The organism is Natronococcus jeotgali DSM 18795 (assembly GCF_000337695.1).
GTDB lineage: Archaea > Halobacteriota > Halobacteria > Halobacteriales > Natrialbaceae > Natronococcus > Natronococcus jeotgali.
In genome coordinates, this window is sequence record NZ_AOIA01000032.1 from 1 (window position 1) to 55,515 (window position 55,515).

The following is a 55,515-nucleotide window of genomic DNA, read 5'->3' on the forward strand; positions in this document are numbered from 1 at the left end:
CCATCGGCAGCCCCGACAGCCAGGCGACGCCGGCCGTCGTCAGGACGAGAAGCCCGGTGTGCAGCGTCGTTCCCGTCCGATCATCCATACGCTCCCCTCGGAGACTGGTGATGAAAACCCCGGTGGTCTCGGACCGCTTACGAGCGGGTCGGAACGATCGTCACCGGAACGGGCGACCGTCGCGCGACCTGTTCGGCGACGCTGCCAAGCAGCATCCGCGAGACGCCCGATCGCCCCTCGCTGCCCATGACGATCCCGTCGACGTCCGCCTCCGCGACGTGCTCGAGGATCGCCTCGGCGGCCTGGCCCTCGAGCACGCGGGTCTCGATTCGTCGGCCGCGCTCCTCGGCGATCGCCCTGGCGTCTTCGAAGACGTCGGGCCGGCGGTCCTCGGTGGCCGCGGCCGAGGGCTCCCCGGCGTAGCCCGCCTCGAGGTCGTCGACCGCGTGGACGACGGTGAACTCGTCGTCGGGGAACCGCTCGAGGGCGTACTCGAGGGCCGCGCGCGCGGGCCCGGAGTCGTCCATCGGGACGAGCAGGTGGCTGGTCATACCGCACGTAGGACGGACGGCTCCTTCAGTGGCCGGGCTCGAGCCCGGACGGCGCTCGGCGACCGGTCAGCGATCGGTCGCCGCACCCGTCTCGAGCCGGCGGGCGGACGACGCTCGTTCGACGTCGGGGAGCATGAAGCGAAACGTCGACCCCTCGCCGGGCGCGGAGTCGACGGCGATCTCGCCGCCGTGGCGCTCGACGATCCGCTCGCAGATTGCCAGTCCGATCCCCGACCCGGACCCCGCACCGGACGCGCGGAGCCGCTGGAAGATCTCGAAGATCCGCTCCTGGTCGTCGGGATCGATCCCGATCCCGTCGTCGCTGACCGAGATTTCCCACGCCGCGCCGTCGTCCCCCGCGTCGACGTCGGCCCCGTCGGCCTCGAGCGCCGGGCGCCGCCGCGCCCCGATTCGGATCCGCGGCGGTTCGTCGCCGGCGTACTCGATCGCGTTCGACAGCAGGTTCTGGAACACCTGGCGGAGCTGGCTCTCGTCGCCGCGGACGGTCGGCAGCGGTTCGCTCGCGACGTCGGCGTCGCGCTCCTCGATCTTGAACTGCAGGTCGTCGAGTACGGCCTCGAGCACGGCCTCGAGATCGACCGCCTCGAGGGGGTTCGCCTGCGTCTGGACCCGCGAGTACGCCAGCAGGCCGTCGATCATCTCGCGCATCCGTTCGGCGCCGTCGACCGCGAACTCGAGGAACTCCCTGCCGTCGTCGTCGAGTTCGTCGTCGTAGCGCCCCTCGAGCAGCTCCAGGTAGCTGGTGACCATCCGCAGGGGCTCCTGGAGGTCGTGGCTGACGGCGTAGGCGAACTCCTCGAGGCGCTCGTTCGACGCCTCGAGCTCCGAGACCGCCTCCTCGAGGCGGCGCTCGGCTCGCCTCAGCCGCTCGTTTTGCCGCTCGAGGTCGTACTTCCGGCGGAGTTCGGCGTTTTGTTCCTCGAGGATCCGCGCCTGCGTTCGGGTGCGGGCGTCCTGGACGCCGACCAGGAGCCCGGTGACGGAGCTGATCGAGAGCAGGATGAGCTGGGCCCCGTTCGTGGGGTCGAGGTCGACGCCGGGGTGGAGTTCGCGCAGGCCGACGACGAGGATCATGACGGCGACTCCGGCGCCGGTCCAGGCGACGATCCGCGAGTAGAACTCCGACGGGATCGCCGTCTCGGGCAGCCGGAGGCCGACGTAGGCCATCGCGACGCCCGGAAAGCCGATCAGAACGGCGTCGAGGAACACCTCGAGCAGCGCCACCTCCGGCTGGCGAACGTGGCCGAGCGAGTACAGGATCGATCCTCCGGCGCCGACCATCAGCAGGACGCCGAGGCCGACGAGGAGCCGATTCCATCGGGTCATCGACGCTGGTAGTCGGCGATTCCATATCAACTACGTGGTGGACGACGGTACGGGGCCGGAGACAGTCAGTCGAACCGAACGGCGGCCGCGGGCTCAGACGGGGTCGCCCTCTTCCAGGGCGGCCTCGAGTCGCTCCCGCTCGGCCCGCAGCGCCTCGAGTTCGTCCGCGATCCGGCCGTCCCGCAGTCGCTCCCGCTCCCCGGCGGTCAGGCGCTCGACCGCCCGAGCCGCCGCCTGGAGGCGGTCGTACTCGTCGTCGCGGACCAGCGCCCGCACCTCCCGGAGTGCGGCCACGGTCTCCTCGTCGGCGACCCGGTCGACGAACGGCCGGAGCTCCCGGGTCCGACGCTCGAGGACGCCCGCGGGACCGGGGGGCCAGCCGACGGTCAGCGGGCCGGCGTCGATCCCCTCGAGGAACGTCTGCTGGGTCGCGACCGCCCGTTTGAGCGCGTCGGCGTCCTCGACGTAGTGTGCGAGCTTCGACCGGGAGTAGCCGGCGTACTCGAGCAGTTTCGGAATCGAGCGCTCGCCGGCGGGTCGCTCCGCAACGAACCGCTGTAGCTCCGCGGGCGGCCGCTCGAACTCGACGAAGGGGTACCACCGACCGCGCTCGAGCAGCGCGAACACCTCCCGCGCCGAGGCCTCGTCGCGGTACTCCCGGAACCGCTCCCGAATCAGCTCGTCGTAGCGCTCGATCGGCTCCCGGAGCCGTTCGACGGGCGCGTCCAGGTCGGCCTCGGCCAGCTCGAGCAATCGCTCGCGCTCGTCGATCGCGTCGTCGATCCTCCGGAGTCGCCTGCTCGCCGTCTTGCGCGCCTCGGCGACGGCCTCGCGGGCCGCCTCGCGCTCCTCGAGCAGGTCGGCGTGCTCCGCGGCGGGGGCCAGCGCCTCGCGGGCCCGCTCGAAGTCCGCCTCGCTCAGTCGGCGCTTGTCGAGGGCATCGAGCGCCGCCTCGAACGCCCCGCGGTTCTCGAGGTCGTCGGAAAGGCCGTCGACCAGCGCGTCGAACTGCCCCTCGAGTTCGACGTAGGCCTTGAAGTTCTCCTTCCCGGTCCCCGTGGCCCGATCGACGTAGCTCCCGAGGAGGTCCGTCGCCTCCCGGTAGGCCGCGGCGGTCTCCTCGACGGTCCCGGAGCCGCGCTCGTCGATCTCGCGAGTCGCCCGCGCGTACCGCTCGCGGGCGGCCTCGAGACTCTCGAGGGCCGTGCGCTCGGCGTCGGCGTCGCTCGAGCGAGAGGCGGGTTCGCTCATCCTACTCGTACACCGCGTCGGGGTCGAACACCTGCTCGCCGACGTGCTCACCCTCGACGGTCCGGTAGAAACAGGAGCGGTGTCCCGTGTGGCAGGCCCCGCCCTCCTGGTCGACGAGATAGAGCAGGGTGTCGGCGTCGCAGTCGACCCGGATCTCCGCGACGTCCTGCGTGTGTCCGCTGGTGGCGCCTTTCTCCCAGAGCTCCTCCCGGCTCCGGGAGTAGTAGTGGGCCCGCCCCGTCTCGCGGGTGCGCTCGAGGGCCTCCGGGGAGACGTACGCGAGCATCAACACCTCGCCGGTCTCGGCGTCCTGTGCGACCGCGGGAACGAGCCCGTCCTCGCCGAAGTCGACCGCGATCTCGTCCATGGCCGACTCGAGGGCCCTGCGGGCGATAGATCTTTTGCAGCGCGATCGACTCCCCGGCGCGGGACGGACGCGAGCGAGCGGACGCCGAACGGGTTCGTCGTCACCAACGCTTATCAGTTGGCCCGTGGTCGACTCCCGCGATGGCGTCGTACACCACCGCGAACTACCGCGACGGCGACGAACAGCACGGCCTGTACTTCCTGCGGGACGAACTGAACTGCGAGAACGTCGGCGTCACCGTCCTCGAGTGCGACCCCGGCTGGGAGGGGATGGAACACGACCACGCCGACGAGGGTCAGGAGGAGGTGTACCTGCTGGTCGAGGGTGAGGCGACGGTTACCGTCGGCGACGAGGAGATCGAACTCGGCGAGGGCGACGCGGTCCGGATCCCGCCCGGGGCGGACCGACAGATCCACAACGGCGACGCCGAGAGCCGGTTCGTACTGGTCGGCGCGCCGTAGAACGTCGAAACGCGACGTTGCGAACGAATCGACTTCCGGCGGCGGTCGCTACGACTGACCGTTCAGGATGATGTAGTCGACGCCGAGGATGCGATCGTCCTCGTTGAGCTCCGCTTTGGCCTCCTCGGGAACCTGCGTGTCGACGTTGTAGACCGTCAGGGCCTCCCCGCCGATCGTCTCGCGGGCGTTGAACATCCCGGCGATGTTGACGCCGTGTTTGCCCATCACGCTTCCGATGAGGCCGATGACGCCCGGCTCGTCGGTGTTGCGCGTGACGACCATCTTCCCGTGGGGGATCGCGTCGACGCGGTAGCCGTCGACCCGGACGATGCGGGGGTCCTCGCCCGCGAAGAGCGTCCCGTCGACCGAGACCTCGTCGTCCCCGTTGCCGACCGTCACCGAGATCAGGCTCTGGAAGTCGGCGGCCTGGCGGGTCTTTGACTCGGTGACCTCGACGCCCCGATCCTCGGCGATCTGGGGGGCGTTAACCGCGTTGACCTGCCACTCGAGCGGTTCGAAGACGCCCTTGAGCGCCGAGGCGGTGACGAACTCCAGGTCCTCGTCGGTTATCTCGCCCTCGTAGGAGACCTCGACGCGCTCGATCCGGCCCTCGAGCAGCTGGGCGGCGACTTTCCCCGCAGTCTCGGCGATGTCGATGTACGGTTCCACGCGGGGGAACGCGCTCTCGTCGATCGAGGGGGCGTTCAGGGCGTTCGCGACCGGTTCCTCGTGGAACGCGGCGTTGATCTGCTCGGCCGTCGAGACGGCGACGTTCTCCTGGGCGGCCTCCGTCGAGGCGCCCAGGTGGGGCGTGACGATGACGTCGTCGTGTTCCAGCAGCGGCGAGTCCTCGGCCAGGGGCTCCGCGGCGAAGACGTCCAGCGCCGCCCCGGCGAGGGTGCCGTCCTCGACTTTCGCGGCGAGGGCATCCTCCTGAACGATCCCCCCGCGGCCGACGTTGACGAGGTAGCCGCCCTCGAGCAGGTCGAGCTCCGCGGCGCCGATCATCCCCTCGGTCTCGGGGGTCAGCGGCGTGTGGATCGTCAGAAAGTCCGCGCGCTCGAGACACGGCTCGAACTCGACGAGTTCGGCGCCCAGCCGATCCGCGCGCTCCTCGGAGATGTAGGGGTCGAAGGCAACGATGTCCATCCCCAGCGAGTCGAGCTTCTTGGCGACCTCCTGGCCGACGCGGCCGAGTCCGACGACCCCCAGCGTCTTGCCGTCGAGTTCGGCGCCGAGGTAGTCGCTTTTGGCCCACTCGCCGCTTTTCAGACGGATGTGCGCCTGCGGGATCGATCGGGCGGTCGCGAACGTCATCGCGACGGTGTGTTCGGCCGCCGCGCGGACGTTACCCTCCGGCGCGTTGGCGACGATGACCCCGTGGTCGGTCGCGGCCTCGATGTCGATGTTGTCGACGCCGATCCCGGCCCGACCGACGATGATCAGCTCCTCGCCCGCCTCGAGGACCTCCTCGGTGACCTCGGTCCCCGAGCGGACGATCAGCCCGTGGGCGTCCGAAACCGCCTCGAGCAGGTCTTCGCCCTCGAGTTCGTACCCCGTTTCGACCTCGTGGCCCGCCTCTTTGAGAACGTCCAGACCCGCATCCGCGATCGGGTCCGTAACGAGCACCTTCATGCGCGAGACACCGGCTTGGAACGGGTAAACCCTTCCGTTGTCGACAAGGGTGGCAAAAATGGACGGGAGACAGAGCCGGTTTCAGACCGTGATCAACACGGCGCCGAGGACGACCAGCACCGCTCCCGCGAGTACCCCCTTCGTCACCCGCTCGAGGTCCCGCAGGAGCACCGCGGCGAACACGAGCGTGAAAAAGGGCGCGGTCGCGACCAGCGGGTCCACGAGGGCGACCCGGCCGGCCTCGAGGCCCAGCGCCGCCATCAACGAGAGCATCGCGACGGTCGTCAACAGGCCGCTAACCGCGAAGTAGCGGTAGGAACGCCGAGGGCGCTCGAGGACGTCGCGGCCGCCGACGGCGGCCGCGTAAGCGACCAGCGCGATCAGTCCGGCCGTCTCGTTGATCGCGACGGCCTCGAGCGCCGAGATCGAGGTCTCGAGCATGCCGTATCGGCGCGCGACGTTGGCGACGGCGAACGTCGCGGCCGCCAGGATCGGCCAGCCCAGATCACGTGGGGTCCAGCCGCCGAGGTCGCCGCCCCGCGACAGCGCCAGAGCCGAGAGTCCGGCGACGAGGACGACGATCCCGACGCCGGTCACCGGACCCAGCGGTTCGCCCAGTGCGACGAGGGCGATCAGCGTCGCGAACAGCGGCCGCGTGCTCAGGATCGTACTGTTGAGGCTCGCGCCGACCCTGTCGACGCCGACGAAAATCGCGATCCGCCCCAGCGCCGTCCCGACCGCGCCCGCGAGCGAAAAGACCGCCAGCACCTCGACCGTCAGTCCGGAGAAGGCCGAACCGCCGTAGACGACGGCGATGGCGGTCCAGTACCACAGCAGCTGGACGGCCACGACCACGAGCGCGGCCTGGATCGCGCCGCCGCCGCTGGCCATTCCGCGCTTGTCGAAGATCGGCGTGAGTCCCCAGAGGACCGCCGGAACCAGCGCGAGCGCGACGACGTCGACGGACGTCCCGGTCATCCTCGGCGGGCGTACGCCTGTTGCTCATCGCTCATCGGTACCAGTCGACTGGCAGCTCCGTTTATCGTTCCGGTTCCGGACACGATTCGGACCCGTACAAAAAGCGCTCGATCGCACATCCAACAGTATATTACTCGTCCTAACGACGGCTTACACATCCTCGATGTCGCTCCGAATTCCCCCGTGGCGGTGGCTGCAGCTCGACGGCGTCGGTCAGCCGGCGCTATCGACGTGGCTGCTCGAGTGGGAGTGGCTGGTGCTCTCGGTGACCGTCGCCGGTTCGTACCTGCTGGCCCGGCTGGTTCACTGGCTCGGCAAGCGGTATCTACCGCCCCTGGAGAAGGACGAGCCGACCTCGTTCGGGCGGGCGACCGCCGAGGAGATCTACACGCCGCTGGCGATCTCGATCCTGTTGATCGGGGTCTCCGTCTCGCTACAGACCTTCGGCATCATCGACGCCCAGTCGCTGCTCGGCAACGCGGTCGCGACGGCCCTGACCGTGCTGTGGGCTCGCGCGGCGACTCGGATCGGAACCCGCTGGCTCGAGATCGCGAACGGCTCCGGAAACGACTACGAGTTCGCGCCCATCTTTCAGAACTTCTGGAAGATCGGCATGGTCGCGGTCGCGGCGCTGGTCATCGTCGGAATCTGGAACCTCCGGGTGACGCCGTTTCTCGCGTCGGCGGGCGTCCTGGGTATCGTCGTCGGCTTCGCCGCCCAGGACGCGATCGGCAACCTGATCGGCGGGGTCGCGCTGTACTTCGACAACACGTACAAACCGGGCGACGTCATCGTGCTCGAGCAGGGGATACGCGGCACCGTCATCGACATCGGGATCAGGTCGACGTCGGTGCTCACGCCGGAGAACACGATGGTGACGGTGCCGAACTCGGTGCTGAACTCGACCCAGGTCGTCAACCAGACGGCGCCCCGACGCCACATCCGGGTCGACGTGCCGATCTCTGCGGCCTACGGAACCGACTACGAGACCGTCGAGCGCATCGCTATGGCGGTCTGCGAGGAGACGCCGATGATCCGCGAGTCGCCCCGGCCGCGCCTGCTGTTCAACCAGTTCGGCGACTCCGCGCTCGTCTTCGAGCTCCAGGCCTACGTCGCCCACCCGCTGGCGGAGATCCGCGCCGTCGACCAGCTCAATCGCCGCATCTACGATCGGTTCAACGAGGAGGGAATCACGATCCCGTTCCCCCAGCGCGAGCTCTCCTTCCTCGAGAACGAATCCGAAGCGAAACGGCACCTCGGTTTCCGAGAGGGCGACGAGTCGACGGCCGAACCCGACGGGGCGGCCGATCGGGGCGACGACCCGACCGAGTCGCCGCCGAGCGGAGCGAGAACGGATCGGTGAGACGACGCGGGGATCGTCGTCGATCGTCCCGGACGGTCCGCCCTCGAGGCGGAACCTGAACTGGTTTATCCCGGGGGCCACAACGGGCGGGCGATGACAGTCGTTGCGTTCGATTTCGACGGGACGCTCTCGGACTCGGAGATGACCGTCCTGCTGGGCAACCAGTGCGGCGTCGCCGACGAGATGGCCGAGATCACCGAGCGGTCGATGAACGACGAGATCGAGTACGCCGAGAGCCTCCGCAGGCGGGCGGCGCTGCTCGAGGGGCTCGACGACGACGCCGTCGAGACGGCCTTCGCCGAGGTCGAACTCCGCGAGGGGGCCGCGGCGCTGATCGAGTCGCTGAACGACGCCGGCGTCACGACGGCGATCCTCACGGGCGGGTTCGAGCGCGGCGTCGAAGCCGCCCTCGAGCGCGAGGACGTGGCGGTCGATCACGTCGTCTCGAACCGGCTGCCGATGGCCGAGGGCCGACTCACCGGTGAGGTCGAGGGGTCGCTGATCGAGGGGACCAAGGACACCGCACTCGAGGAGTTGGCGACCCGCGTCGACGCCGCGCTCGAGGAGACCGTCGCGGTCGGCGACGGGGCGAACGACCTGCCGATGCTGCGGGTCGCCGGCCTCTCGATCGGGTTCGATCCCAAGCCCGCCGTCGAGCCCCACTGCGAGGTCGTCGTCGACTCGATGGCCGGAGTTCGAGACACGTTACTCGCCGAGGGCGTACTGGATCGCGAGTAACACGGGATCCGTCGGCCGCCGCTGAAATTCTGGGGTAATAGGCCATTTTGATACCGAGAGAGTTATTTACTCGAGGCCGAGTAAGTTGTCTCGATGATGTGGCAAGACCTGGTGTTCATGGTAGGAAGCACGCTCTCGATTTTCTTTCTCGCGCCGACGCTGCGGGACGCGAGCGCCCGGGTTCCCCTCGGGACGAGCCTCCCGTCGATGGCGATCGGGATGGTGTACGGAACGACGTTTCTCACCCTCGGGATGACCTTCTCGGCGCTCGGCGCCTACGCCGCGGGATCGATGTGGTCGCTGATCGCGACGTTCCGATCGCCCCAGCGACCGGTCCACCGCCTCGCTCGAGCCGCGGGACTCGACCTGTTCGCGCGGGACGTCGGTCGGTGGATCGATCGACGTCGCGGAGACCGTCGGCTGGCGGAGCAGTACGCACCCGTCGAGGGACCGTCGACGACCTCCGCGGACTGAGAGCCCGGACGGCCGTCACTTCGAAAAGAGGCTCGTGTGGACCGGCGCGAACGAGTCGTCCTCGTTTTCCGCATCGGGGTTCGTGTCCGTGATCGTCCGCCCGGAGAGCCCGGTCTCGAGCAGTTCCGACAGCGGCGGGCCGACCTTCTCGGGTTCGACGAGGAAGGCGTCGTGGCCGTGGTCGGAGTCGACGACGTGGTGGGCGACGTCGACGTCGGCCGTGCGGGCGGCTTCGGCGACGACCTCGGCCTGCTCGACGGTGAAGTGCCAGTCGCCGGTAAAGGATAGCAACAGGAGTTCGCCCTCGAAGGCCGCCAGCGCGTCGGCGTCGGACTCGTAGCCCGCCGAGAGGTCGAAGTCGTCCATCGCGCGCGTCAGGTAGAGGTAGCTGTTCGCGTCGAAGCGGTCGGTGAACTTCTCGGCCTGATAGTCGAGGTAGGACTCGACCTCGCGGTAGGGAAAGAACGCTCCCGCGGGGTCGGTCGGTTCTTCGCGGACCGTCTCGCGGCCCGCCGACCGTCGACCGAACTTCCGGGCCATCGAGGCCTTCGAGAGATACATGATGTGGCCGATCTGGCGGGCGCGGGCTAGTCCCTCCTCGGGTTCGGGGCCCCCGTAGTAGTGGCCGCCGTTCCAGTTGGGGTCGCCCGTGATCGCCCGCCGGGCGACGGTGTCGAGCGCGAGACACTGCGCGTCGAGTCGCGCAGCGGTGGCGACACCCGCGGCCCGGTCGACGTCGTCCGGATACCGGCGAAGCCAGTCCAGCACGTTCATCCCGCCGACGCTGCCGCCGACGACGGCGCGGAGCCGACCGACGCCGAGCGCGTCGAGTAGCCGCCGCTGGGCGCGGGTCCAGTCGCCGATCGTCACCGGCGGGAAGTCGGTGCCGTACGGGTCGCCCGTCTCGGGGTTCTCGCTCGACGGCCCCGTCGTCCCGTAACAGGAGCCGGGAACGTTCGCGCAGACGACGTAGTACTCGGTGGTGTCGACCGCCTTTCCGGGACCGACGACGTCGCCCCACCAGGCCCGGGCCTGGCCCGCGGTCTCGTCGCCGGCGTCGGGACGGCGCGCGACGTGAGCGCTGCCCGTCAGGGCGTGACAGATCAGGACGGCGTTATCCCCCGTAAAGTCGCCGTAGGTCTCGTAGGCGACCTCGAGGCTCGGAATCGTCTCCCCCGAGAGGAACTGGAACTCCCCGAGGTCGATCGTCTCCTTGGTCGTCACGGGTTACCCCTCGCGGGCCGCACGCGTCGCTTCGTCGATCGCTCCCTCGAGGTCCGCGAGGATATCCTCGGGATCCTCGATCCCGACCGAGAGTCGGACGAGATCGGGCGTGACCCCGGCCTCCTCCTGCTCCTCAGGGGTGAGCTGGCCGTGGGTCGTGCTCGCGGGGTGGATGACCAGCGTCTTCGCGTCGCCGATGTTCGCGAGGAACTGGGCGACCTCGACGCTCTCGCAGAAGACCTTCCCCGCCTCGTACCCGCCCTCGAGCCCGAACGCGATCATCCCGCCGTAATCCGAGAGGTACCGGGAGGCGTTGTCGTGGGTCGGGTGCGAGTCGAGTCCCGGGTAGGTGACCCAGGCGACGTCGTCGTGGCCCTCGAGGTAGTCGGCGACGATCGCGGCGTTCTCGCAGTGTTTCTCGACGCGCAGCGGCAGGCTCTCGAGGCCCTGCAGGGTCTGCCAGGCGTCGAACGGCGACTGCTGGTTGCCGAGGCTGCGCAGCGAGCGATAGCGCGCGGCCGCGGCGAAAGGCGCCTCCGGGAAGTCCCGCGAGAAGTCGACGTCGTGGTAGGCGTGGTTCCGGCCCGCGATCTCGTCGTAGCCGTGTTCGCCCCAGGGGAAGGAACCGCCGTCGACGAGGATCCCTCCTACGGTGGTGCCCGACCCGTGAAGCCACTTCGTCGTCGACTCCCAGACGACGTCCGCGCCGTGCTCGAGGGGCCGACACAGCGCGGGCGTCGCGAACGTGTTGTCGACGACGAGGGGGACGCCGTGGTCGTGGGCGATCTCGGCGACGCGCTCGAAGTCGGGCGTTACCAGCGAGGGGTTGCCGACGGTCTCGACGTGGACGAACGCGGTGTCGTCGTCGATCGCCTCCTCGTAGGCCTCGTACTCGAGCGTGGAGACGAACCTGGTTTCGATATCCCGGCGCGTGGCGGTCTTCGAGAAGTAGGCCGTCGTCCCGCCGTAGGTGTCCGTCGAGCAGACCACGTTCTCTCCCGCCTCGGCGAGGATCAACACGGCCGAATCGAGCGCGGCCATCCCGCTCCCGGTCGCGACCGCGCCCGCCCCGCCCTCCAGCGAGGCCAGGCGATCCTCGAGGACGCGGACCGTCGGGTTGGCGATCCGCGAGTAGATGTATCCCTCCCCCTCGAGGGCGTACAGCTCCGCGGCGGCGTCGGCGTCCTCGAAGGCGTAGGAGGTCGTCTGGTAGATCGGCGGCGCCATCGCGCCCGTCGCCGGATCGGCCGACTGACCGGCGTGAACGCTGCGGGTTCCGAATCGAGGGGCCGACGGCTCGCCGCGCCCGTCGCTCTCGTCGTTGCTCATGTTTACTACGCATACTTCTCCACGTTCATATGCGTCCCAGTAACGGCAAAAACCGCAGCCAGCGCGGCGGGACGGACGAGTTGATAGGCCGTCGGCGCGAACGACGGGACGTGCACTCGAACGATCGTGAACGGGTCCTCCTCGCGACGGTCGTCTTCGCGGTGTTGTTCTCCCAGCTGCTGTTGTACCCGGGGGTGGCCACGCTCGTCGAAACCCTCGGCGCCGACGCGGCGACCTCGCCGCTGGCGGCGACCGCCCTGGACGCGAGCATGTGGTTTCTCGTAAGCGAGTTCGCCGCCTACGTCGCCTTCGTCGGCGTCTGGGGACTCGCCAGCGACGCGACGGGGCGGCGCCGCCCGTTCATCGTCGTGGGCGCGCTGGCGGGCGCGGTCGGCTACGCCGCCCTGGCCGCCGTTCCGGCGGTCGGTTCGATCCCGTTCGCGGGCGTGCTGGCGCTGCGGGTTCTCCAGGGGGCGATGACCATCGGCGCGTTCTCGCTGACGATGACGATGCTGATGGACCTCGAGGGCGGCCACGGACGAAACATGGGCGCGGCGGGGATCGCGATCGGGCTCGGCGCCGCGCTCGGCGCCCCGATCGGCGGTCGGTTGACCGAACTGCACCCGCTCGCGCCGCTGGTCGCCGCGGCCGTCCTGCTGGTCTGCGTCGGCGCGCTGGTGTCGCTGATCCCCGACCGAAGCGGCGGGAGCCGTCGCTCCGCCCGCGCGCTCGTCGAGGGGCTCCGACGGCAGCCCACGTTGGCGATCCCGTACGCGTTCGGGTTCGTCGATCGGCTGACCGCCGGCTTCTTCGCGCTCGTCGGGACGCTGTACTTTCAGGACGCGTTCGGGGTCGGCCCCGCCGCAACCGGGCTTCTGCTGGCGTGTTTTTTCGCCCCGTTCGCCCTGCTGCAGTACCCCCTGGGGGCGCTGTCGGACCGGATCGGGCGCACGATCCCGATCGTCGTCGGCTCGCTGTGTTACGGTGTCGGCATCCTCNGGCGCCGCGCCGTCGGTGGCGACGGCAGCGATCGCGATGGTCGCCGTCGGCGTCCTCGGCGCGCTGGTCTCGCCGACGACGATGGCGCTGGTCACCGACATCGCCCGCGAGCGCGAGCGCGGAGTCGCGATGGCCGGGTTCAACCTCGCCGGGAGCCTGGGCTTTCTCGGCGGCTTCCTGATCGGCGGCACCGTCGCCGGAAGCTACGGCTACGGCTCGGCCTTCCACGTCGTCGGCGGCCTCGAGATCGCGATCGCGATCGTCGCCGTCCCCGCGTTCCTCCGGCTCTCGCTCGAGGGCACCGATCGACTCCGGGCTGGAGAACACGGCGACGGTTGAGCGACGACTAGACGAACCAGTTCGGTTGATACTACCAGATATGTGGTATGTCAAGACATGCCGACGCTCGGATGGAGGGTGGTGATTTTTATGTACCCAGTACCAATCCATCGGTGATGACACGAGATAACGGCATCTCCCGACGAACGGCGATGAAGGTCACGGGTGCTGCGGCCGCGACGACGCTCGTTGCTGGCTGTGGTGGCAACGGCGGCGGCAATGGGGAAAACGGTGGCAACGGCGGTAACGGCGAGAACGGCGGCAACGGCGGCAACGGCGGCGACGCCGCCGAGATCGAGCCCGACACGACGATCGATTTCCAGGCCAACACCACCGACTGGACGGGCATTGCACCCGACAGCATCGCCGACCAGTCGAACCCGACGCTGAGCCTCCAGGAAGGCGAGAGCTACGAGATCGGCTGGAGTGAAGGCGACGGCGCGACCCACAACATCGAGATCGTCGACGAGAACGACGAGGTCGTCAACGACCTCTCGACCGAGGAGGCCTCCGAGGGCGGCGACGACCAGTTCATCGAGTTCGAGGCCAGCAGCGAGATGGCCGAGTACGTCTGCCGTCCCCACCAGAACCAGATGCGCGGCACGATCGAGGTCTCGGGCGGCAACGGCGGCAACGGTAACGCCTCCGAGGACAACGCCTCCGAGGACAACGCCTCCGAGGACAACGCTACCGAAGACAACGCCACCGAGGGCGACAACGCCACCGAAGGCGACAACGCCTCCGAGAACGGCAACGACAGCGGCCTCGGCGAGTAACTCGGTCGCCCCACGCTACGACTTCATCCATTTTTGAGCACCCGTACCGGAGAGCCACAGCACCCGTCGTCGCCGTCGCCTCGACCTCGCGTTTCCACCGGAACGGACGTCGCTTCGAACAGCGATCAGTTTCGGGAGTGACCGAAAACCGACGACCGATCCCGGCGAACCGGATCGGTTCGCGTTCCGGAAATTCGTTTCGGGGTACTGACTACCACACCCCGGTAGCGGTGTGTTCATTGGCACCATTTCTCGGAGAATTTGGCACGTAGCACCGCTCTACAGCCGAATATCAACATTCAAGTCGCTCGCGACCCTCCCGTGATAAAATGACTTCACAGCGAGACGTTTTCCTCTTCGTCGCGCTCGCGGTCGCCTGGGGGACCGCCTTCGGCGCGGTTGAGGTCGGCCTCGAGACGCTGCCGCCGATCCTCTTCGCCGCGCTCCGACTGGACGGTGCGACCCTCCTATTCGTCGCGGCCGTCGCCGCGATCGGCGCCGAGTGGCGACCGCGAACGAGGGCGGACTGGGTGACGATTGCCGTCTCCGGCGGCCTCATCGTCGGCGGTCACTACGGGCTCATGTTCCTCGGTCAGACGTACGTCTCGAGCGGCGTCGCCGCGATCGTGCTCAGCCTGACGCCGATCGTGACGCCCCCGCTCGCGCTGGCGCTGTTGCCCCGCGAGCGGATCCGGGCGCCGGCCGTCGTCGGCCTCGGGCTCGGCCTGGCCGGCGTGGTCGCGATCGCGCTGTCGGGCGGCTCGCTCGGCGGACAGGTCGTCGGCGTCGGCCTGCTGCTTGGCTCGTCGCTGGTGTTCGCGATCGGCTCGGTGCTGACCGAGCGGACCCACAGCACCCTGTCGCTGTTGCCGCTGCAGACGTGGGCGATGGGCATCGGCGCCGTCATGCTGCACGCGCTGAGTTTCGCCCGCCCCGCCGAGAGCGCGGCCGGGCTCCGGGCCGCACTGACGGTCGAGACGACCGCCGCGCTCGCGTACCTCGCGGTCGTCTCCACCGCGGGCGGCTTCCTGGCGTACTTCGTGTTGCTCGAGCGCGTCGGCGCCAGCGAACTCAGCCTCGTCAACTACGCCTCGCCCGTCGTCGCGGCGCTGGTCGGCTGGGCGCTGCTCGGCGAGACGATCACGCCCGCGACGATCGGCGGCTTCGCGCTGATCCTCGCCGGGTTCGTCCTCTGCAAGATCGACGCGCTCTGGCGACTCGGCGCGCCGGTCGTCGGCTACGGGCCGACCCGCCCCGCCGCTGCCGCGGCCAGGGCCGACGACGTCGTCGTCGACGGCAACGTCTACGTCGCCAACGCCGACCGCTACGCCGGATCGGTGCAGTCGGCGGACTGATCGGTCCCGACCCGTCGGGGTCACAAGACGTATCATCTGGATCGAACGACAGAAGGTATGACGAGCGCCACCGTCCGCGTACTCTCCGTCGCTGCGAACGGCAGCAGCCTCTGGACGGCCGCGTTTCTCGTCGCGTTCGGGCTGTTGGCGTCGGTACTTCTGCACGCCTGGACCGATCACACCCTCGAGACGTTCGGCGGTGACGACGCGTCGCCGCAGAAAACCAACTGTCGGGCCTGTGGCGCCCGGATCGCGGTCGAAGCCGACCGGTGTCCGTACTGCGAACGGTCCCTCGACGAGGACGACGCGCCGGACTACGGCCGGGTCGGAACCTAGGACGGCCGCCCGGCGGTCGATTCGGTACGCCCGCGACCGCCGCGGGGATGCGCCGGGAACGGGCTCGGACGCGTTCCGCGACCGACCGTTGCTGTGGCATTCACAAGTACCATATCGACGGGCGACTCAGTGGCTCGTATTCAGGTGGTTACGTGACCGAGAAACGCGAATACAGAGACGACTATCCCGACAAGACGCTGTACATTCCGGGGCCGACCGAGGTCCGCGAGGACGTCATCGAGGCGATGAGTCAACCGATGTTCGGCCACCGGATGGACCGGATGACCGACCTCTACACAACGATCGTCGAGGACACCAAGGAGTTCCTCGGCACCGACAACGACGTCATCGTCCTCACCGGCTCCGGCACGGAGTTCATGGAGAGTTCGATCCTCAATCTCGTCGACGACGACGTTCTCGTGACAACCTGCGGCAGTTTCAGCGAACGCCAGGCCAACGTCGCGGAACGACTCGGTAAGGACGTCGACACCCTCGAGTACGAGTGGGGGAAGGCGGTCAAGCCCGAGGACGTCCGCGAACGCCTCGAGGAGAGCGACGCCGACTACGACGCCGTCACCTGCGTGATGAACGAGTCCTCGACGGGCGTTCGGAACCCGATCGAGGAGATCGGCGACGTCCTCGCCGAGTATCCTGACACCTACTTCATCGTCGACGCGGTCTCCGCGCTGGGCGGGGACTACGTCGACATCGACGCCCACGGGATCGACGTCCTCTTCACCTCGGTCCAGAAGGCCTTCGCGATGCCCCCCGGGCTGGCGGTCTGCGTCGTCAGCGACGCGGCCTACGAGCGCGAACTCGAGTCCGAGTCCGCGTCGTGGTACGGCGGCTTCCAGCGCTCGCTTGACTACTACGATCGGAAGGGGCAGACCCACTCCACGCCCGCCATTCCGGTGATGCTGGCCTATCGGAAACAGATGAAACACATGCTCGAGGAGGGCCACGACGCCCGCGACGGGCGCCACCGGGAGATGGCCGAGTACACCCGCGAGTGGGCTCGAGAACACTTCGCGATGTTCCCCGAGGAAGGGTACGAATCGCAAACTGTCAGCTGCATCGAGAATACGCGAGGGATCGACGTCGCCGAGACCATCGACGCCGTCAGCGAGGAGTACGACATGGTCTTCTCGAACGGCTACGGCTCGCAGCTGGGCGAGCAGACGTTCCGCATCGGCCACATGGGCGAACACGACCGCGAGTCCATCGAAGCGCTGACCGACGCCATCGAGGACGTCGTCGGACTCTGATCGGGCACACGCGGACCGCGGGCAACGGACCGAGCGCCGCCTCGCGGGGTCCGGCCCCGGTCCCGTTCGGCTCCGTGCCGGCACCCGGAAACGACGATCCGCCGTTGACACACCGGGACGGCGTCCGAACCGCAGCTCTACAGCGACGCGGTGGCTACCCCGACGACGCTCGAGTGAGACCGCGAACTGAACCCGAAAAATCGAAACTACTGAATGTGGCCTTCGCGCCGGAGCTGGTCGGCCTCGCTTTTCTCGTAGCGCCAGGTGATGTCGGCCTTCTCGTCCTGCCAGTCCCAGGGATCGACGAGGACGACGTCGTCCTCGCGGATCCAGATGCGTTTTTGCATCTTGCCGGGGATGCGCGCGGTGCGTTCGGTCCCGTCGGCGCACTGTACCTTGACGCGGTTCGCCCCGAGCATGTTGGTGACGGTCGCGAACACCTCGTCGTCCTCGGGCATTCGAAGGTTGTTCCGACCGCCGTCACCGTCGTCGCTCATACCGCAGGCTTCGGGTTCGATCGGTTTAATCCTTTATCGATTTCGTCGACCGAACCGCCACTGGCTGGCGATCTTGGGCCGTGACGAACCGCGTCGCTTATCCCCCTGCCCTGACCAGTCGACCGTATGCTGCGGCATCTCGGGCCCCTCGGAATCGTCGGTATCGCGCTCGTGCTGGTCGGACTCGTCGTCATCGCCTACGAGAGCCTCCTGGTCGCCGCCGGGTTCGCGCTCGTCCTCCTCGGCCTCGGACTGGCCGTGAAGGCGCTCGTCTCGAGCGTGTTCAGGCAGTTCGGAATGATGTAGCCGTCGGCTCGCCGCCCTTCTCAGACCTCGTTGTCGCCCGCCCGGTGTTCGCTGATGAGCTGATCGACCATCTCCGCCTTCCGGTCGCGGGTGCGTTTCTCGGCTCGGTCCCGCCAGTCGTCGATCGCCGCCTCGACGTCGTCCTCGCGGGCGACGGCGAGCTCGTCGACCTCCTGCATCGCGACGTCGCCGGCCGGCCCGACCGGGATCTCGTGCTCGAAGAGGATCTCGTCGGCGATGTCCGACAGGCCGCCCTCCTTCAGGACGACCCGCGGCTCGAACCCCGCGAGCAGCTCCGCGGTCGAACGCCCCGCGCCGCTGGCGTCCCGGAGGTAGACGACGTCGCCGGCCGCGATCCCGTACTGCTCGTCGGCCTCGCGGATCGCGCCCTTCGTGAACTTCTCGACGACCTTGACGGGGACGAGTCCCTCCTTCTCGGCGGAGACGTCGCTGAAGTTCGAGTGGTCGAGCTTCCAGAGGGCCTTCATCCGCTCGACTTTCCCCTCGAGTTCGTCGACCGTCTCGCGGGCCTCGTCGCGCTCGCGCTCGAGGCGGTCGGCCTTGCGCTCGAGTCGGGAGACTTCCCGGTCCTTGCGAATCTCCTTGCGCTCCTGGCGGCGGGCCCCGCTGAGGCTGTTCTCGAGTTCGTGGATGCGCTCGTCTCTCTCCTCGAGTCGGTCCTCGAGGGTTTCGACGTGGGACTGGAGCCGTTCGACCTGCGTCTTCAGGTCCTTGATCTTTCGCTCCTCCTCGGTCAGCTCCCGGGGCTCGTGCTCGGTCGACTCCTCCTCGTCGTCGTCGTCCTCGGTCAGGTCGGTCAGGACCGCCTCGACGCTCTCCTCGCCGGCGACGACGCGGGCGATGACCTCGCCGCGGTCGATCCCCGGCGGGATCTTCTCGGCGATGCGTTCGAACTGGCCCTCGTGGTCGTCGGCGGCGTACAGCGCCGCGGCCATCGCGTCTCGCTGGTGGTCGTCGTCGTAGGGGTGGTCGCGGGTCCGGTGTTGCTTCTCGTCGACGGGGAGGTCGCTGTCGGGCATCCAGCCCGCCGCGTCGAAGCTCCGGCGAAACTTCTCGACCGTCTCGGGCATCGGCGTCACGTCCGCGGCGACGATAATCGGCCGTCCGCGCTCGACGATCCACTCGATCACGTCGGCGGTGTCGCTCGTGCGCGAACTCCAGACGTCCAGTACCTCGCCCTCGAGGCCGACGATCGCGACCGCGGTCGTCGTCCCGGGGTCGATACCGACGACGACGTGGTCCCGTCGCTTGGCCAGCGGGCGGAACTCGATCCCGTCGCGGCGTTCCCGCTCGATCTCGACGCGGACGTCGCCCGAGCGGTTCCGCGAGACCGGGATGTCCTGGGGGCGGGCCTCGACGGTGAAGACGGCGTTGGCGAAGCCCCCGTAGGCCTCTCGCACGTCGCGCTCGTACTCGAGGTTGGCCTCCTCGAGTTCGGACTCGACCTCGCGGGCTCGCTTCCTGACCGAGCCGTGGATGCGACGGGTGTAGCGGTCCTCGCTCCAGCCGCCGCTGCCCGTCGAGCGACCCCGCGAGACCTTGACCGTCGTCGTGTCCGTAAACGCCGAGACCTCGTGGCCGACGTTGTGCGCCGCCAGTCTGGCCGCGGCCTCGGCCTCCTGCATCGGCTGTTTGCCGTAGGGGATCCCGTGGCGTTTCGCGACACGAGAGAGTGGCTCGGGCTGTTCGGCGCCCGTCACCTGGACTAGCTTCGTCCCGGCGGGAAGCGATCCCAGGAAGTGGATCAGCTGATCCTTGTCCGCCGCCAGCTCGTACATGTTGTCCGTGGCGACGATGGCCGGCTCCTCGTCGTCGATCAGTCGCCTGAGTTTCCGGTGGGTAACGACGTCTCGGTCGACGCCCTCGTCGTCGTAGACGACCAGCGCGTACGACGGCGCGTCCCCGCGCACGTCGCCGCTCTGTACGTCGACGCCGAAGACGACCGCGTCGAGCGCACTCGTTCGCGTACTCACGGGATCGTCTAGGGTCGAGTCGCGTATAAATCCGACGCGGATTGTCACCCGAAGGCAGCGCGGTCCGTGCCGCTTACCTCGATTATTAGGAGCCGGTCGGCGTGAATCGACCATGGAGTACACGACCCTCGGATCTACCGGGATGGAAGTCAGCAAGATCTGTCTGGGCTGTATGAGCTTCGGCAGCGGACGGGACTGGATGCTAGACGGCGAGGAGGCTCGCGAACTCGTCGAACGCGCGATCGATCTCGGGGTCAATTTCTTCGACACCGCGAACGTCTACTCCGCGGGAGAGAGCGAGGAGATCCTCGGCGACGCGCTCGCGGACTACGACCGCGACGAGTTCGTCGTCGCCTCGAAGGTCCGGTTTCCCGGCGCCGACGAACACCGCAACGCCGAGAGACTCTCCCGGAAGACGATCGAACAGGAGCTCGAGGCCTCCCTCGACCGCCTGGGGATGGACACGCTCGATCTCTACCAGATCCACCGCTGGGACTACGAGACGCCGATCGAGACGACGCTGCGCGCGCTGGACGACGCCGTCCGCCGCGGGCGGGTCCGTCACCTCGGGGCGTCCTCGATGTGGGCCCGCCAGTTCCTCGAGGCCAGGCGGGTGAGCGAGCGGGAGGGACTCGCGCCGTTCGAGACGATGCAGAACCTCTACCACCTGGCCTACCGAGAGGAGGAACGCGAGATGTTCCCCGTCTGCGACGCCCACGACGTCGCCACGATGCCCTGGAGCCCCCTCGGCGCGGGGTATCTCGCCCGTCCGCACGGGGAGTTCCGGACCACGACCCGCGGCGACCACGAAGTCGAGAACGCGGGCGTCCCCTACCACGAGTTTCCCGCCAGCGAGGAGATCAACGGCCGCGTGCGGGAACTCGCCGACGAGTACGGCGTCGCGATGGCCCAGATCGCGCTGGCCTGGCAGTTCCAGAACGACAACGTGACGGCCCCGATCGTCGGCACATCGAGCGTCGATCACCTCGAGGAGGCCGTCGAGGCGCTCGAGCTGTCGCTGTCGGCCTCGGACGTCGAGTACCTCGAGGAGCCCTACGAGCCGGTTCCGGTGTACGGTCACGAGTGACTCGAGGGCGGCCGCGGGCGGAGAGCCGCGCGGCGAGTTCCGCGAACGATCCGCCGTCAGGAGGTGTGTTCGGCGGTCCAGCCGGGATCGCGACCCGTCCGTTCGATCCGATCGGAGCGACAGGCCGGACAGTAGTCGGGAGTCGAAGTTTCGCTTCGGGGAACGTAGACCGCGCCGTCGCACGCCACGCAGGCGTCCGGAACGACCGTCGCACAGTCCGCACAGACGTTGAAATCGTCGGCCGTGAGTCCGCGCAGGGGCTCGAGTTGTTTGTCTAGGGTGTACTCGTCGATGATCGCCCGACAGTTGTGGCACGGTTGCATGTCGATGCCCCTGATCCTGTGTGACAGTGGCACAAAATCCTGTCGGCCGACTGCAGTCGGGGCGACCGTTCTCGGCGACCGAGTCCGCTCAGGTGTCCGGATACGGGATCTCGAGTTCCTCCCCGTCGTCCGGAACGAACACCTCGCCCGGGAACACCTCGCGGGCCTCCTCGAGGTGGGCCGAGACGTCGCCGGCGTACCGCGAGGAGAGGTGCATCAGCGCCAGCCGTTCGGCGCCCGCGCGGGTGGCGATCTCGGCGGCCTGACTGGCCGTCGAGTGAGCGGTGTGAGCGGCGCGGTCGGCGCGGTCGTCCGCGAACGTCGCGTCGTGGATCAACAGGTCGGGATCGTCCGCGGCCTCGATCGCCGCGGCGACCGGGCGGGTGTCGCCGGTGTAGACGATCGATCGCCCGGGGCGGGGGTCGCCGACGACCTGTTCGGGGTCGACGACGGTTCCGTCCTCGAGTTCGACGGGCTCGCCCGCGTGGAGCTGCGAGAACTTCGGCCCCACGGGAACGCCGAGCTCCTCGGCTCGCTCGCGGTCGAACCGTCCCTTTCGATCGTCCTCGATCAGGGCGTAGCCGACCGAGCGGGTGTCGTGGTCGGTCGCGAACGCTCGCACCTCGTACTCGTCGGCGCGGTAGGCGACGTCGCCGCCGCCGACCTCGTCGATCCGCACCGGAAACGAGGGCCGGTTGCCCAGCGCGTGGACCAGCGATTTCAGCTCCCGGCGCGTGCCGCGAGGTGCGTGGATCGCCAGGGGATCCTCGCGGTCGTTGAAGTCCATCGTCTGGAGGAGTCCGGGAAGTCCGAGGACGTGATCGCCGTGGAGGTGCGTGACGAAGATCTGGGAGATAGAAAAGCCCGTCCCGAACCGCATCATCTGACGCTGAGTCCCCTCGGCGGCGTCGAACAGCAACCCCTCGCCCTCGCGGGCGACGAAGATTCCGCTCGGATTCCGCTCGGTCGTCGGAACGGCCCCGCCGGTCCCCAGAAACGTCACGCGCAGTGGCATCACTGTCCGTTCGACGCGCTGAGACTAAACCGCCTTCGGATCCGTCGGGCCCGACGAGGTCGGCGGGGCCGCGCCGTTCCGAACCGGCAAACGGACTGTGCGTTTTACGTCCCTGCAGCGCTAACGTGTCGAGCATCACTACCCCCAAATGAGTTCGAGAGTGACGTTCGGAACCATCAAGAGAGTTACCGCCGTCCTGATCGCGATCGCGATCGTTCTCGCGGCGGGAATCATCGTCGGACAGGCGCCGGCTATCTTCGGCGTCGACGACGATCCCGCGGCTTCGATCACGTTCGAGGATCAGGAAAGCGACGGCACGAGCGTCACCGTCGACGAGGTTACCCTCTCCGACGGCGGGTTCGTCGTCATCACCGCCGACGGCGACGAGCCCCTCGCGGTCTCCGAGTACCTCGAGGACGGATCCCACGAGAACGTCACCGTCGAGAGCCGGGAGAACGGGACCGATCTCGCCGGGCAGCTGACCGCGACGGTTCACGAGGACACCGGCGAGGAGGAGACGTTCGAGTACGGCGAGACCGACGGCGAGGAGGATCCCCCCTACCTCGAGGACGGGTATCCGATCAGCGACACCGCGTCGGTGACGATCGACGAGGAAGCGGGCGTCTCCAACTCGTTCCTCGTCGAGTCGCTGGAAGCCCCCGACGCGGCGACGACAAACGAGACGATCACGGCCGTCGCCGAGGTCAGAAACCCCACGGAGTTCGCACAGCAACAGGTCGTCGAGTTCCGACTGAACGGCACCGTCCTCGAGCGCCAGATCCTCGAGCTCGACGGCGGCGAGAGCCGCGAGGTCACCTTCGAGATCGACACGAACGGCGCGCCACCGGGCACCCAGACCTACGGTGTTTACACCGACGACGACGGCGAACTCGGCGAGATCGAGCTCGAGTTCCACACGGATCCGTCCGTCGACGTCGTCGACGCCGACACCGACGAGGTGACCGTCGACGTCGCGACCCCCGAGCGCGGGTTCGTCGCGATCGAGGACGGCGACGAGGTCCTCGGCACCGGCGACGCGCTCGATCCCGGCGAGCACGAGAACGTCACCGTCGCGTTCGACGAGAACGCCAGCGTCGGCGAGGACGACGAGTTGACCGCCGTCGTCTACGGGGGCGACCCCGAGGACGTCGAGTCGGCGGCGCCCATCGAGCACGACGGAGAGCCCGTCGAGCAGACGTTCACCGTCGCGGAGGCTCGAGCCGAATCCGACGAAGCCGAGAACGGCGCGGACGGGAACGGCGCAAGCGACGGGGCGTAACGCGGCGGCCAACCGACCGATTCTTACCGCTTACACCCCTACCGACGGGCGATGGACGCGCCGCTGTGGACCGACACCCACGCCCCGGAGCTGGCCGAGTTGCCACAGGACGACGCTCGCGAGTACCTCCAGCGAGCCGTCGAGGAACCGCTCAACCTCGTCCTGCAGGGACCGCCCGGCAGCGGCAAAACCGCGGCGGCGCGCGCGCTCGCTCGAGCGGCCCACGACGATCCGGACAACGACTTAGTCGAGATCAACGTCGCCGACTTCTTCGGCCGGACGAAAACGGAGATCAAGAACGACCCCCGCTTCGCCGCCTTCCTGGCCGGGCGGTCGTCGATGTCCAAACGCGACATGATCAACCGCGTCCTCAAGGAGTCGGCGAGCTACGCCCCCGTCTCCGGGGAGTACAAGACGATCCTGCTGGACAACGCCGAGGACGTCCGCGAGGACTTCCAGCAGGCGCTGCGCCGGATTATGGAGCAACACCACCGAACGACCCAGTTCGTCATCGCGACCCGCCAGCCGACCAAGCTCATCCCGCCGATCCGCTCGCGGTGTTTCCCCGTCTCGGTTCGCGCGCCGACCAGCGAGGAGACCGTCGCGGTGCTGGAGCGGATCGTCGAGGCGGAAGACGTCGAGTACGACGACGAGGGCCTCGAGTTCGTCGCCGGCTACGCGAACGGCAACCTCCGGAAGGCGATCCTCGCGGCCCAGACCACCGTCGAGGACGCGGGCGAGCTAACGATGAGCGCGGCCTACGAGACGATCGGCGAGGTCGGCCTCGCCGAGGAGGTCGAGGGGATGCTCGAGGACGCCGAGGCGGGCGCGTTCACGGACGCCCGGAAGACGCTGGACGACCTGCTCGTCGACGAGGGACTCGACGGCGAGGAGGTGCTGGATCTCGTACTCGAGGTCGCGCGGAAACGCTACCAGGGCGAGAAACTGGCCCGCACCCACCGGCTGGCGGCCGACGTCGAGTTCGAGATGCACGAGGGAACGAGCGACCGCATTCACGTCTCGCACCTGCTCGCGGAACTCGGCCGGAACGCGTAGCCGCGTCACGTTCCGGGCCCGGACTTTTCGCGATTCAGAACCGAGGGGTGGGTATGCCGACCGTCCGCGAGACCTACATCGAAAACCGATTCCGCGTCCAGCCCAACCACGCGAACAACAACGAGACGCTCCACGGCGGGAACCTGATGAAGTGGCTCGACGAGATCGGCGCGATGGCGGCGATGCGCTTCGCCGGCGAGACCTGCGTCACCGCCCGGGTGAACGAACTCGACTTCGAGCGCCCGATCAGGATCGGCGACATCGCGCTGGTCGAGGCCTACGTCTACGACGCGGGTCGCTCGAGCGTCCACGTCGCGCTGCGGGCCTGGCGAGAGGAGCCCCGAACCGGCGAGGCCGAGAAGACGACCGAGTCCTCCTTTACTTTCGTCGCGATCGACGAGGACGGGAGCCCGCAGCCGGTTCCCGAACTGACCGCCGAGAGCGAGGAGGGAAAACGGCTTCGCGAGCGCGCACTCGAAGCCGACTACTGAGTTCTCACTCGAGTGCCAGCACGTACCGCGTCAGCGACCGGTGCACCCGGCGTTCGAAGGCGGCCTCGAGGTTCCAGCCGGCCTGGCGAGCCTCGCTCGCCCACGAGCGGTCGGCGACGACGACGGCTCGCGAGGCGATCCGGCGGGCTTCCGAGAGCGCGCCCGAAACGAGGTCCTCGAGGCGGTGGGTGTCGATCTTCGACTGGCGGCCGTAGGGCGCGTCGAAGACGACGCCGTCGACCGCGCCGTCGGCGAACGGCAACCGGGTCGCGTCGCCGCGGCCGACGTGCCACGAACCGCGGGAGACGCCCGTCGGCGACGGCTCGTCGCGCTCGAGGAAGTGCTCGAGGTTCGTCCGCGCGCCGTCGACCATCTTCGCCTGGGCGTCCGTACCGACGACGTCGGCGCCGACCAGCCCCGCCTCGACCAGCACGCCGCCCGTTCCGCACATCGGATCCAGGATCGTCGCGCCGGGGCGGGCGCCCGCGACGTTCGCGACCGCGCGGGCCAGCAGCGGGTCCATGCTGCCGGGCTGGAAGAACGGCTTGTCCGTCGGCGCGCGGGTTCCGAAGTCGCGGACGCTCTCGGCCGCGAGCCAGCCCAGCGCACAGACCGACACCGACTCGTCGACCCCTCCCTCGGCGTTCGAGAGCAGGTCGCCCCGCCCGTCCTCGTCGCGCTCGAACTGACCCTCGGAGAAGGCCACCCGCAGGAGGTAGTCGGGGTCCTCGAGATCCACCGAGAAGCCCCGGTCGACCAGCACCTGGCCGAGTTCCCGTTCGGCGCACTCGGTGCTGACGCCGGTCGAACCGTGGACGTCGGTCGCTCGCACCGCGACTGTCGCGTCCCGGTCCCGATCGATCGAGGCCGCCTCGAGCAGCGCCCTCGCGCTCGCGAGGTCGGCGTCGGTCCGACCCAGCAGTTCGCTCGCGCGGTGCGCGTAGGCGAGTCCGCGAACGCGCTCGGGAACGACGGCGTTCGCGAGGGCGAGTCCGGGCGCGATCGGGCGAACGTCGGCCGCGGCGCTTTCGGCCTCGCGGGCCGCGAACGCGTCGTCCTCGCCGCCGAGCTCGAGGAAGTACACGTTTCGTCGTGACGCGGGCGCGAGTATCAGCGTACCGTTTTCCGCGCTCGGAACACGATCGCGTCTCGATGGTTGCTCGAGAACTTAGCACACGGATTCGGCTGAATCGCTCGGAGGATGCCGAGCGACGGTGATTTCGTTATCGAACCGTTCGGTACAAACCGGATATATCAGGTGCCGGTACCAACCTTTATAAACCTTAAATACGTCTTTTTAAGCGACTTATGACGGATCCGAAGGACACCATCAACATCGAAAACGTGGTGGCGTCGACCGGCATCGGACAGGAGCTCGATCTGCAAAGCGTCGCGATGGACCTCGAGGGGGCCGACTACGACCCCGAACAGTTCCCTGGCCTCGTCTACCGCACGCAAAACCCCAAGTCCGCCGCCCTGATCTTCCGCTCGGGGAAGATCGTCTGTACCGGTGCGAAAAGCACCGACGACGTCCACGAGAGCCTCCGCATCGTCTTCGACAAGCTCCGGGAGCTCCAGATCCAGGTCAACGAAGACCCCGAGATCGTCGTCCAGAACATCGTCACGAGCGCGGACCTCGGACGCAACCTCAACCTGAACGCGATCGCGATCGGGCTGGGCCTCGAGAACATCGAGTACGAGCCCGAGCAGTTCCCCGGTCTCGTCTACCGGCTCGACGAACCCGAGGTCGTCGCCCTGCTGTTCGGTTCCGGGAAACTCGTCATCACCGGCGGGAAAAAGCCCGAGGACGCCGAACACGCCGTCGACAAGATCGTCTCCCGCCTCGAGGATCTCGGCCTGCTCGAATAGGGACCCCGCACGATTCTCGCGGTCGTCGCTCCCCCAGAACCATCGTTCGCGCTGACCGTTCGCGCCGTTTCTGCCGCGTTCGTTCCGATACCGACCCGCTACCGGTCCGCCCACGGGTCCGCGACCGACGGCGGTAATCCCGGTTTACCCCTCTCGTATCGCGACCGTCGAGTTCGTCGCGACCGTTCGCTCGAGTTGTCGACCGTTTATTTCGGCTCGAATCGTCGGGACTGGCCTAAACCGGACCGGAGGATCGGAAACGACCGACCGCGTTTATTCGACCCGGCTGAGTCTCCGTCAGTGATGACGCTCCATCCGGACCGAACGGCGTCCGTCGCCGAGTGGTCGAGCGGAGAACCCGCGTGCCTTCGTGCCCTCACCCGCGGCGAGTTCGGCCGCGTGCTGTCCAACGACCGACGACGCGGGGTCGTCGAGCACCTTCTGGCCGCCGAAGAGCCGATCGCGGTCCAGCAGCTCGTCGGCTGGCTCGCGGACGCCGAGGACGAGACGACCGCCCTGACGACCATCCACGAGCTGCGACAGCGGGTCCACGTCGCGCTGTGTCGGACCCACCTGCCGCTGCTCGAGCGCTACGGCCTCGTCCGGTACGACCGCGAGCGCGGGCAGGTCTCGCCCGCGGCGAACCTCCGGGAGTTCGAGTCCGTCCTCGAGGACGTCGACCTCGAGCGACCCTGGTGACCGACGAACGCGTTGACCACGTTGTTGCACCGTCACCGGGGTGCGACAGTTCGGACCGACCGGTTTTGTAATACGGGACCTGACCGATTAGTCAGCCGCCTGGCCGCCGTCAACCGGTACAGTGACACCGGTCACGAAGGACGCATCCTCGGAGCAGAGAAAGGCCACGACACTCGCCATCTCTTCCGGTTTGGCGTGGCGCCCCATCGGGACGTCGGACATGGCACTCGTGTCGAACGGCAATTCGCGGGGATCCGAACCGCCCGCCATCGTCTCCTGGATGTTCGTCTCTGTCGGCCCGGGCGCGATCGCGTTGACGCGGACGCCTCGCTCGGCGTACTCGAGTGCGGCCGTCTTCGTCAGCCCCACGACGCCGTGTTTGCTGGCGACGTAGTTCCCGAGTCCACCCATCCCGACGAGTCCCGCCTCGGACGCTGTGTTCACGATGACTCCCCCGCCCTGGTCTTCCATCACGGCCAGTTCGGCTTTCAGTCCGGCCCAGACACCCTTCAGATTGACGTCGACGAGTTGTTCCCAGTCGTCCTCGTCGATGTCCGCGACATCCTCGAAACCGGTGAGGATACCGGCGTTGTTGTGGGCGATGTCGAGACTCCCGTACGTATCGATTGCGACCTCGACGAGTCGCTGAACCGCTTTGGGGTCGGTGACGTCGGCCGAGACGAAAGTGGCGGATCCGCCGTCGTCCTCGATAGCTGCGACCACGTCCTCACCACGGTCCTCGTCGATGTCGGAAACCACGACGTTAGCGCCCTCGCTGGCGAGGCGTCGAGCCGTTGCGCGTCCGATTCCCGATCCGGCTCCGGTAACGAGCGCCGTATCGTCAGTGAAGCGTTCCATATCCCCTTGAACGTACGTTCAGAAGGGATATATAGTTCAGGACGGATCTCGCCCCGCTGTTGGGCGATCGTTGTACGCGACCGACGCCTCCCACGTCACGTCCGATCCGTGGCGCCGCTTCGCCGGACGGGGCTGTCATCGACACTCCTTCGCCAGTCGCTCGAGAACCCTACTCGACGAGCCGTTCGATCTCCGTGACGAGGATGTCGCTGGCGCCGGCTCCTTTGACGTCGGTGATCGTCTCGAAGACGTCCCGCTCGTCGACGACGGCGTGGACCGCGAGCATCCCGTCGCCGTCGTCGTCGGCGATGTCCATGATCGTCGGGCCGCCGAGTCCGGGGATCACCTCGCGGACGTCGGCGAGTCGATCCTCGGGGACGTTCATCATCAGGTAGCGTTTCCCCTCGGCCTGTTTCACCGACGACAGCGCCGTCCGCACCTCCTCGACTTTCGGATCGTCGACGACGTCCTCGCGGGCGAACAGCCGCACGGAGCTCGAGAGCACCTCCTCGACGATCGCCAGCCGGTTCATCTTCAGGGTCGTTCCCGTGCTCGTGATGTCGACGATGGCGTCGGCCATCTCGACGTGGGGCGTCAGCTCGGTTGCGCCCGAGACCTCGACGACGTCGGGCTCGACGCCGGTCTCGGCGAAGAACTCGCGGGTGATGTTGGGGAACTCGGTGGCGACGGTCTTGCCGGCGAGATCCGCGACGCTTTCGATGTCGTCGTCCTCGGGCGCGGCGAGGACGAGCCGGCAGCGTCCGAACTCGAGGTCGAGCAACTCGGCAACGTCGTCGACGCGGGCCTCCCGGACCTGGTCGTAGCCCGTGATTCCCATCTCGGCCGCGCCGTCGGCGACGTACTCGGGGATGTCGGCCGCGCGGGCGAACAGCACCGAGACGTCGGGGTCGACGGTGTCGGCGTACAGTTTGCGGTCGGCACCGTTCTCGAGGTGCAGCCCCGCCCGTTCTAGGAGGTCGATCGTCGGCTCGTGCAGGCGGCCCTTGTTGGGGACGGCGATTCGCATTATCGGACCGTTCGACGTCGCACGGGAACTGTTTTTCCCTCCCGGCGACTCGAGCGGTCAGAACGCGGATCGAAAAACGGTTCGAAGCGGGATCGGGGGTTCGAAAGCGACCCTAGAACGACACCGCGTCGGGGGAGTACGGGCTCCCCGGCGGCGTCGGATCGCGGTCGCTGTAGCCGACCCGACCGACCGCCTTGTTGCTCACCGCCGAGTAAACGGCGAACCGGGCGTCCTCGGAACTCTCGAAGGTTTCGGACTCCAGACGCTCGAGTACCTCCTCGACCGTCTCGGTCCCGTTCGGGAGTTCGAGGGTCCGCTCGCCGTGCTCTGCGATCAGTTCCTCGGTGGTCGCGGGGTACTCGTAGTCGTCGATGACTTCGCCGGTGCCGTTGAGCAGCATTACATCGATATCTGCGTGAACAATGATTATAAACATTTTCCATAATCAATCTCTAGGAGTACCCTACACCTTAAACACCTAGAGGGTACCGGGCCCGGCGACGATCGCACAACGGTGAGCTTAGGGACCCGGGAGGGATGGAGTACGACATGGTCTACGCCGATCTGCACGTCCACACGACGCGTTCGGACGGGGTGCTCGAGCCCGACGAGGTCCCCGCGGCCGCGCGCCGATCGGACGTCAGCGTCGTCGCGCTGACCGATCACGACCGGCTACAGCCGTTCGACGAGTCCGCGGTCGAACGCGAGGGCGTGCGGATCGTTCACGGCATCGAACTGCGGGTCGAGACCGACGCCGGCCTGCGCGTCGACCTGCTGGGCTACGGGATCGAGCCGACGGCGGCCCTCGAGGCGACGACCAGGCGGATCCAGCGCAACCGGATCGAGCGCGGCCGGGCGATCGTCGAGCGGGTCGAGGACCGGCTCGGGATCGACCTCGGCGTCACCGTCGAGGACGGGTTCGGTCGCCCCCACGTCGCGAGGGCGATCGACGACCACCCCGACGCGGCCTACGACTACCAGGGCGCGTTCGAGCACCTCATCGGCGGCGACTGCCCCTGCTTCGTCCCCCGGGAGCTGCCGTCGTTCGACCGCGGCAGGGACGTGCTGTCCGAGGCCGGCCGGATCGTCTCGCTGGCCCACCCGTTCCGGTACCCCGATCCCGCGGCCGCGCTCGAGTTGACGAGCGCGCTCGACGGCGTCGAGCGATACTACCCCTACGGCCGCGAGATCGACCCCGAACCGATCGATCGGGCCATCGAGCGACACGGACTGGTCGCGACGGGGGGCACCGACGCCCACGGGCGCGAGTTCGGCGTCGCCGGACTCTCGGAAGCGGCGTATCGAGGGCTCGGGCTCGAGGGCTGACCGCGGACAGGAGAGCCGATAGCGGAGGGTTCAATGTCGCCTGGTTCGTACGGGCAGCCATGAACTGTCACTACTGCGACCGCGAGGCGGCCTTCGCAGCCGAATCCGACGGGCTCAAGGTCGGGCTCTGCGAGGAGCACTTCCGCGAACGGTTGCAGGAACTCGCCGAGGCCGACGGCCTCGAGGCGCTCAAAGAGCAGGTCGACGTCGACCGCGCCGAGTAATCAGGCCGTCCGGCCGGCGTCGACGTCGATCGCGTCGACGGGACAGACGTCGACACAGAGCATACAATCGATACACTGGGCCTCGTTGGCGGGATCGGCCTTCTCCTCGCTCTCGGGGTGGCCCGGCGTGTCGACCCACTCGAAGACGTCGACGGGACAGTCCTCGAGGCAGGCGCCGTCGGCGATACAGAGGTCGAAGTCGACCGCGACGTGGGTGCCGTGGATGCCGAGCTCTTCTGGCTCGTCGACAGGTCCCCAGACGGCGTGGCCCTCGTGTTCGTCGACCTGTTCCCGGTTCTCGTTGAACTGCGGATCTATGGCCATTGCTAACAGGTAAAAATCGCCGCCAGGACTTAAAAGTATGTTCCGACTGTCGGCGGGGATCGACGCGGCTCGCGGGACGGCTCGGCGAATCGAACGTCGGGGATCAATCCTCCCGGAACGCGCGCCGGTCGTCGAGCAGCTCGCGGATCCAGACGGCCAGGCCGTGGTCGTGACCGTACGTCCAGATCGCGGTCTCCTGGACGACGTCGGGGAGACCGCCCTCCTTGAGCGCGGCCGCGACTACCGACTCGTGATCGACGAGCAGGAGCTGGGCCGGCCACTCCGAGTAGACGGGATTGGTCGTCTCGAGGTCGGGGGCGACGACGACCGTCGCCGCCGGAACCGCCTCCTCGAAGGCCGCCCGGTCGTCCTCGGTTGGCACCTCGAGGACGACCTCGACGCCGCGGTCGGTCGCCGTCCGTAGCTCCTCGAGGATGGCGTCGTCGACCACGTCGTCGGTCGCGACGACGTGGTGGATCGCCTCCTCGGCGTTCGAGAGGAACGTGACGATCCGGTCGCTGACGTGGTCGGTCTCCGAAATCGACCACACGCCGGCGTCCTCCGTAGCGTCGGGTTGCTCGATCTGCTCGAGGGCGTTCTCGGCGGCGTTGATCCGGGAGTCGTGGTCCTCGCGGATCCGCCGACAGGCCGTCTCGATCTCGATCGCGCGGTACTCCCGGGGATCGGACTGCTGGACGTCGACGAGCCCCCTCCGATCGAGCCGTTCGATCGTGTCGTACACCCGAGAGCGCGGGACGTCCGACACCTGACTGATCTCCTTTGCCGTCCCCGTGGTGATCTTGGTCAGGGCGACGAAACACCGCGCCTCGTACTCGGTGAGCCCGAGCTCCGACAGCGCGGTGACCGCTTCCTCGGTTTTGGACATACGTGAACGCGAGTCCCGGCGGCTAAAAGTTAGACGCTCTCGCAGCGGCGCGAGACGGTCGGATAACCGGCCTACATACGCAGGCCGTTTCGAGAAATTTCCAATCGATGCAGGTGTCGTATGACGCGAACAGAATTTTTCGCGTGGTATTTGTATGATTGATACGCTCACCGATCCGCTCATCGTCACGATGATCGGGTACTTCGCGGTGACGCTCGCGGTCGGAGTCTGGTACGGTCGGGGCGCGGGAGAGGGCTACGTCGAGTTCACGCTGGCCGGGCGCAACCTGAGCCTACCGGTCTACCTGATGACGTACTTCGCGACGTTCGCGGGAAGCGGGCTCACGATGGGGCTGGCCCAGCAGGCGTTCGTGGAGGGGATCAGCGCCCAGTGGTACGCGATGACTCAGGGGCTGGCCTGGATGACGATGACGCTGTTCATCGGGTTTATTTACTCGTTCGACGTCGTGAGCGTCCCCGAACTGCTCGGACGGGTGTACGGGGACTACACCCAGTACTTCGCCGGCCTGTTCACCGTCGCCGGCCAGGTCGCGCTCACGGCCGGCCAGACGATCGGGATGGCGTCGGTGCTGGCGGTTACCACGGGGATCGACCTCGCGACGGCGTTCTGGATCAGCGTGGTCATCTTCGTCAGCCTCACGGCCTACGGCGGGATGAGCACGGTGGCCTACACCGACACGCTCCACGGCGTCGTCATCATCGGCGGGATGATCGTCGCGATCCCGCTCGCCGTCTCGAACGTCGGCGGCGTCGGCGCGATCGCGGCCGACGTTCCCGGGGAGTACACGAACTGGTTCGGCGTCGGGGTCGTCCAGATCGGCACCTGGTACCTGATGTACCTCACCGTGGCCGGCGCCCAACAGCAGATGCTCCAGCGGACCTGGTCGGCCAGGAGCCGCCGGGTCGCGATGTTCGGGACCTTCCTCGCGGGGACCATCATCACCGGCTTCGGCATCCTCTCGGCGGCCGCCGGGATGATCGCCAGCGCGCAGGGCGCCGACATCTCCTCGGAGATGGCCTTCGCCTGGACGATCACGAACACGCTCCCCGACGCCTTCGCCGGCCTGTTGCTGGCCGCGGCCGTCTCCTCGGTCATCACCGGCGCGGACTCGTTCCTGCTGGCCGGCGCGACGAGTTTCATCAACGACATCTACATCCCCCTCCGCGGCGGCCACGAGGCGGTCGACGAGGACCGCCTCGTCCTGATCACGCGAGTGGCGATCGTCGTCTTCGGCGTCGGCGCCGCGCTGATCGCGTTCAGCGGCATCGATATCATCGTGATCAACACCCTCGGTATGGGGATCATGTCCGTGCTGTTCGCGGGCCTGTTGATGCTGCTCTGGGACGGGACCGTCCGCGAGGCGGGGCTGCCCGGCTTCGTCGTCGGCGGCGTCGTCTTCACGGTCTGGGAGTTCGTCCTCGGCTCGCCCGAGATAATCGCCGGCGAGGGACAGGTCGAACCCGCAGTGCCCGCGACGCTGTCGGCGCTGGCGACGATATGGCTCGTGAGCGTGCTGTACAACGGCGAGACGTTCACCAACGAGAAGATCCGCGAACTCGCCACCGAAGACATGGATCGATTGCGGGCCGACGAGGTCGCCTCGGACGACTGACGGCCCGCGAGCGCACCGCTTTTTGCCGTCCCGTCGGTAGAGCCGGTATGGATCTCACCCACCGTCCGCGACGGCTCCGCCAGGACCGCGTTCGCGGGCTCGTCAGCGAGACGAGCCTCGAGCCGGCCGACCTCATCGCCCCGGTGTTCGTCGACGCGACGACCGACGAGCGCCGACCGATCGAGACGATGCCCGGTCACGAGCGGGTGCCGATCGACGAGGCCGTCGCCCGCGTCGAGGAGGTTCTCGAGACCGGCGTCGAGGCCGTCATGCTCTTTGGCATCCCGGAGTCGAAGGATCCGGAGGGCACTCGCGCCTGGGCGGCCGACGGCGTCGTCCAGGAGGCGACCCGTCGAATCACGGCCGAGACCGACGCCTACGTGATCACCGACGTCTGTCTCTGCGAGTACACCGATCACGGCCACTGCGGTCCCCTCGAGGAGGAACTCCGCGGCGAAGACGTCACGGAGGGCGGTCCCGCCTGCGATCCGATCCGGACCGTCGACAACGACGCGACCCTCGAGGCGCTGGATCGGATCGCCGTCTCCCACGCCGAGGCGGGCGCCGACATGATCGCGCCCAGCGGGATGATGGACGGGATGGTCGCGGCGATCCGCGAGGGGCTGGATCGCGAGGGGTTCGAGCACGTCCCGATCATGAGCTACGCGGCGAAATACGAGAGCGCCTTCTACGGCCCCTTCCGCGACGCGGCCGACGGCGCGCCCGCCTTCGGCGATCGGCGCCACTACCAGATGGATCCCGCCAATGCCCGCGAGGCGATGCGGGAGGTCCGACTGGACGTCGAGCAGGGCGCCGACGTCCTGATGGTCAAACCCGCGCTGCCGTACCTCGATATCGTCGCCGACCTCCGCCGGGAGTTCGACCACCCCGTCGCCGCCTACAACGTCTCCGGGGAGTACGCGATGCTCCAGGCCGCCGCCGAGAAGGGGTGGCTCGACCTCGAGGACGTCGCCCACGAGTCGCTGCTGTCGATCAAACGGGCGGGCGCGGACCTGATCCTCACCTACTTCGCCGAGGACGTTGCGGCGGCGCTCTCGAGCTGACGCGGAGGATGCTCGGACGCACGCACCGTCAGTCGACGACTGCGACGCCGGAACGGAACCCGTCGACCCACTGTTTGAACGATCGTCTACCGAGGTTCGCTGACGGCCGACGAGTGGCAACAGCTGCCGCGCGCGCGGTCTCGAGAGCCCGCTCTGGGGCCGACAGAAACGATTCACCGCCCCTTCGACTTTACTGAGCGCTACGATCGTCGAATAGATAACGGCCGATCGAGACGGACGCGAGATTCTATTCCCTTATATGAACTAGATTCCCTTTGAACTTGCTCACATTTCACTAAGGAGCGTGCATATCTACTCGTTTGTCAACGCTAATCCTTATACGCAAGTAGTCCATCAGCGTTAGACGTGATTCAGAACATAATCGTGCGTTCAGTTCGCTTGTTGGTGGACATACGTCTGCAAATGGTCGGCAAGACTGAGGGCGTCGCGGAGGTGAGCGGCTGATGGAACCGACGCTGCTTCAAACCGACGTCGAGGTGTTGACCGAGGCGATCAACTACACGTGGATCCTGGTCGCGACGTTCCTCATCTTCTTCATGCACGCCGGCTTCGCCATGCTCGAGGCGGGCCAGGTGCGCTCGAAGAACGTCGCGAACCAGCTGACGAAGAACCTGCTGACCTGGAGCGTCGGCGTGACGGTCTTCTTCCTCGTCGGCGTCGGCGTCGAGGGACTCGTCGCCGGGAGCGGGTTCGAACCCGCCTTCGCGGGCGATGCGACGAGCTGGATCGACTGGCTGTACGGCGCCGTCTTCGCGATGACCGCCGCGACGATCGTCTCGGGGGCCGTCGCCGGCCGCGCGAAGCTGCGCGCGTACGTCACTTACACGTTCCTGCTGGCCGCGGTCATCTACCCGGTCGTCACCGGACTCACGTGGGCCGGCGGGCACATCGAGACGCTCGTCGGCACGCCCTTCGCTGACTTCGCAGGCGGGATGATCGTCCACGGGATGGGCGGCATCGCCGGCCTCACCGCCGCCTGGGTGCTCGGCCCGCGTATGGACCGGTACAACGAGGACGGCAGCGTCAACGTCATCCCGGGTCACTCGCTGACGTTCGCCGTGCTGGGGACGCTGATCCTCGCCTTCGGCTGGTACGGCTTCAACGTCGGCACCTCGGCGATCATGGTCGAGGGCGCGTTCCTCGGCGATCAGCTCGGCCGCGTCGCCATGGCCACGACGGTATCGATGGCCTGCGGTGCGATGGGCGCCGGGCTCGTCGCGTGGGCGAAGACCGGCAAGGTCGATACGCTGTACGTCGCCAACGGGCTGCTCGCGGGCCTGGTCGGAATCACCGCGATCCCCGACACCGTCGCCTGGTGGGGCGCGTTCGTCGTCGGCGGCCTCGCCGGCGCGCAGCTGCCGATCGTCTTCGAGTTCGTCGAGCGGACCCTGAAGATCGACGACGTCTGTGCGGTGTTTCCGGTCCACGGCTCGGCGGGCGTGCTCGGCACCCTGCTGTTCCCGTTCGTCGCCGCACCGGGCGTCGTCGACAGCGTCGCCGACGCCTTCCTCGCTCAGCTGACCGGCGTCGTCCTCATCACGGCCTGGACGGTCGGCGCGACCGGTCTCGTTTGGTTCGCGTTCAAGGCAGCCGGACAGGCCCGGGTCACACCCGAACACGAGCGCGACGGCCTCGACGTCTCCGAACACGGCGTCGACACCTACCCCGAGTTCGGCCAGCCCGACGTGGCGACCGACGGCGGCTCGAGTACCATCATCCGTGCCGACGGGGGCACACCCAACAGCGGCGAAATCAAGATGGTCACCGCGATCGTCCGCCCCGACCGCCTCGGTGCGGTCAAGCAGTCCCTCGCCGAGGCGGGCGCGCCGTCGCTGACGGTCACGAACGTCTCGGGCCGCGGCTCCCAGCCCGCCAAGAAAGGGCAGTGGCGCGGCGAGGAGTACACCGTCGATCTCCACCAGAAGGTCAAAATCGAGTGCGTCGTCGCCGACATCCCCGCCGACGAGGTCGTCGACGCGATCCGCGAGGGCGCCAACACCGGCGAGCCCGGCGACGGGAAGATCTTCGTCACGCCCGTCGAGCGCGCGGTACAGATCCGTACCGGGAAGACCGGGACCGACGCGGTGTAGGCGATCGGCGCGGCCCCTCCCGAAGCCGGCTCGTCCCCGCCTCGAGCGCGACGGGCGAACCTCGGTACTACTTTGCCGCCGGACCGACAAGGACCGCTCATGAACGACGAGCAGTCACGCGATCTGTACGACCGCGCGCTGTCGGTCATGCCCGGCGGCGTCAACTCGGCGGTTCGCGCGGCGATCGAACCCTATCCGTTCTTCGTCCGGAAGGGCGACGGCGGTCACGTCATCGACGCGGACGGCAACCGGTACATCGACTGGGTGATGGGTCTCGGGCCGCTATTGCTGGGCCACGACCTGCCCGAGTCGGTTCGAGCCGGCATCCAGCGAAACGCCAGCGAGGGGCCGATGTACGGCGCACCCTCGGAGATCGAGGTCGACCTCGCGGAGTTCGTCGTCCGCCACGTTCCCAGCGTCGAGAAAATCCGCTTCGTCAACTCGGGCACCGAGGCGACGACCTCCGCGGTGCGGCTCGCGCGTGGATACACGGGACGGAACAAGATCGTCGTCATGCAGGGCGGCTATCACGGCGCCCAGGAGTCGACACTGGTCGAGGGCGACGCCGACGATCCCGCGCCGTCCTCGGCCGGAATTCCCCAGTCCTTCGCCGAGCACACCCTCCCGGTACCGTTCAACGACGAGGCGGCGGTGCGGGAGGTCTTCGAGGAACATGGCGACGATATCGCGGCCGTCCTCACCGAGCCGATCCTGGGGAACAGAGGGATCGTCTACCCCGAGGACGGCTACCACGAGTTCCTGCGGGAGATCACCGACGAGCACGGCGCCCTGCTGATCTTCGACGAGGTAATCACGGGCTTTCGCGTCGGCGGTCTGGGCTGTGCGCAAAGCGAGTTCGGCGTCACGCCCGATCTGACGACGTTCGGCAAGATCGTAGGCGGCGGGTTCCCGGTCGGCGCGATCGGCGGCCGCGCCGAGATTATCGAGCAGTTCGCGCCCTCGGGGCCGGTGTTCCAGGCGGGGACCTTCTCGGGCCACCCCGTCACGATGGCCGCGGGCCTCGAGACCCTGCAGTTCGCCGCCGAGAACGGCGTCTACGACCACGTCAACGGGCTCGGCGAGCAGTTGCGGAGCGGGCTGACGGAGATCCTCGCCGACCAGGCGCCGAGTTACACCGTCACCGGTACCGACAGCATGTTCAAGGTGATCTTCACCCGCGACGGCCCGGGCGCGAACTCCCTCGAGGAGCAGTGCTCGAGCGGGTGCCGACAGCGGCCGGCCTGTCCGCGATACGACACCTGTCCGAAAAACGGCGCCGACGTGGCCGCCGCCGAGACCGACCGCTGGCGGCGGATCTTCTGGGGCCAGATGAAAGACCAGGGCGTGTTCCTCTCGCAGAACCAGTTCGAGTGCCAGTTCGTCAGCTACGCCCACACCGACGAGGACGTCGAGAAGACCCTCGAAGCGTACAAGGAGGCGCTGTAGGCGCGGCGCGGATGCCCGCTCCCGTCTACGAGCGCGACCGCGACGCGTCGTCGGCCTGCGGGAGGGCTCGAGCGCGAACCGACGGCCGCGAGGCGTGATCGACGTCGACCTCCCCTCGAGCGCGGCGGAGTTGGACTGGGCCCGCGCCGTCGAGCGGTTGCTGTATCTCTTCCCGACGGTGATCGGCGTCGGCGTCGTCGGCGCGCTTCGGGAGGCCGACCTCGGAGTCCCGCTGCTCGGACGGGGGCTGGTCCTGATCGGTACGTTCGGGTATACGGTCCTGAGCCTCGGGCTGGCGGGGGCACTGTTTCTGGACGCCCGCCGCGTGCGTCGCCAGCCGCTGGCGAGCGGCGAGTGGCGGCCGAACCCGTGGCTCAACGCCGGCTTCGCGCTGCTGTGGGCGCCGCTGGCGGGCGTCGTCTACCTCGTTCGGCGCCACCGCCGCTTCGGGACGCCGCCGGGGCAAAGCGGCTGGTGGCTCGCCGTCGCGGTCTCGCTCGCGGCGACCGTGATCGGACTGATCGCGGCGGGGATCGCCGTCGTTCTCGCGTTCCCGGCGTCGCTGCTGACGGTGGTCGGGTTCGCCGGCGCGGTCGCGTTCGGCGCGTTCCCGGTCGCGATCCACCGGGACGCGGCCTACGTCTGCACTCGAAACGACGCCTGGCGGCCAAACCCCGGACTCTACCTGGGACTCGCCTTTCTGAGCCTCTCGATCGCACCGCTGCAGCCGCTGCTCGCGGGGTACTACCTCCTGCGCCGGCGAGAATCCCTCGGAACGCCGTAGCCTCAGTCCGACGCGGTGACGATCTCCGGGCGGTAGCTATCGATGGCCTCGAGGACGGCCTGACGGTCCGCCTCGCCGACGTCGAACTCGGCCAGCGCGTCGTCGAGGTGGGTCGCGATCGCGTCGAACTCGGTCGGCGTGATCCCCATTCCCTCGTGGACCGCCTCCATCTCCGCGCCCGAGTACTCGACCGGACCCCCGGTCACGGAGCTAATAAACTGCGTCTGGTGGATGCGCTGTTTCTGCATATCGGTATCCTCGAAGTAGTAGGCGACCCGTTCGTCCGCCATGACGCGGTCGTAGAACTCGTCGACGACGGCGCCGATCGCGTCCTGGCCGCCGAGTCGATCGTACAGCGTGTCTGTCATCGCGTATGGGTTGCGACTTCCGACTGATAAACTCCGCCCCGAATATGTTGCGGAGCGAGAATGATTGTGAACGACAGCCGCGGTACTCGGGATCGCGCGTCGAATCCGGATCAGGGATCGATCTCGAGCCCGGAAGGACGGCTCTCCGCGGGTCGTCCGACAAGCGTGCGCTTTTCATACCTCAGGCGACGAGTACCGCCCATGAGAACGCGCGGGACGCTGCGACTGGCGACGCGGGGGTCGGACCTGGCACGGCGGCAGGCCACCCTCGTACAGGAGGCCCTCGAGGACCGACGGTACGAGGTCGAACTGGTCACCGTCGAGACGAAAGGCGACCAGATCCGAGACGAACTGATCCACCAGTTGGGGAAGACGGGGGCGTTCGTCCGCGAGCTCGACGAACGGGTCCTCGAGGGCGAGGTCGACGGAGCGATCCACTCGATGAAGGATATGCCGACCGACCAGCCCGACGAGCTGGTGACCGCGGCGGTTCCCGAACGGGGACGACCGGGAGACGTCCTCGTCACGCCCGACGGCGCGACGCTGGGGGAACTGCCCGACGGCGCGACCGTCGGCACCTCGAGCCTGCGCCGGCGCGCACAGCTGCTGTCGGAACGGCCCGACCTCGAGGTCGAGCCGCTGCGGGGGAACGTCGACACGCGCCTCGAGAAGCTGCTCGCGCCCGGGATGCAGGCGGAACACCAGAAGCGCAGCGAGGCCGACAAGGAACGGAAGGCCAATACTGGCGACGACGACTTCGAACCCGAGTACGACCGCACCGTCGAGGAGTGGTTCGACGACCTCTCGGAGCTCGAGAAGGAGGCGCTGGGTCGAGAAGTCGAGACCGAGTACGACGCGATCGTGCTCGCCGAGGCCGGCCTCGAGCGCAGCGGGCTCGCCCGCTCCGTCGACTACCGGCAGCTCTCGCCGACGACGTTTGTCCCCGCGCCCGGACAGGGCGCGCTGGCGGTCACCGCGGTCGACGGCGAGACCGCCCGCGAGCTCCAGTCGCTGATCGATCACCCGCGCAGTCGCGTCGAGACGGCCGTCGAGCGCACCGTTCTCGCCGAGCTGGGCGGAGGCTGTATCGCTCCGATCGGCGTCTACGCGGTTCTGCAGGGCGAGTACGTCCACGCGTCGGTCACCGTCTTCGACCGCGACGGCGAGGAGTCCGTGACCGCCAGCCGGGACCTTCCGGTCGACCGCCACGTCGAGGCCGCCCGCGCGTTCGCCGCCGATCTCGCCGACCGGGGCGCCGCGGCGCTGATCGAGGCCGCCAGCGAGGACGACGCCGAACCCGAACGGGAAGAGCAACCGGAGGGCAAGTAGATGAGCGAGCCCGGCGACCCGAAACCGGGAACCGTCTACCTCGTCGGCAGCGGGCCCGGCGATCCCGAGCTGTTGACCGTCAAGGCCAAGCGACTGCTCGAGCGCGCCGACGTAGTCCTCCACGACCGGCTTCCGGGCCCGGCGATCATCGATCAGCTTCCGGCCGATCGCTGCGAGGACGTCGGCAAGCGGGCGGGCGGTGATCGAACGTCCCAGCCCGAGATCAACGAGCGACTCGTCGAGCTCGCCAGTGCGGGCAACTCCGTCGTTCGGCTGAAGGGCGGGGACTCGTTCGTCTTCGGCCGCGGGGGCGAGGAAGCGGAGTACCTCGCGGCCCGCGACGTTCCCTTCGAGGTCGTCCCCGGGGTCACCTCGGCCACCGCCGCACCCGCGGTCGCCGGAATCCCGATCACCCACCGCGACCACGCCTCGTCGGTCTCGCTGGTCACGGGTCACGAGGACCCCGACAAGGAGGAGTCGGCGGTCGACTGGGAGGCCCTGGCCGCCCTCGGCGGCACCATCGTCGTCCTGATGGGGGTCAGTCGACTGCCGGACTACACCGACGCGCTCCTCGAGGCCGGCGCCGACCCCGAGACGCCGGTCGCGCTCGTCGAGCGCGCGACCTGGCCGGAACAACGGGTCGCAACTGGCACCCTCGAGACGATCGTCGCGGCCCGCGACGAGGTCGGCATCGAACCGCCCGCGGTGACCGTCGTCGGCGAGGTCGCGGCGACCAGGGATCGGGTCCTCGAGTACCTCGCGAACGAACCCGACGGCGAGCCGGTCGAGCCGGATACGGAGGTGTAATCGCGTGCGAGACCTCTCCGTCGCCGTGTTTCGGCCCGACGACGAGCGCCTCGCCGACGCCGTCGAACTGCTCGAGTCGCTGGGCGCGACCCCGGTTCCCGACCCGATGCTGTCGGTCGAGGCCACGGACGCGACGCCCCGCGAGGACGCCGACTACGCCGTCCTGACGAGCAAGACGGGCGCGGAGCTGGTCGCCGACTCCGGCTGGGAGCCCGGTTCGGCCACCGTCTGCGCGATCGGCCCGAAGACCGCCGACGCCGTCCGCCGAGCCGGCTACGCGGTCGACGTCGTCCCCGAGGAGTACACCTCGAGCGGGCTGGTCGACGCCCTCGCCGACGAGCTCGACGGCGCCCGCGTCGAGGTCGCCCGCAGCGACCACGGCAGCCCCGTCCTGCTTTCGGGGTTCGAGGCCGCCGGGGCGTACGTCCACGAGACGGTCCTCTACCGACTCGTCCGTCCCGCGGGGAGCGGCGAGTCGGCCGAGCGGGCGGCCGCCGGCGAACTCGACGCCGCCTGCTTTACGTCCTCGCTGACCGCCGAGCACTTCCTCGAGGCCGCCGCCGACCGCGGCCTGCGCGAGGAGTCGATCGCGGGACTGGAAGCGGCCACCGTCGGCGTCATCGGCGAGCCGACCCGCGAGACCGCCCTCGAGCGTGGGATCGACGTCGATCTGGTCGCGAGCGAGGCGAGGTTCGACGCGCTGGCCCGCGAGACCGTCGAGGCGGCTGCGCCGACCTCCCGCGATTGAACCACCGCGGCCGAGACGGTCTCGCCCCCGAACGGGTGCAACGCCGTCCCAAACCGGAACTGGCAAGGACGCTCCCTACTTCCCTCGAGCCCCTACCGACGGCGAGATGACGAACGTACGAACCCCCGGGATCGACGGCATCGATCTCGATCCCCCGGGCTCGGTCGGAACCCGGGTCGCGTTTTTCGTCCTCTGGGGTATCGACATGGTCGCCGCGACGCTGTTTTTCGTCGTGCCGTACGCGACCGAACTCAACCCCGTCACCGTGCGGTTCTACGAGCTATTCGGGCTCCCGGGCGTTCCTCTCGCCGCGATCTGTTACGCCGGGGCCGTGGTCGCGATCGGACACCTCCTCTCGGATCCGATCGATCGGCGGTTCGTCGGCGCGGTGGTGTTCGCCTACCTCGTGTTCGCGACCAACAACGTCGTCCTGTTGCTCTCGGGACGCTCCCCGCTGGGCGTCTGAGGACGCGAGGACCGGAGCTTTATCCCCGAAGCCGACTCACCATCGACCGATGCACCGATGACCGGGCCGGTTCCCGAACTCGCCGAGCGAGCGACCGCCTGCGCGGAACACCTCCGCGACCGCGATCGCGTCCTGCTCGCCTCCCACATCGACGCCGACGGACTGACCAGCGCCGCGATCGCCGCGACCGCCCTCGAGCGCGCGGCGATCCCCTTCGAGGCCGTCTTCGAGAAACAGCTCGACGAGGCGGCGATCGACGACATCGCCGCGACCGAGTACGACACCGTCCTCTTTACCGACTTCGGGAGCGGACAGCTCGAGACCATCGGCAACCACGAGGACGCGGGCGCGTTCACGCCCGTCGTCGCCGACCACCACCAGCCCGCCGACCGCGACACCGAGTACCACCTCAACCCGCTGTTGTTCGGAATCGACGGGGCCTCCGAACTGTCCGGCGCGGGCGCGAGCTACGTCCTCGCGCGGGCGCTTGCGGACGTTACCGACGCACCGACCGACGGGGTCGCGGCCGACGGCGGCACCGCGACGGCCCGCGCCGACAACCGCGATCTCGCCGCGCTGGCGGTCGTCGGCGCCGTCGGCGACATGCAGGCCTCCGGCGGCGAGCTTCACGGCGCCAACGAGGGGATCGTCGCCGAGGGCGTCGAGGCCGGCGTCCTCGAGACCGGGACCGACCTCGCGCTCTACGGCAAGCAAACCCGCCCGCTGCCGAAGTTCCTCGAGTACGCCACCGACGTCCGGATTCCGGGAATCTCGGGCGATCAAGGCGGCGCGTTACGGTTTCTGGACGACCTGGACCTCGAGTTGAAGACCGACGGCGAGTGGCGCTGCTGGGCCGAGCTCACCGCCGAGGAGAAACGAACCGTCGCGAGCGCCCTCGTCAAGCGGGCCGTCTCGCGGGGCGTCCCCGCGCCCAAGATCGATCGCCTCGTCGGCACCAGCTACGTCCTCTGCGAGGAGCCCGTCGGAACCGAACTGCGGGACGCCAGCGAGTTCTCGACGCTGCTGAACGCGACCGCCAGATACGAGCGGGCCGACGTCGGATTGAGCGTCTGTCTGGGCGACCGGGACGAGGCCCTCGATCGCGCCCGGACCCTGCTACGGAACCACCGTCGGAACCTCTCGGAGGGGATCGACCTCGTCACCGAGGAGGGGGTCACCCACGAGGAGCACGTCCAGTGGTTCCACGCCGGCGACCGCATCCGCGAAACGATCGTCGGCATCGTCGCCGGGATGGCGATGGGAAACGACGGAGTCAGCCGCTCGAAACCGATTATCGCGTTCGCCGAGAAGAGCGCGGAGCGTGACGCAGCGAACCCGAGCGGCGACGCCGCTGGCGAGGAAGGTGGCGGAGCCGACGTCGCCGAGGAGGTCAAGGTCTCCGCCCGCGGCACGCACGGTCTCGTTCGCGAGGGGCTCGACCTCTCGGTCGTGATGGGCGAGGCCTCCCGCGCCGTCGGCGGCGACGGCGGCGGTCACGACGTCGCTGCCGGGGCGACGGTCCCCGCGGGTCGCGAGGCGGAGTTCGTCGAGCGCGCCGACGAAATCGTCGGCGAGCAACTGTCCTGACGTCGTCGGCACCGGCGACGCGCTCCGAGGGGAAACTGAAACGATTCACACACCGATCGCAGTGTAGTCCGGCGATCGGGCGTCCAGTGACGTTCAGTTCCTCCTATCGCTGGAGTTCGGGCCAGGATACCGGCTCACCCGTAATAGCCGCTGATACCGCAGTAACGCTGCCTTCTCGAGGATCGGTCCTCCGTCCGTTCCGTACGGGCTGACGGTTACGAACACGCTACAGACGGGACCGTTCGTCCTCCAATAGCGGGGGTCCGTCTCGTCGGCGTCGCCTCGGTTCGGTATTCTATATCGTACTATGTAATTTATCAGAAAAACAGCCCACGAGCGCGGCGTCCGCGACCGCTGAGAGCCGCGGCTCGAGCGGTCGAAGTACGGCGTCGTTACCGGGTCGAACGGGACCGTTACCGAGCGGATCCGTCGGGGACCGCACCGGCCAGCGAGACATCGGCCAGCGCCGCTCGGATCTCGGCCGGATCGGCCCGGTTTTCGAGACGGCCGTGGAGTCGGGACATACACTCGAGCAGCCCCTCGACCGCGGCGTGGCGGGTCGAAACGCGCCCGATGCGCTCGGTGATCTCGCGGTCCTCGAACAGACACTGGTACTGGAGCTCCCAGCAGAACCCCAGCCCGAGGCCGGGATGGGAGCAGTCGGCGGGCGTGCGGTCCGCGACGAGTTCGATCGGCGGTCGAGCGCGACGGTACGCAAGGCGGTCGCGACAGCACTCGACCGGCCCCCATCCCGGCGGAAGCGCCTCGGGTGGGACGGGGTGTTGATCGGATGGCATCGTAGCCCGCTATCCGGGTGAGAGGGATGGTGGTGCCGCTTGCGTGCGCATACTCCGTATGTAGTAACCCCGTACCGTATCAGCGAAGTTACTAGCGGTCGCGTTAACCAGTGACACAGCGGCCGATCGTCCGACTTTTGTCCCCGCTCGCGTTCGTACACGGTATGGCAGAGTTCGATCCCGAGCAGTTCGAGGACAAGTACGCCAACTACTTCCCCGAACTCCAGCAGGCCTACAAGAACGCGTTTAATCGGATGAACGACCGCTACGACTCCGAGCTCGTCCACGCGATCGACCAGCAGGTCTTGAACGAGAGCGAGCCCTTCTACGAGGGAAACGGCGAGTTTCGCGTCGAGCTTCCCGACGATCCCTACGAGCGGGTAACCGGCGTCCTCGTCGAGGAGGAGCGCTTCGAGGAGGTCCTCGAGATCCACGTCGAGGAGATCGAACGCGAACTCGAGCGGGTCTTCGAGTTCGACTAAGGGGAAGCGACGGAAGGTTTAGGGAGGTTCGCCCCCAACGGCGAGACATGAGCACCGAAACTCAGGACGGAGACGATCTCGAGGACCGCGTCGCGAACTTTCTGCGACGGAACTTCCCGCAGATCCAGATGCACGGCGGATCAGCGGCGATTCAGGATCTCGACCGCGAAACCGGCGAGGTCTCGATCGCCCTCGGCGGTGCCTGCAGCGGCTGCGGCATCTCGCCGATGACGATCCAGGCGATCAAGAGCCGGATGGTCAAGGAGATCCCCGAGATCGAGCAGGTCAACGCCCACACCGGAATGGACGGCGGCGACGAGATGGGCGGCGGTATGAGCCCCTCGTTCCCCGGCGAAACCGTCGACGACGGCGAGCCCGACGAGGGTCCGGAAGCCCCGTTCTAGAGCGTCGCCGTTCTCGGTTCGCTCTCGTGTTTTTCGACTCGAAAGCGCCGCCTACCGGAGTCCGCGTCCCCGCTCCCACGTCCGAACGAGCGCCGCGAGGGCGCGGTTCGTCGGCGCTTCGAGCCCGCGTGCGGCCGCGCGCTCGAGGACGTACCCGTTGATCGCATCGATCTCGGTTCGCCGCTCGGCGCGGACATCCTGACGCATCGAGGAGGTGTTGGCGGCCGTCTCCGTCGCGACCGCCTCGAGGGCGGCCAGCGCCTCGCGGTTCGAGAGGACGACCCCCTCGGCGCGGGCGACGCGGGCGGTCTCGCGGGTCGCGCTCCGGGCGAGGTCGTTCGCGGGGGCGTCGAGGACCGCGCCGTTCTCGGTCTCCGTCAGCGCGGTCACGGCGTTGATCCCGGCGTTGACCGCGAGCTTCTCCCACAGGCGGCGGGGCATCCCGTCCGAAACGGTCGTCTCGAGGCCCGCCGATCGGAAGGCCGCGCCGACCCGGTCGGCGATCGCAGCGTGCCGTCCGCGGCGGTCGCCGAGGACGACCTCGCCGCGCCCCGTACACTCGACGACGCCCGGATCCCGCAGGACCGCCCCGTATGAGGCGGTTCCGGCGAGGACGGGACACTCGAGTGCGTCCGCGAGTATCCCCTCGTTTCCCATCCCGTTCTGCAGGGAGAGAACGGCCTCGAACGCGCCCGTCGCGAGGGTGTCGGCCGCTCGGGGCGTGTCGTAGGACTTGACCGTCACGACAGCGAGATCGGCCGCGAGCCCCGCTCCGTCGGTCGTCGCCCGCGGCGCGACGTCGGCTTCGAGTTCGCCCTCGAGGACGAGCCCGCACTCGCGGACGGCGTCGATGTGGTCGTCACGACCGACGAGAGTCACGTCGTGTTCGCGCGCGAGGGCGGCGCCGACGAGACTCCCGAGGCTGCCGGCGCCGAAGATGACGATCTCCATCGGCCGACGGTGGTGGCGCAGCGGTGAAAACGGTTGCCGTTAGTCTTCGGTCCAGTAGTACAGTTCCTCCCGGTCGGCGCCGCAGGACGGACAGCTCCGGGGCAGGTCCGAGTCGAGCCGACCCATCTCGCCGCACTCCCAGCACCGCCACATCAGTTCGGCCTCGCCGAAGGCCTGCCCCGAGCGGACGTGTTCGACGCTCATCCCCTCGAGTCCCTCGCGCATCGTCACGTAGAACCCCTCCTCGTCGAAGCCGCGGATCCGACCCACCGGCGTTCCCGCTTCGGTGTAGATCCTCGTTCCGAACCCGAGCCGGGGTGTTTCGTCGTTCTCTGTCATGGTCATATACAACGCTTCGCAAGAGTATAAAGGGTGGACGGCCCTGAGCTCCTCGTTCGACCGGACGTCTCCGGGTCGGCCGATCGTCGGCGCTCCGCTTGTAAACCACTATCTGCAATATAGAACTAGCACCGACGCGGTCGTGGGGGCAGTTTCCTCCACCACGCACTTGCGGGTGGGTTGCAAACGTGTGGATATGCGCGACGATTCCGACGACGGCGTTCGCGTCTGGCTGGTCGAGCGGACGTATTCCGACGACGAACAGAACCTCATCATCCTCACCTACGCTACCCCCGACGGGCAACGGTACTTCCGGAAGGAGCGGGCGCTCACCTCCTTCACCGACGTTCGCGACACGACCGCCGCCGTCGACGCTGACCCCGGCAATCTCGGCTCGGTCGACGAGGAGGATCTACAGGAACAGTACGCGGCCGAAGCACAGCGGATGCGGAACGCACACGACCCCGACGACGTGATCTGATCTGCATCGACGCGGGCAGTACCGGGCCCGCGTGTTATGTCCAGCCGACTCCTACGCGTGGGTATGCGCGAACTCGTCTTCGCCCTCGAGTACGACCCCGGGTGCAACAGGGTGGCGGACGCCCTCGTCGATCACCCCGACGCCCGGATCCGCTCGCTGTCACTGCACGCCACCGCCGAGCGCCTCTGGCGGGTCGACCACGTCACCGGCGGGCCGGCGGCCCTCGACGACATCGAGGACGCCTTCCTCACCGCCGACTACTACGCTGACTGTCTTGCCGCCGGGGACTGCGGGGCCACGCAGGACACCCGCGTTCTCGACCGCACCGACGACACGCTCGTCCTCTACTCCGACTGGGAGCGCACCCCCGACTGCGCGTCCGTCCCCCACATCGCCCGCGACCACCTCGGCGACGGCGTGTTGTTCGAGACGCGCCACGAGGGGCGCCACTACACGTGGCGCATCATCCACTCCGGCGAGGGCGACGTGGCCGCGTTCTTCGAGGACCTCGAGTCGGCGGTCGGCGACTGCGCCCGAACGGAGATGCTCCGGACGACGGATACGTCGGCGCCGAACGGGGAGGCGGCAGCCGACCCGGGCAGGCTGTCCCCCGAGCAGGAGGCTGCCCTCCGGGCCGCCGTCGAACACGGGTACTACGAGTCGCCGCGCGAGGTCGACGTCGGCGATCTCGCCGACCACCTCGACGTGCCGCGGTCGACGCTTACGTATCGGCTCCGGCGGGCCGAGGAACGCCTGGCCAAGCGGTACGTCGCGGGCGAACAACTGGCAGGGGCGTCGACACCGCTCTAGCGAGGGTGGAGTGCTTGGAATATTCCAACTAAGGCTTATCGAACTGACGCCCCTCCCTCGAGGTAATGACCGACGGATCAAGCGCGGCCGGGCGGGCGAGCGGGGGCGGTCAGCGACAGGAGCTGACCGCCCGTCTCGCCGTCCCCGGGATGGACTGTCCCTCCTGCGCCCAGAAGGTCGACAAGAGTCTCCAGCGCGTCGACGGCGTCGTCGACGCCACGCTCCAGCCGACCACCGGCACGGCCAACGTCACCTACGACCCTACCCGCACTAGCGAAGCCGACGTGGTCGAGGCGATCGAAGGCGCCGGCTACGAGGTCGTCGGGGGCACAGACGCCGACAGCGACGATGGCCGGAACGAGGCGACCGACGGCGTCGACGTTGCGCCGCCGTCGGAGGTCTGGACGAGTCCTCGAGCGAAGAAGACGTGGATCGGCGCGGCGTTCGTCACTCTCGGCCTCCTCGTCGAGTTTCTCCTCACCGCCCAGAACGTCGCGGTGGCGAGCGTCCTCGACTATCCGCTTCACGTCGCGGACGTGCTGTTCCTCGGCGCCGTCGCCGTCAGCGGCGTCCCCGTCGTCCGCAGCGGGTACTACTCCGCGAAGAACCGGAGTCTCGACATCGACCTGCTGATGGGGACGGCGATCATCGCTGCGACCGGCATCGGCTACTTCGTCGAGGCCGCCACCCTCGCAGTGCTGTTCAGCATCGCCGAACTGCTCGAGGACTACGCGATGGACAGGGCGCGGAACTCCCTGCGCGAACTGATGGAGCTGTCGCCCGACGAAGCCACCGTCGTGCGTGGCGGCGAGGAAGCGACGGTGCCCGCCGACGAGGTGGAGGTGGGCGAGACCGTGGTCGTCCGACCCGGCGACAAGATCCCGCTCGACGGGACGGTCGTCGAGGGCGAGAGCGCGGTCGACCAGTCGCCGATCACCGGCGAGAGCGTCCCCGTCGACAAGACCACCGGCGACGAGGTGTACGCCGGCGCGATCAACGAGGAGGGCTACCTCGAGGTGGAAGTCACGTCGACGGCGGGCGACTCGACGCTCTCGCGCATCATCGAGATGGTACAGGGCGCACAGGCGAAAAAGACCGAGACCGAGCAGTTCGTCGATCGCTTCTCGGGCTACTACACGCCGGTCGTGGTCGTGCTGGCGATCCTGACCGCCGCCATCCCGCCGCTGGTCATCGCCGACCCCGTATCGGTCGACGTGGCCGGGTACGGGGTTAGCTTCGCCGGCGACTGGCAGACGTGGTTCATCCGCGGGCTCACGCTGCTGGTGATCGCCTGCCCCTGCGCGTTCGTCATCTCGACTCCGGTATCCGTGGTGTCGGGCATCACCAGCGCCGCGAAGAACGGCGTCCTGATCAAGGGCGGCAACTACCTCGAGGCGATGGGCGAGGTCGACGCCGTCGCCATCGACAAGACCGGGACGCTCACGAAGGGCGAGCTCGCCGTCACCGACGTCGTCCCTGCCGGCGACGCCGACGAGGCGACGCTGCTCCGCCACGCCGCCGGACTGGAACGGCGCAGCGAGCATCCCATCGCCGCGGCGATTCTCGCTCGCGCCGACGAGGCTGGCGTGGGCGATCTACCCGACCCGACGGGCTTCGAGAGCCTGACGGGCAAGGGAATCCGCGGGGAGATCGGCATCTCCGGCGAAGCCGGAGGCTCGTCGGACTCGTCCGACGGTGGCGAGACGTACTACGCCGGAAAGCCCGCGCTCTTCGAAGAACGGGGCTTCGACCTCTCGCGGGCACACCGCGAGACGGACGGCGCCGGGGGCGGAGCGACCGGGAACTCGTCGGACCATCGATCCGACGGCGGCGTCGTGGCGGAAGAGACGGCCGAGTCCGACGACGGAGCGTTCGCCGAGGACGCGCTCGCCGCACTGGAGCGGGAGGGCAAGACGGTCGTCATCGTCGGGACGGAATCGGAGCTGCTGGGTGCCATCGCCATCGCCGACGAGGTGCGTCCCGCCTCGAAGCGGGCCGTCCAGCGCCTGCAGGAGCTTGGTGTCGAGCGCGTCGTGATGCTGACCGGCGACAACGAGGGCACCGCCCGCGCCATTGCCGAGGAAGTCGGCGCCGACGAGTACCGCGCCGAACTCCTGCCGGACGAGAAGGTCGATGCGGTCGAGGAGTTGCAGGCGGAGTACGGCGAGGTTGCGATGGTCGGCGACGGAATCAACGACGCGCCCGCACTCGCCACCGCGGAGGTCGGCATCGCGATGGGCGCGGCCGGTACCGACACCGCACTCGAGACCGCGGACATCGCGCTGATGGGCGACGACGTCGGGAAACTACCGTACCTGTACGAGCTGTCGCACACTGCAAACGGCGTGATCCGACAGAACGTCTGGACGAGCCTCGGCGTGAAGTTCCTGCTCGCGCTCGGCGTACCGCTGGGACTGGTGAGCGTCGCGGTCGCGGTCGTCGTCGGCGACATGGGGATGAGCCTCAGCGTCACCGGGAACGCGATGCGGCTGTCGCGAATCGAACCCGATCGGCTCGAGTGACCGGCATCCCCGGCTCTCAGCCGTGTGGCGTCTCTCGCCACGAGAGTCCAGGGGTGAACTGCGTCGGAACCGTCGCGAAACGGATACCGACTCGCAGCGAGTCGATCGCTGCGGACGGCGCGGTCTCGCTCGCCGGAGATCCTCGAGGGGGCGGTCAGTCCTCGGTCCAGTACATTAGGTCCTCCCTGCCGGTTCCGCAGTTCGGACACTCGTCGGGGAGACCGTCGTCGATCTCGCCCATCTCGCCACAGTCCATGCACCGCCACATCAGTTCGGCCTCGCCGAAGGCCTGCCCCGAACGGGCGTGTTCGACGCTCATCGCCTCGGCGCCCTCGCGGGTCGTCACGAAGAACCCGCTCTGTTCGAAGCCCCGGACGCGACCGAGTTCGTTCCCGTCCTCGTCGTAGACTTGCTGGCCGAGATTGACCTCGTGGACGTCCTCGATCGCCTCTTCGTCGCCCTCGCTCGCCGGCGTCTCGCCAGTTTCTACCATGGGCGGCCGTACACCGGCGACGGCGATAAAGCTACAGCGTGCATTGTGCAAGCGGTCGTCCGGAGTTCCGCGCCGCGAGAGCCGAACGCCGACGAGGGCGCCGCCGCACCGTCACATGATTCGAGGAGGAAGCCCACGACTGTAGTCGTGGGAGGAATCCAACAGTCCCCCTGATCCCGCCGCCGAGAGCACGGCTGGTTTCGTCACCGCTATTATTAAGTGTCAATAGAAACATGATTAGGTTACACTCTCGGTCGGCCAAATGTGTCGGCCGTGGAGGGGCCTCCGTAGGTAGGCCCTGAAGTCGGGGACGGATGATACAGCGCCCCTCTGGTCGGATTGCCCGACCATGACGCGGTGAGAGTCCACCGATAATTAAAGCGGTGTGAGGCAGATTCGGACCCAGACCACGGTCGGAAAACCACGCAGGAAATCCCTCCGTGTGACTGACCTTCTGTCGTACAACCCGCCCGTGGCGACGGACGAAGCGTGGGCCGAAGCCCCTCGCGGGGGAAAGCCCACGACTTCAGTCGTGGGTAACTTACATGAAGTCCTCGATGCCGGACTGCTTGTTCTTGTCGTTCTCGAAGATGCTCTCGAGCGAGCGTTCCAGAACCTCGAGGCGCTGTTTCGTGTAGTCCCGGCAGTCGTACTCGTCGGCGACCTGGATCGCGGTCTGCATGTACTTGTTGACCGAGCCCTGGTGGACCGTGAGGTTCACCCGGCCGCCACACTCCCGGCAGTCCCCGGTCAGGGGCATCCGGCGGAACTTCTCGCCGCAGTCGAGACAGCGGGTCTCCTGGCGGGAGAAGGCCCGCAGGTTCCCGATCAGGTCCGGCAGGAAGTGGTACTCGATGACCCGCTCGGCGACGTCGGTCTCGTCGACTGACCGGAGCTTCCGCGAGAGCTCGAGCTGGGCGTCCATCTTCTCCATCATCGACCCCAGCGTCTTGTACGCCGACAGATCCGGCCCCATTGCGATGTCGGTGACGTCGTGGGTGTGTTCGAACCCGGTGTACTCGCCGTCGGTGCCCAGCGTGTCCTCGCCGATCCGAATGTCGACTTCCTCGGGATCGGCCTGCTCTACGGTCGCCTCGTAGAACTCGCGGGGGTACCGCGAGACGATGTCCATGTTGTGTGCCTCGTCGTCGATTTCGGAGGGGTCGATCCTCGAGGACATGACCAACGGTGCGTCCATCTTTCCCCCCCGCTGATTTGGCAGGAAGCTTTCACTAAAGTTCAACAACCCGTCCATGAGAAGCATCACGCAATCCTCGTCTCCGTCGCAGTTCCGACGCTTCGCGGCGTGAAAGTACGGATGCGCGTATCCGACTGCTGCGCTCGTGAAACCGATCACTCTCCCGACAGTTGCGGCGCTCGTGTGCGGTGCCATCCCGAAGACGAGTTCGCCGACGAGGTCCTGGCGGTCCTCGAGCTCGTAGAACGGATCGAGCCCGTAGTAGGACTCGAGGAGGTCGTCGATGAAGTCGGCGGTCTTGAGCATGTGCTCGGCGGCGCCGTCCGAGAGGACGATATCCTGGACCTTCAGCTCGACCAGCTGGTCGTCGTGGACGAGCGGGTCGCCGCGGAGGTCCGTCTCGTAGCCCAGCGCCCGGAGCTGGCCGACGTCGACATCGAGCTCGCTGGCCCGCACGGAGGTGACGGGCAGGTCGGTCATGTCGTAGCGGACGGTGCCGTCTTTGAACGTCGAAACGTCGTGTTTGGCCCGCAGTACGCCCTTCTCGATCGGTTCGGGGACCTTCGTCGTCGAGGTCAGTCCCTTCACGCCCTTGAGGATCTCGAATGCGTTCTCGCGCTCGCCGACGGACTCGAGGGCGTCGCGGTACTCCGCGTTCAGATCGACCTCGCGGACCTCGACGCAGGTCGCCTCGACCTCGCAGCGGTCGCACTCGACGCGGCCGGCCTCGTCGGGGTCGACCCGGCTGTCGCAGTCCGGACAGCGGTAGTCGGGGGTCGTGCGCTCGTTGCAGTCCGGACAGCGGTTCTCGAAGGTCTCGGTCCCGCAGTTCTCACAGCGCTGGCGACCGATCTGTAGTTCGACGACGCCGGGCGTATCCGACATCGTCTCGGCGTGTTTGGCCGCGTCCGCGACGTTTCGCTGGGGACCGCCGGCCTCGCCGATCGGAAACAGCGTGTGGACCGGCGGGCTCAGGTCCCGGCGCTCCGATTTCTCGGGCCGACCCATCCGGTTCCCGATCCGCGTCGGGGCGCGCTCGCGCACTCGAAACGGAGCGACCTCGTTGACCGCCTCGATCGCGTTGTCGCCCTCCCGCTCGTGGCCCCACGTCCGGGCTCGGACGGAAAGGTCGTCCTCGGACCAGGTGCGCTCGAGTTCGACGGTCGGTTCCTCGAGGGCCGAGTCGGCGTCGGCCGCCCGTTCGGAGGCGCCGTCGGCCGAGGTTCGCCGGATCTCGCAGCCGACCGAGCGGGCGAACGGTTGCCAGTCGTCGACCTCGAGGCGGTCCTCGCGCTGTCGGTGTTCGATCACGATCGTCTCGAGGGCCTCGCGGACGGCGTCGGTGCGCTCGAGGACGAGCGTCTCCCCGGCGTCGTCGAGGCGGGCGTCGGCGACGGCCGCGGCGAGCGTACAAAAGTCCTCGACGGAGAGATCGTGCCAGAGGTAGGTGTAGGCGGGGTGGAGCGGCGCGTCGTACTCGCGAGCCCACTCGAGGGCGCGGTCGGCGTCGGGATCGGTGAGATCGATCCGGGGGTCGTCCCGGAGCGCCCGGACGTCGGCGCCCGCGGCCTCGAGGTCCTGGATCCACCACTCGGGCGCGTAGGAGGCGGGTGCGAGCGGGTGGTTGTTCTCGACGAACTCGCCGTAGTTGACGAGGTACTCGCCCAGATCGAGGATCTTCTCGACGCCGTTTCTGATCGCTTTGGCCTCCTCGGGGTCGTCGATCCGGCGGACGTCGCCGTTGGCGAGTTTGACGGTCGGCCCCTCGATGGAGTCGACGGGAACGACCCCCGCCGCTTTGCCGGGGCGTTCGGTCTTGATCTGGGTGCCCGTCGCGAGGAAGTCGTCGACCAGGTGCATCGCGGCGGGGTGGACGCCGGCGGTCGCGAAGCCGTGGTTGCGCGCCCGGCCGTAGCGCAGCCGGAACCCGCCCTCGGCGCAGGGGTGAGAGAAGACGGGACGTCCGGCGATCAGGTCCCGGAGGAACTTCTTCGACTCCCCGACGCGGGGCGGGCCGGCGGAGTTGCCGCTCTCGTCGGTAGCGGGCTCGTCCTCGGCGTCGCCGTCGTCCGCGGGTTCCTCGGCGTCGTCGGCCTCGTCCTCGTCGCCGTCGTCCGCGCCGTAGTTGCCGTCGATCAGGTCCTGTAGCCACGGCCAGTCGATCTCCTCGAGATTGCGGGTGTACCGCTGGATCTTCGGCGCCTTGAGCGCGATCCCCTCCGCCAGAACCAGGCACATCCCCCCGCGGGCGCCGTTGGTGTCGACCCGCTCGAGGTCGCGAAAGCCCGAGACCTCCTCGTCGCCGGTGGCCTCGCCGTCGAGCATGATCGGCATGTGCTCGGCGATGAACTTCGTCTCGTCGTCCTTCGGCGTGTACTGGAGGCCGGTCTCCTTGTCGTAGAGGCCGATCTCCTCGGCGTAGCGCTCGACTTCCTCGTCGCGGGCCGCGTACTGCTCGATACCGACTAGCGCCCGCGTGTAGTCGGCCACGAGGACGGAAAGCGCCTGGGCGGTCCCGCCCGCCGAGCGGATCGGGCCCGCGTAGTAGACGTTGACGAACTCGGTGCCGTCGTCGTTGGTGAGGATCTCGACCTTGTCGATCCCCTCGATCGGCGCGGCGACGACCCCTTCGGTGAGCAACGCGAC

The 55,515-nt window shown here is 68.1% G+C and carries 56 protein-coding genes and 2 pseudogenes (1 of these 58 only partly in view); 33 read left to right on the plus strand and 25 right to left on the minus strand.

Going from position 1 to position 55,515, the window contains the following annotated elements:
- From C492_RS25095 to hisI, 5 genes and pseudogenes are all read right to left on the minus strand, one after another.
- Positions 1-88: pseudogene (locus C492_RS25095) on the minus strand (HPP family protein); the annotation flags it as partial.
- 49 nt (positions 89-137) lie between these two features.
- Positions 138-551, minus strand: a complete 414-nt coding sequence (locus C492_RS04730) for a universal stress protein (protein WP_008420986.1) — start codon at positions 549-551, stop codon at positions 138-140.
- A 66-nt stretch (positions 552-617) separates the two neighbouring features.
- On the minus strand, positions 618-1,898 hold the full coding sequence (locus C492_RS04735) for a sensor histidine kinase (RefSeq protein ID WP_008420987.1): 1,281 nt from the start codon (positions 1,896-1,898) through the stop codon (positions 618-620).
- A gap of 93 nt (positions 1,899-1,991) precedes the next feature.
- Positions 1,992-3,149, minus strand: coding sequence for a DUF7118 family protein (locus C492_RS04740; RefSeq protein WP_008420988.1), 1,158 nt, complete (start codon positions 3,147-3,149; stop codon positions 1,992-1,994).
- A 1-nt stretch (position 3,150) separates the two neighbouring features.
- Entirely contained in the window at positions 3,151-3,516 is a 366-nt protein-coding gene (hisI, locus tag C492_RS04745) for a phosphoribosyl-AMP cyclohydrolase (RefSeq protein ID WP_008420989.1), read from the minus strand.
- Positions 3,517-3,656: 140 nt separating this feature from the next.
- On the opposite strand from hisI, the gene C492_RS04750 reads away from it, so the two are divergent.
- Entirely contained in the window at positions 3,657-3,977 is a 321-nt protein-coding gene (locus C492_RS04750; protein WP_008420990.1) for a cupin domain-containing protein, read from the plus strand.
- A gap of 48 nt (positions 3,978-4,025) precedes the next feature.
- Here the strand turns inward: C492_RS04750 and serA are convergent, their stop codons facing one another.
- A complete protein-coding gene (gene serA, locus C492_RS04755) occupies positions 4,026-5,612 on the minus strand; it encodes a phosphoglycerate dehydrogenase (RefSeq protein WP_008420991.1) in 1,587 nt (528 codons plus the stop codon).
- Positions 5,613-5,693: 81 nt separating this feature from the next.
- Positions 5,694-6,590: a DMT family transporter gene (locus C492_RS04760; RefSeq protein ID WP_008420992.1), complete on the minus strand. Its 897-nt coding sequence runs from the start codon at positions 6,588-6,590 to the stop codon at positions 5,694-5,696.
- A gap of 163 nt (positions 6,591-6,753) precedes the next feature.
- On the opposite strand from C492_RS04760, the gene C492_RS04765 reads away from it, so the two are divergent.
- The 3 genes from C492_RS04765 to C492_RS04775 all read left to right on the plus strand — a co-directional run bounded on the left by C492_RS04765 (position 6,754) and on the right by C492_RS04775 (position 9,165).
- Positions 6,754-7,953, plus strand: coding sequence for a mechanosensitive ion channel family protein (locus C492_RS04765; RefSeq protein WP_008420993.1), 1,200 nt, complete (start codon positions 6,754-6,756; stop codon positions 7,951-7,953).
- A gap of 93 nt (positions 7,954-8,046) precedes the next feature.
- Positions 8,047-8,691: a phosphoserine phosphatase SerB gene (serB, locus tag C492_RS04770; RefSeq protein WP_008420994.1), complete on the plus strand. Its 645-nt coding sequence runs from the start codon at positions 8,047-8,049 to the stop codon at positions 8,689-8,691.
- Between the two features lie 93 nt (positions 8,692-8,784).
- A complete protein-coding gene (locus C492_RS04775) occupies positions 8,785-9,165 on the plus strand; it encodes a hypothetical protein (protein ID WP_008420995.1) in 381 nt (126 codons plus the stop codon).
- A gap of 15 nt (positions 9,166-9,180) precedes the next feature.
- Here the strand turns inward: C492_RS04775 and metX are convergent, their stop codons facing one another.
- Positions 9,181-10,389 carry a homoserine O-acetyltransferase MetX gene (metX, locus tag C492_RS04780; protein WP_008420996.1) on the minus strand — a complete coding sequence of 403 codons (1,209 nt, stop codon included), beginning with the start codon at positions 10,387-10,389 and terminating at the stop codon, positions 9,181-9,183.
- Positions 10,390-10,392: 3 nt separating this feature from the next.
- Positions 10,393-11,718, minus strand: a complete 1,326-nt coding sequence (locus tag C492_RS04785; RefSeq protein ID WP_008420997.1) for an O-acetylhomoserine aminocarboxypropyltransferase/cysteine synthase family protein — start codon at positions 11,716-11,718, stop codon at positions 10,393-10,395.
- Positions 11,719-11,828: 110 nt separating this feature from the next.
- Between C492_RS04785 and C492_RS04790 the strand changes: the two are divergent.
- The 5 genes and pseudogenes from C492_RS04790 (at position 11,829) to C492_RS04810 (ending at position 16,788) form a co-directional block, all read left to right on the plus strand.
- A pseudogene (locus C492_RS04790) lies at positions 11,829-13,056 on the plus strand (MFS transporter).
- Positions 13,057-13,172: 116 nt separating this feature from the next.
- Positions 13,173-13,832: a twin-arginine translocation signal domain-containing protein gene (locus tag C492_RS04795; RefSeq protein WP_152424800.1), complete on the plus strand. Its 660-nt coding sequence runs from the start codon at positions 13,173-13,175 to the stop codon at positions 13,830-13,832.
- Between the two features lie 329 nt (positions 13,833-14,161).
- Positions 14,162-15,187, plus strand: a complete 1,026-nt coding sequence (locus C492_RS04800) for a DMT family transporter (RefSeq protein WP_008421000.1) — start codon at positions 14,162-14,164, stop codon at positions 15,185-15,187.
- 57 nt (positions 15,188-15,244) lie between these two features.
- On the plus strand, positions 15,245-15,523 hold the full coding sequence (locus C492_RS04805) for a hypothetical protein (protein WP_008421001.1): 279 nt from the start codon (positions 15,245-15,247) through the stop codon (positions 15,521-15,523).
- Between the two features lie 152 nt (positions 15,524-15,675).
- Positions 15,676-16,788 (plus strand): pyridoxal-phosphate-dependent aminotransferase family protein, encoded by a 1,113-nt coding sequence (locus tag C492_RS04810; protein WP_008421002.1) that lies wholly within the window; start codon positions 15,676-15,678, stop codon positions 16,786-16,788.
- 206 nt (positions 16,789-16,994) lie between these two features.
- On the opposite strand, the gene eif1A is transcribed toward C492_RS04810, so the two are convergent.
- Complete coding sequence (gene eif1A, locus C492_RS04815; RefSeq protein ID WP_008421003.1) at positions 16,995-17,285, minus strand: translation initiation factor eIF-1A; 291 nt, start codon at positions 17,283-17,285, stop codon at positions 16,995-16,997.
- Between the two features lie 126 nt (positions 17,286-17,411).
- On the opposite strand from eif1A, the gene C492_RS04820 reads away from it, so the two are divergent.
- Complete coding sequence (locus tag C492_RS04820; protein ID WP_008421004.1) at positions 17,412-17,591, plus strand: DUF7470 family protein; 180 nt, start codon at positions 17,412-17,414, stop codon at positions 17,589-17,591.
- Positions 17,592-17,611: 20 nt separating this feature from the next.
- Here the strand turns inward: C492_RS04820 and C492_RS04825 are convergent, their stop codons facing one another.
- On the minus strand, positions 17,612-19,585 hold the full coding sequence (locus tag C492_RS04825; protein WP_008421006.1) for a DUF460 domain-containing protein: 1,974 nt from the start codon (positions 19,583-19,585) through the stop codon (positions 17,612-17,614).
- 112 nt (positions 19,586-19,697) lie between these two features.
- Here C492_RS04825 and C492_RS04830 point away from each other — a divergent pair, with 112 nt between their 5' ends.
- Positions 19,698-20,672, plus strand: a complete 975-nt coding sequence (locus C492_RS04830; RefSeq protein WP_008421008.1) for an aldo/keto reductase — start codon at positions 19,698-19,700, stop codon at positions 20,670-20,672.
- Positions 20,673-20,728: 56 nt separating this feature from the next.
- Here the strand turns inward: C492_RS04830 and C492_RS04835 are convergent, their stop codons facing one another.
- Together C492_RS04835 and rnz are read right to left on the minus strand one after the other, a co-directional pair.
- On the minus strand, positions 20,729-20,995 hold the full coding sequence (locus tag C492_RS04835; RefSeq protein ID WP_008421010.1) for a DUF7571 family protein: 267 nt from the start codon (positions 20,993-20,995) through the stop codon (positions 20,729-20,731).
- A gap of 88 nt (positions 20,996-21,083) precedes the next feature.
- Entirely contained in the window at positions 21,084-22,010 is a 927-nt protein-coding gene (rnz, locus tag C492_RS04840; RefSeq protein WP_008421012.1) for a ribonuclease Z, read from the minus strand.
- A gap of 148 nt (positions 22,011-22,158) precedes the next feature.
- Between rnz and C492_RS04845 the strand changes: the two genes are divergently transcribed.
- The 3 genes from C492_RS04845 to C492_RS04855 are packed head-to-tail and all read left to right on the plus strand — an operon-like array spanning position 22,159 to position 24,836.
- The gene (locus C492_RS04845) at positions 22,159-23,289 is read left to right on the plus strand and encodes a DUF7282 domain-containing protein (protein ID WP_049892732.1); all 1,131 of its coding nucleotides are present in this window, start codon (positions 22,159-22,161) and stop codon (positions 23,287-23,289) included.
- A 51-nt stretch (positions 23,290-23,340) separates the two neighbouring features.
- On the plus strand, positions 23,341-24,345 hold the full coding sequence (locus C492_RS04850; RefSeq protein WP_008421015.1) for an AAA family ATPase: 1,005 nt from the start codon (positions 23,341-23,343) through the stop codon (positions 24,343-24,345).
- Positions 24,346-24,398: 53 nt separating this feature from the next.
- Entirely contained in the window at positions 24,399-24,836 is a 438-nt protein-coding gene (locus tag C492_RS04855) for an acyl-CoA thioesterase (protein WP_008421018.1), read from the plus strand.
- A 4-nt stretch (positions 24,837-24,840) separates the two neighbouring features.
- Here the strand turns inward: C492_RS04855 and C492_RS04860 are convergent, their stop codons facing one another.
- Positions 24,841-25,920 (minus strand): methyltransferase domain-containing protein, encoded by a 1,080-nt coding sequence (locus C492_RS04860; protein ID WP_008421020.1) that lies wholly within the window; start codon positions 25,918-25,920, stop codon positions 24,841-24,843.
- Positions 25,921-26,144: 224 nt separating this feature from the next.
- Between C492_RS04860 and C492_RS04865 the strand changes: the two genes are divergently transcribed.
- Both C492_RS04865 and C492_RS04870 read left to right on the plus strand, forming a co-directional pair.
- The gene (locus tag C492_RS04865) at positions 26,145-26,705 is read left to right on the plus strand and encodes a TATA-box-binding protein (RefSeq protein WP_006671604.1); all 561 of its coding nucleotides are present in this window, start codon (positions 26,145-26,147) and stop codon (positions 26,703-26,705) included.
- Positions 26,706-27,008: 303 nt separating this feature from the next.
- The gene (locus C492_RS04870; RefSeq protein WP_193364841.1) at positions 27,009-27,404 is read left to right on the plus strand and encodes a DUF7344 domain-containing protein; all 396 of its coding nucleotides are present in this window, start codon (positions 27,009-27,011) and stop codon (positions 27,402-27,404) included.
- A gap of 87 nt (positions 27,405-27,491) precedes the next feature.
- Here the strand turns inward: C492_RS04870 and C492_RS04875 are convergent, their stop codons facing one another.
- The 3 genes from C492_RS04875 to C492_RS04885 form a co-directional block, all read right to left on the minus strand.
- A complete protein-coding gene (locus C492_RS04875; protein ID WP_008421024.1) occupies positions 27,492-28,262 on the minus strand; it encodes an SDR family NAD(P)-dependent oxidoreductase in 771 nt (256 codons plus the stop codon).
- 169 nt (positions 28,263-28,431) lie between these two features.
- Complete coding sequence (hisG, locus tag C492_RS04880) at positions 28,432-29,289, minus strand: ATP phosphoribosyltransferase (protein WP_008421025.1); 858 nt, start codon at positions 29,287-29,289, stop codon at positions 28,432-28,434.
- A 112-nt stretch (positions 29,290-29,401) separates the two neighbouring features.
- Positions 29,402-29,689: a DUF5789 family protein gene (locus C492_RS04885; protein ID WP_008421027.1), complete on the minus strand. Its 288-nt coding sequence runs from the start codon at positions 29,687-29,689 to the stop codon at positions 29,402-29,404.
- 149 nt (positions 29,690-29,838) lie between these two features.
- Here C492_RS04885 and C492_RS04890 point away from each other — a divergent pair, with 149 nt between their 5' ends.
- Both C492_RS04890 and C492_RS24445 read left to right on the plus strand, forming a co-directional pair.
- On the plus strand, positions 29,839-30,615 hold the full coding sequence (locus C492_RS04890) for a PHP domain-containing protein (protein WP_049892734.1): 777 nt from the start codon (positions 29,839-29,841) through the stop codon (positions 30,613-30,615).
- Between the two features lie 59 nt (positions 30,616-30,674).
- On the plus strand, positions 30,675-30,839 hold the full coding sequence (locus C492_RS24445) for a DUF6757 family protein (protein WP_008421032.1): 165 nt from the start codon (positions 30,675-30,677) through the stop codon (positions 30,837-30,839).
- Here the strand turns inward: C492_RS24445 and C492_RS04895 are convergent, their stop codons facing one another.
- Positions 30,840-31,163 (minus strand): 4Fe-4S dicluster domain-containing protein, encoded by a 324-nt coding sequence (locus C492_RS04895; protein ID WP_008421034.1) that lies wholly within the window; start codon positions 31,161-31,163, stop codon positions 30,840-30,842.
- A 103-nt stretch (positions 31,164-31,266) separates the two neighbouring features.
- A complete protein-coding gene (locus tag C492_RS04900) occupies positions 31,267-32,049 on the minus strand; it encodes a TrmB family transcriptional regulator (protein WP_008421037.1) in 783 nt (260 codons plus the stop codon).
- Between the two features lie 154 nt (positions 32,050-32,203).
- Here C492_RS04900 and C492_RS04905 point away from each other — a divergent pair, with 154 nt between their 5' ends.
- The 5 genes from C492_RS04905 to C492_RS04925 all read left to right on the plus strand — a co-directional run bounded on the left by C492_RS04905 (position 32,204) and on the right by C492_RS04925 (position 39,087).
- Positions 32,204-33,682, plus strand: a complete 1,479-nt coding sequence (locus C492_RS04905; protein WP_008421040.1) for a sodium:solute symporter family protein — start codon at positions 32,204-32,206, stop codon at positions 33,680-33,682.
- 47 nt (positions 33,683-33,729) lie between these two features.
- Entirely contained in the window at positions 33,730-34,746 is a 1,017-nt protein-coding gene (gene hemB / locus C492_RS04910; protein ID WP_008421042.1) for a porphobilinogen synthase, read from the plus strand.
- 464 nt (positions 34,747-35,210) lie between these two features.
- Entirely contained in the window at positions 35,211-36,857 is a 1,647-nt protein-coding gene (locus tag C492_RS04915; RefSeq protein WP_008421044.1) for an ammonium transporter, read from the plus strand.
- Between the two features lie 99 nt (positions 36,858-36,956).
- A complete protein-coding gene (gene hemL, locus C492_RS04920; RefSeq protein ID WP_008421046.1) occupies positions 36,957-38,303 on the plus strand; it encodes a glutamate-1-semialdehyde 2,1-aminomutase in 1,347 nt (448 codons plus the stop codon).
- 97 nt (positions 38,304-38,400) lie between these two features.
- Entirely contained in the window at positions 38,401-39,087 is a 687-nt protein-coding gene (locus C492_RS04925; RefSeq protein ID WP_049892736.1) for a hypothetical protein, read from the plus strand.
- A 2-nt stretch (positions 39,088-39,089) separates the two neighbouring features.
- Here C492_RS04925 and C492_RS04930 read toward each other — a convergent pair whose 3' ends face one another.
- On the minus strand, positions 39,090-39,455 hold the full coding sequence (locus C492_RS04930) for a group I truncated hemoglobin (protein ID WP_008421050.1): 366 nt from the start codon (positions 39,453-39,455) through the stop codon (positions 39,090-39,092).
- Positions 39,456-39,656: 201 nt separating this feature from the next.
- Between C492_RS04930 and hemC the strand changes: the two genes are divergently transcribed.
- From hemC to C492_RS04955, 5 genes are all read left to right on the plus strand, one after another.
- On the plus strand, positions 39,657-40,784 hold the full coding sequence (gene hemC / locus C492_RS04935) for a hydroxymethylbilane synthase (RefSeq protein ID WP_008421052.1): 1,128 nt from the start codon (positions 39,657-39,659) through the stop codon (positions 40,782-40,784).
- Entirely contained in the window at positions 40,785-41,591 is an 807-nt protein-coding gene (gene cobA, locus C492_RS04940) for a uroporphyrinogen-III C-methyltransferase (protein ID WP_008421055.1), read from the plus strand.
- Positions 41,592-41,595: 4 nt separating this feature from the next.
- On the plus strand, positions 41,596-42,339 hold the full coding sequence (locus C492_RS04945) for a uroporphyrinogen-III synthase (RefSeq protein ID WP_008421056.1): 744 nt from the start codon (positions 41,596-41,598) through the stop codon (positions 42,337-42,339).
- Positions 42,340-42,445: 106 nt separating this feature from the next.
- Positions 42,446-42,805 carry a hypothetical protein gene (locus C492_RS04950; protein ID WP_008421058.1) on the plus strand — a complete coding sequence of 120 codons (360 nt, stop codon included), beginning with the start codon at positions 42,446-42,448 and terminating at the stop codon, positions 42,803-42,805.
- A gap of 57 nt (positions 42,806-42,862) precedes the next feature.
- Positions 42,863-44,392 (plus strand): DHH family phosphoesterase, encoded by a 1,530-nt coding sequence (locus tag C492_RS04955; RefSeq protein ID WP_008421060.1) that lies wholly within the window; start codon positions 42,863-42,865, stop codon positions 44,390-44,392.
- A gap of 413 nt (positions 44,393-44,805) precedes the next feature.
- On the opposite strand, the gene C492_RS04960 is transcribed toward C492_RS04955, so the two are convergent.
- Complete coding sequence (locus tag C492_RS04960; RefSeq protein ID WP_008421061.1) at positions 44,806-45,189, minus strand: hypothetical protein; 384 nt, start codon at positions 45,187-45,189, stop codon at positions 44,806-44,808.
- A 164-nt stretch (positions 45,190-45,353) separates the two neighbouring features.
- Here C492_RS04960 and C492_RS04965 point away from each other — a divergent pair, with 164 nt between their 5' ends.
- A complete protein-coding gene (locus C492_RS04965) occupies positions 45,354-45,671 on the plus strand; it encodes a DUF5783 family protein (RefSeq protein ID WP_008421063.1) in 318 nt (105 codons plus the stop codon).
- 47 nt (positions 45,672-45,718) lie between these two features.
- Positions 45,719-46,075, plus strand: a complete 357-nt coding sequence (locus C492_RS04970) for a NifU family protein (protein ID WP_008421065.1) — start codon at positions 45,719-45,721, stop codon at positions 46,073-46,075.
- 51 nt (positions 46,076-46,126) lie between these two features.
- Here the strand turns inward: C492_RS04970 and C492_RS04975 are convergent, their stop codons facing one another.
- Together C492_RS04975 and C492_RS04980 are read right to left on the minus strand one after the other, a co-directional pair.
- Entirely contained in the window at positions 46,127-47,026 is a 900-nt protein-coding gene (locus tag C492_RS04975) for a ketopantoate reductase family protein (RefSeq protein WP_008421066.1), read from the minus strand.
- A 39-nt stretch (positions 47,027-47,065) separates the two neighbouring features.
- Positions 47,066-47,365, minus strand: coding sequence for a DUF7130 family rubredoxin-like protein (locus tag C492_RS04980; RefSeq protein WP_008421069.1), 300 nt, complete (start codon positions 47,363-47,365; stop codon positions 47,066-47,068).
- 196 nt (positions 47,366-47,561) lie between these two features.
- On the opposite strand from C492_RS04980, the gene C492_RS04985 reads away from it, so the two are divergent.
- From C492_RS04985 to C492_RS04995, 3 genes are all read left to right on the plus strand, one after another.
- Positions 47,562-47,846, plus strand: coding sequence for a hypothetical protein (locus C492_RS04985; RefSeq protein ID WP_008421071.1), 285 nt, complete (start codon positions 47,562-47,564; stop codon positions 47,844-47,846).
- 63 nt (positions 47,847-47,909) lie between these two features.
- On the plus strand, positions 47,910-48,656 hold the full coding sequence (locus C492_RS04990; RefSeq protein ID WP_008421073.1) for a helix-turn-helix domain-containing protein: 747 nt from the start codon (positions 47,910-47,912) through the stop codon (positions 48,654-48,656).
- A 65-nt stretch (positions 48,657-48,721) separates the two neighbouring features.
- Positions 48,722-51,178, plus strand: coding sequence for a heavy metal translocating P-type ATPase (locus tag C492_RS04995; RefSeq protein ID WP_008421074.1), 2,457 nt, complete (start codon positions 48,722-48,724; stop codon positions 51,176-51,178).
- A 154-nt stretch (positions 51,179-51,332) separates the two neighbouring features.
- Here C492_RS04995 and C492_RS05000 read toward each other — a convergent pair whose 3' ends face one another.
- Together C492_RS05000 and C492_RS05005 are read right to left on the minus strand one after the other, a co-directional pair.
- Complete coding sequence (locus C492_RS05000) at positions 51,333-51,671, minus strand: DUF7130 family rubredoxin-like protein (RefSeq protein ID WP_008421076.1); 339 nt, start codon at positions 51,669-51,671, stop codon at positions 51,333-51,335.
- Positions 51,672-52,212: 541 nt separating this feature from the next.
- A protein-coding gene (locus C492_RS05005; protein WP_008421078.1) for a DNA polymerase II large subunit crosses the window boundary here: on the minus strand, positions 52,213-55,515 show its 3' portion. Its footprint extends 312 nt past the window's final position; 3,303 of the gene's 3,615 nt are visible here — the last part of the coding sequence; its start codon lies off the right edge, out of view; its stop codon occupies positions 52,213-52,215.

Coding starts and splice junctions, on each gene's coding strand:
- C492_RS04900 (WP_008421037.1), bottom strand. CDS start 32,049: ATGTCCAAAACCGAGGAAGCGGTCACCGCGCTGTCGGAGCTCGGGCTC.
- C492_RS04960 (WP_008421061.1), bottom strand. CDS start 45,189: ATGCCATCCGATCAACACCCCGTCCCACCCGAGGCGCTTCCGCCGGGA.
- C492_RS04730 (WP_008420986.1), bottom strand. CDS start 551: ATGACCAGCCACCTGCTCGTCCCGATGGACGACTCCGGGCCCGCGCGC.
- C492_RS04990 (WP_008421073.1), top strand. CDS start 47,910: ATGCGCGAACTCGTCTTCGCCCTCGAGTACGACCCCGGGTGCAACAGG.
- C492_RS05000 (WP_008421076.1), bottom strand. CDS start 51,671: ATGGTAGAAACTGGCGAGACGCCGGCGAGCGAGGGCGACGAAGAGGCG.
- rnz (WP_008421012.1), bottom strand. CDS start 22,010: ATGCCACTGCGCGTGACGTTTCTGGGGACCGGCGGGGCCGTTCCGACG.
- C492_RS04835 (WP_008421010.1), bottom strand. CDS start 20,995: ATGCAACCGTGCCACAACTGTCGGGCGATCATCGACGAGTACACCCTA.
- C492_RS04855 (WP_008421018.1), top strand. CDS start 24,399: ATGCCGACCGTCCGCGAGACCTACATCGAAAACCGATTCCGCGTCCAG.
- eif1A (WP_008421003.1), bottom strand. CDS start 17,285: ATGAGCGACGACGGTGACGGCGGTCGGAACAACCTTCGAATGCCCGAG.
- serB (WP_008420994.1), top strand. CDS start 8,047: ATGACAGTCGTTGCGTTCGATTTCGACGGGACGCTCTCGGACTCGGAG.
- cobA (WP_008421055.1), top strand. CDS start 40,785: ATGAGCGAGCCCGGCGACCCGAAACCGGGAACCGTCTACCTCGTCGGC.
- hemC (WP_008421052.1), top strand. CDS start 39,657: ATGAGAACGCGCGGGACGCTGCGACTGGCGACGCGGGGGTCGGACCTG.
- serA (WP_008420991.1), bottom strand. CDS start 5,612: ATGAAGGTGCTCGTTACGGACCCGATCGCGGATGCGGGTCTGGACGTT.
- C492_RS04890 (WP_049892734.1), top strand. CDS start 29,839: ATGGTCTACGCCGATCTGCACGTCCACACGACGCGTTCGGACGGGGTG.
- C492_RS04985 (WP_008421071.1), top strand. CDS start 47,562: ATGCGCGACGATTCCGACGACGGCGTTCGCGTCTGGCTGGTCGAGCGG.
- C492_RS04805 (WP_008421001.1), top strand. CDS start 15,245: ATGACGAGCGCCACCGTCCGCGTACTCTCCGTCGCTGCGAACGGCAGC.
- C492_RS04930 (WP_008421050.1), bottom strand. CDS start 39,455: ATGACAGACACGCTGTACGATCGACTCGGCGGCCAGGACGCGATCGGC.
- C492_RS04765 (WP_008420993.1), top strand. CDS start 6,754: ATGTCGCTCCGAATTCCCCCGTGGCGGTGGCTGCAGCTCGACGGCGTC.
- C492_RS04785 (WP_008420997.1), bottom strand. CDS start 11,718: ATGAGCAACGACGAGAGCGACGGGCGCGGCGAGCCGTCGGCCCCTCGA.
- C492_RS04915 (WP_008421044.1), top strand. CDS start 35,211: ATGGAACCGACGCTGCTTCAAACCGACGTCGAGGTGTTGACCGAGGCG.
- C492_RS04735 (WP_008420987.1), bottom strand. CDS start 1,898: ATGACCCGATGGAATCGGCTCCTCGTCGGCCTCGGCGTCCTGCTGATG.
- C492_RS04950 (WP_008421058.1), top strand. CDS start 42,446: ATGACGAACGTACGAACCCCCGGGATCGACGGCATCGATCTCGATCCC.
- C492_RS04820 (WP_008421004.1), top strand. CDS start 17,412: ATGCTGCGGCATCTCGGGCCCCTCGGAATCGTCGGTATCGCGCTCGTG.
- C492_RS04795 (WP_152424800.1), top strand. CDS start 13,173: ATGACACGAGATAACGGCATCTCCCGACGAACGGCGATGAAGGTCACG.
- C492_RS24445 (WP_008421032.1), top strand. CDS start 30,675: ATGAACTGTCACTACTGCGACCGCGAGGCGGCCTTCGCAGCCGAATCC.
- C492_RS04775 (WP_008420995.1), top strand. CDS start 8,785: ATGATGTGGCAAGACCTGGTGTTCATGGTAGGAAGCACGCTCTCGATT.
- C492_RS04980 (WP_008421069.1), bottom strand. CDS start 47,365: ATGACAGAGAACGACGAAACACCCCGGCTCGGGTTCGGAACGAGGATC.
- C492_RS04975 (WP_008421066.1), bottom strand. CDS start 47,026: ATGGAGATCGTCATCTTCGGCGCCGGCAGCCTCGGGAGTCTCGTCGGC.
- hemB (WP_008421042.1), top strand. CDS start 33,730: ATGGATCTCACCCACCGTCCGCGACGGCTCCGCCAGGACCGCGTTCGC.
- C492_RS04870 (WP_193364841.1), top strand. CDS start 27,009: ATGACGCTCCATCCGGACCGAACGGCGTCCGTCGCCGAGTGGTCGAGC.
- C492_RS04955 (WP_008421060.1), top strand. CDS start 42,863: ATGACCGGGCCGGTTCCCGAACTCGCCGAGCGAGCGACCGCCTGCGCG.
- C492_RS04970 (WP_008421065.1), top strand. CDS start 45,719: ATGAGCACCGAAACTCAGGACGGAGACGATCTCGAGGACCGCGTCGCG.
- hisG (WP_008421025.1), bottom strand. CDS start 29,289: ATGCGAATCGCCGTCCCCAACAAGGGCCGCCTGCACGAGCCGACGATC.
- C492_RS04760 (WP_008420992.1), bottom strand. CDS start 6,590: ATGACCGGGACGTCCGTCGACGTCGTCGCGCTCGCGCTGGTTCCGGCG.
- C492_RS04885 (WP_008421027.1), bottom strand. CDS start 29,689: ATGCTGCTCAACGGCACCGGCGAAGTCATCGACGACTACGAGTACCCC.
- C492_RS04995 (WP_008421074.1), top strand. CDS start 48,722: ATGACCGACGGATCAAGCGCGGCCGGGCGGGCGAGCGGGGGCGGTCAG.
- C492_RS04895 (WP_008421034.1), bottom strand. CDS start 31,163: ATGGCCATAGATCCGCAGTTCAACGAGAACCGGGAACAGGTCGACGAA.
- hisI (WP_008420989.1), bottom strand. CDS start 3,516: ATGGACGAGATCGCGGTCGACTTCGGCGAGGACGGGCTCGTTCCCGCG.
- C492_RS04800 (WP_008421000.1), top strand. CDS start 14,162: ATGACTTCACAGCGAGACGTTTTCCTCTTCGTCGCGCTCGCGGTCGCC.
- C492_RS04905 (WP_008421040.1), top strand. CDS start 32,204: ATGATTGATACGCTCACCGATCCGCTCATCGTCACGATGATCGGGTAC.
- C492_RS04865 (WP_006671604.1), top strand. CDS start 26,145: ATGACGGATCCGAAGGACACCATCAACATCGAAAACGTGGTGGCGTCG.
- C492_RS04875 (WP_008421024.1), bottom strand. CDS start 28,262: ATGGAACGCTTCACTGACGATACGGCGCTCGTTACCGGAGCCGGATCG.
- C492_RS04850 (WP_008421015.1), top strand. CDS start 23,341: ATGGACGCGCCGCTGTGGACCGACACCCACGCCCCGGAGCTGGCCGAG.
- C492_RS04965 (WP_008421063.1), top strand. CDS start 45,354: ATGGCAGAGTTCGATCCCGAGCAGTTCGAGGACAAGTACGCCAACTAC.
- hemL (WP_008421046.1), top strand. CDS start 36,957: ATGAACGACGAGCAGTCACGCGATCTGTACGACCGCGCGCTGTCGGTC.
- C492_RS04740 (WP_008420988.1), bottom strand. CDS start 3,149: ATGAGCGAACCCGCCTCTCGCTCGAGCGACGCCGACGCCGAGCGCACG.
- C492_RS04830 (WP_008421008.1), top strand. CDS start 19,698: ATGGAGTACACGACCCTCGGATCTACCGGGATGGAAGTCAGCAAGATC.
- C492_RS04845 (WP_049892732.1), top strand. CDS start 22,159: ATGAGTTCGAGAGTGACGTTCGGAACCATCAAGAGAGTTACCGCCGTC.
- C492_RS04750 (WP_008420990.1), top strand. CDS start 3,657: ATGGCGTCGTACACCACCGCGAACTACCGCGACGGCGACGAACAGCAC.